The sequence below is a fragment of the Flavobacterium sp. CYK-55 genome (assembly GCF_018413465.1).
Classification (GTDB): Bacteria; Bacteroidota; Bacteroidia; order Flavobacteriales; family Flavobacteriaceae; genus Flavobacterium.
Genome location: NZ_JAHCDK010000005.1, coordinates 1 through 57,671 on the forward strand (window position 1 = coordinate 1; position 57,671 = coordinate 57,671).

At 42.8% G+C, this 57,671-nt stretch carries 44 protein-coding genes (1 of these 44 running past the window's edge); 23 read left to right on the forward strand and 21 right to left on the reverse strand.

All coding sequences use genetic code 11. The annotated features are described in order from the left end of the window. On the reverse strand, positions 1-6,402 hold a 6,402-nt coding region (locus KIH23_RS07315), incomplete at its 3' end, for a beta strand repeat-containing protein (RefSeq protein WP_213212558.1). Between the two features lie 154 nt (positions 6,403-6,556). Beyond that, positions 6,557-9,949: a hypothetical protein gene (locus KIH23_RS07320; protein WP_213212560.1), complete on the reverse strand. Its 3,393-nt coding sequence runs from the start codon at positions 9,947-9,949 to the stop codon at positions 6,557-6,559. A 346-nt stretch (positions 9,950-10,295) separates the two neighbouring features. On the opposite strand from KIH23_RS07320, the gene KIH23_RS07325 reads away from it, so the two are divergent. The 5 genes from KIH23_RS07325 to KIH23_RS07345 all read left to right on the forward strand — a co-directional run bounded on the left by KIH23_RS07325 (position 10,296) and on the right by KIH23_RS07345 (position 16,604). Next, entirely contained in the window at positions 10,296-10,934 is a 639-nt protein-coding gene (locus KIH23_RS07325; RefSeq protein WP_213212562.1) for a hypothetical protein, read from the forward strand. Positions 10,935-10,944: 10 nt separating this feature from the next. After that, positions 10,945-11,673 (forward strand): SdiA-regulated domain-containing protein, encoded by a 729-nt coding sequence (locus KIH23_RS07330; RefSeq protein WP_213212563.1) that lies wholly within the window; start codon positions 10,945-10,947, stop codon positions 11,671-11,673. A 1-nt stretch (position 11,674) separates the two neighbouring features. Beyond that, entirely contained in the window at positions 11,675-12,850 is a 1,176-nt protein-coding gene (locus KIH23_RS07335; RefSeq protein WP_213212564.1) for a porin, read from the forward strand. A 219-nt stretch (positions 12,851-13,069) separates the two neighbouring features. Further along, on the forward strand, positions 13,070-13,951 hold the full coding sequence (locus KIH23_RS07340) for a PD40 domain-containing protein (protein WP_213212567.1): 882 nt from the start codon (positions 13,070-13,072) through the stop codon (positions 13,949-13,951). A gap of 130 nt (positions 13,952-14,081) precedes the next feature. After that, complete coding sequence (locus KIH23_RS07345) at positions 14,082-16,604, forward strand: T9SS type A sorting domain-containing protein (RefSeq protein ID WP_213212568.1); 2,523 nt, start codon at positions 14,082-14,084, stop codon at positions 16,602-16,604. Positions 16,605-16,681: 77 nt separating this feature from the next. On the opposite strand, the gene KIH23_RS07350 is transcribed toward KIH23_RS07345, so the two are convergent. The 7 genes from KIH23_RS07350 to KIH23_RS07380 form a co-directional block, all read right to left on the reverse strand. Further along, positions 16,682-17,749 carry a tyrosine-type recombinase/integrase gene (locus tag KIH23_RS07350; protein ID WP_249684840.1) on the reverse strand — a complete coding sequence of 356 codons (1,068 nt, stop codon included), beginning with the start codon at positions 17,747-17,749 and terminating at the stop codon, positions 16,682-16,684. Positions 17,750-17,786: 37 nt separating this feature from the next. After that, the gene (locus tag KIH23_RS07355) at positions 17,787-19,229 is read right to left on the reverse strand and encodes a TolC family protein (RefSeq protein ID WP_213212570.1); all 1,443 of its coding nucleotides are present in this window, start codon (positions 19,227-19,229) and stop codon (positions 17,787-17,789) included. After that, positions 19,219-22,389, reverse strand: coding sequence for an efflux RND transporter permease subunit (locus tag KIH23_RS07360; protein ID WP_213212572.1), 3,171 nt, complete (start codon positions 22,387-22,389; stop codon positions 19,219-19,221). Before KIH23_RS07360 ends, KIH23_RS07355 begins: the two co-directional genes overlap by 11 nt. A 16-nt stretch (positions 22,390-22,405) precedes the next feature. Continuing rightward, positions 22,406-23,491, reverse strand: a complete 1,086-nt coding sequence (locus tag KIH23_RS07365) for an efflux RND transporter periplasmic adaptor subunit (RefSeq protein ID WP_213212574.1) — start codon at positions 23,489-23,491, stop codon at positions 22,406-22,408. Between the two features lie 129 nt (positions 23,492-23,620). After that, positions 23,621-24,004, reverse strand: coding sequence for a hypothetical protein (locus tag KIH23_RS07370; RefSeq protein WP_213212576.1), 384 nt, complete (start codon positions 24,002-24,004; stop codon positions 23,621-23,623). Between the two features lie 137 nt (positions 24,005-24,141). Beyond that, complete coding sequence (locus tag KIH23_RS07375; RefSeq protein ID WP_213212578.1) at positions 24,142-24,891, reverse strand: uroporphyrinogen-III synthase; 750 nt, start codon at positions 24,889-24,891, stop codon at positions 24,142-24,144. 19 nt (positions 24,892-24,910) lie between these two features. Continuing rightward, on the reverse strand, positions 24,911-25,576 hold the full coding sequence (locus KIH23_RS07380) for a DUF4271 domain-containing protein (protein ID WP_213212579.1): 666 nt from the start codon (positions 25,574-25,576) through the stop codon (positions 24,911-24,913). Between the two features lie 135 nt (positions 25,577-25,711). On the opposite strand from KIH23_RS07380, the gene KIH23_RS07385 reads away from it, so the two are divergent. Genes KIH23_RS07385 through KIH23_RS07395 form a run of 3 tightly spaced genes read left to right on the forward strand, consistent with a single transcriptional unit; the run spans position 25,712 to position 28,164 of the window. Next, positions 25,712-26,437, forward strand: coding sequence for a polyprenol monophosphomannose synthase (locus KIH23_RS07385; protein ID WP_213212581.1), 726 nt, complete (start codon positions 25,712-25,714; stop codon positions 26,435-26,437). Beyond that, positions 26,437-27,774: a dihydroorotase gene (locus KIH23_RS07390; RefSeq protein ID WP_213212583.1), complete on the forward strand. Its 1,338-nt coding sequence runs from the start codon at positions 26,437-26,439 to the stop codon at positions 27,772-27,774. The genes KIH23_RS07385 and KIH23_RS07390 overlap by 1 nt, the downstream gene beginning before the upstream one ends. A 3-nt stretch (positions 27,775-27,777) precedes the next feature. Next, on the forward strand, positions 27,778-28,164 hold the full coding sequence (locus tag KIH23_RS07395) for a DUF4296 domain-containing protein (RefSeq protein ID WP_213212585.1): 387 nt from the start codon (positions 27,778-27,780) through the stop codon (positions 28,162-28,164). A gap of 2 nt (positions 28,165-28,166) precedes the next feature. On the opposite strand, the gene KIH23_RS07400 is transcribed toward KIH23_RS07395, so the two are convergent. Further along, a complete protein-coding gene (locus KIH23_RS07400) occupies positions 28,167-29,171 on the reverse strand; it encodes an NAD-dependent epimerase/dehydratase family protein (RefSeq protein ID WP_213212587.1) in 1,005 nt (334 codons plus the stop codon). Between the two features lie 85 nt (positions 29,172-29,256). Between KIH23_RS07400 and tyrS the strand changes: the two genes are divergently transcribed. After that, the gene (tyrS, locus tag KIH23_RS07405) at positions 29,257-30,555 is read left to right on the forward strand and encodes a tyrosine--tRNA ligase (RefSeq protein ID WP_213212589.1); all 1,299 of its coding nucleotides are present in this window, start codon (positions 29,257-29,259) and stop codon (positions 30,553-30,555) included. A gap of 6 nt (positions 30,556-30,561) precedes the next feature. Here tyrS and KIH23_RS07410 read toward each other — a convergent pair whose 3' ends face one another. From KIH23_RS07410 to KIH23_RS07430, 5 genes are all read right to left on the reverse strand, one after another. Further along, the gene (locus KIH23_RS07410) at positions 30,562-31,542 is read right to left on the reverse strand and encodes an acyl transferase (protein ID WP_213212590.1); all 981 of its coding nucleotides are present in this window, start codon (positions 31,540-31,542) and stop codon (positions 30,562-30,564) included. Positions 31,543-31,629: 87 nt separating this feature from the next. Next, complete coding sequence (locus KIH23_RS07415) at positions 31,630-33,327, reverse strand: T9SS type A sorting domain-containing protein (RefSeq protein WP_213212592.1); 1,698 nt, start codon at positions 33,325-33,327, stop codon at positions 31,630-31,632. 106 nt (positions 33,328-33,433) lie between these two features. Next, entirely contained in the window at positions 33,434-33,754 is a 321-nt protein-coding gene (locus KIH23_RS07420; RefSeq protein WP_213212594.1) for a T9SS type A sorting domain-containing protein, read from the reverse strand. A gap of 107 nt (positions 33,755-33,861) precedes the next feature. Beyond that, the gene (locus KIH23_RS07425; RefSeq protein ID WP_213212596.1) at positions 33,862-35,061 is read right to left on the reverse strand and encodes a hypothetical protein; all 1,200 of its coding nucleotides are present in this window, start codon (positions 35,059-35,061) and stop codon (positions 33,862-33,864) included. A 134-nt stretch (positions 35,062-35,195) separates the two neighbouring features. After that, complete coding sequence (locus KIH23_RS07430; RefSeq protein ID WP_213212598.1) at positions 35,196-37,985, reverse strand: TonB-dependent receptor; 2,790 nt, start codon at positions 37,983-37,985, stop codon at positions 35,196-35,198. 182 nt (positions 37,986-38,167) lie between these two features. Between KIH23_RS07430 and KIH23_RS07435 the strand changes: the two genes are divergently transcribed. Together KIH23_RS07435 and KIH23_RS07440 are read left to right on the forward strand one after the other, a co-directional pair. After that, the gene (locus KIH23_RS07435; RefSeq protein WP_213212599.1) at positions 38,168-38,854 is read left to right on the forward strand and encodes a response regulator transcription factor; all 687 of its coding nucleotides are present in this window, start codon (positions 38,168-38,170) and stop codon (positions 38,852-38,854) included. Then, positions 38,854-39,897: a sensor histidine kinase gene (locus KIH23_RS07440; RefSeq protein ID WP_213212601.1), complete on the forward strand. Its 1,044-nt coding sequence runs from the start codon at positions 38,854-38,856 to the stop codon at positions 39,895-39,897. Before KIH23_RS07435 ends, KIH23_RS07440 begins: the two co-directional genes overlap by 1 nt. Before the next feature lie 20 nt (positions 39,898-39,917). Here the strand turns inward: KIH23_RS07440 and KIH23_RS07445 are convergent, their stop codons facing one another. Continuing rightward, entirely contained in the window at positions 39,918-41,030 is a 1,113-nt protein-coding gene (locus KIH23_RS07445; RefSeq protein ID WP_410505128.1) for a glycosyltransferase, read from the reverse strand. 36 nt (positions 41,031-41,066) lie between these two features. Between KIH23_RS07445 and trmB the strand changes: the two genes are divergently transcribed. From trmB to KIH23_RS07460, 3 genes are read left to right on the forward strand one after another with little or no spacing between them, the layout of a single operon-like run. Further along, complete coding sequence (gene trmB / locus KIH23_RS07450; protein ID WP_213212602.1) at positions 41,067-41,741, forward strand: tRNA (guanosine(46)-N7)-methyltransferase TrmB; 675 nt, start codon at positions 41,067-41,069, stop codon at positions 41,739-41,741. After that, on the forward strand, positions 41,742-42,368 hold the full coding sequence (locus KIH23_RS07455; RefSeq protein ID WP_213212604.1) for a LysE family transporter: 627 nt from the start codon (positions 41,742-41,744) through the stop codon (positions 42,366-42,368). It begins immediately after the preceding gene. Position 42,369: 1 nt separating this feature from the next. Beyond that, a complete protein-coding gene (locus KIH23_RS07460) occupies positions 42,370-42,693 on the forward strand; it encodes an MGMT family protein (protein WP_213212611.1) in 324 nt (107 codons plus the stop codon). Position 42,694: 1 nt separating this feature from the next. On the opposite strand, the gene KIH23_RS07465 is transcribed toward KIH23_RS07460, so the two are convergent. Both KIH23_RS07465 and KIH23_RS07470 read right to left on the reverse strand, forming a co-directional pair. Then, on the reverse strand, positions 42,695-44,023 hold the full coding sequence (locus KIH23_RS07465; RefSeq protein ID WP_213212613.1) for a sensor histidine kinase: 1,329 nt from the start codon (positions 44,021-44,023) through the stop codon (positions 42,695-42,697). A 1-nt stretch (position 44,024) separates the two neighbouring features. Beyond that, positions 44,025-45,371: a sigma-54-dependent transcriptional regulator gene (locus tag KIH23_RS07470; RefSeq protein WP_213212615.1), complete on the reverse strand. Its 1,347-nt coding sequence runs from the start codon at positions 45,369-45,371 to the stop codon at positions 44,025-44,027. Between the two features lie 143 nt (positions 45,372-45,514). On the opposite strand from KIH23_RS07470, the gene KIH23_RS07475 reads away from it, so the two are divergent. From KIH23_RS07475 to KIH23_RS07515, 9 genes are all read left to right on the forward strand, one after another. Then, positions 45,515-46,756, forward strand: coding sequence for an efflux RND transporter periplasmic adaptor subunit (locus tag KIH23_RS07475; RefSeq protein WP_213212617.1), 1,242 nt, complete (start codon positions 45,515-45,517; stop codon positions 46,754-46,756). A 23-nt stretch (positions 46,757-46,779) separates the two neighbouring features. Next, complete coding sequence (locus KIH23_RS07480; RefSeq protein WP_213212619.1) at positions 46,780-47,481, forward strand: ABC transporter ATP-binding protein; 702 nt, start codon at positions 46,780-46,782, stop codon at positions 47,479-47,481. Positions 47,482-47,496: 15 nt separating this feature from the next. Next, positions 47,497-48,264 (forward strand): head GIN domain-containing protein, encoded by a 768-nt coding sequence (locus KIH23_RS07485; RefSeq protein WP_213212626.1) that lies wholly within the window; start codon positions 47,497-47,499, stop codon positions 48,262-48,264. Positions 48,265-48,290: 26 nt separating this feature from the next. Beyond that, positions 48,291-50,723, forward strand: coding sequence for an ABC transporter permease (locus KIH23_RS07490; RefSeq protein WP_213212628.1), 2,433 nt, complete (start codon positions 48,291-48,293; stop codon positions 50,721-50,723). Beyond that, positions 50,716-52,014 (forward strand): TolC family protein, encoded by a 1,299-nt coding sequence (locus KIH23_RS07495; RefSeq protein ID WP_213212630.1) that lies wholly within the window; start codon positions 50,716-50,718, stop codon positions 52,012-52,014. The genes KIH23_RS07490 and KIH23_RS07495 overlap by 8 nt, the downstream gene beginning before the upstream one ends. 131 nt (positions 52,015-52,145) lie before the next feature. After that, positions 52,146-53,279, forward strand: a complete 1,134-nt coding sequence (locus tag KIH23_RS07500) for an Mrp/NBP35 family ATP-binding protein (protein ID WP_213212632.1) — start codon at positions 52,146-52,148, stop codon at positions 53,277-53,279. Between the two features lie 94 nt (positions 53,280-53,373). Further along, positions 53,374-53,613, forward strand: coding sequence for a NifU family protein (locus KIH23_RS07505; RefSeq protein WP_213212634.1), 240 nt, complete (start codon positions 53,374-53,376; stop codon positions 53,611-53,613). 181 nt (positions 53,614-53,794) lie between these two features. Continuing rightward, positions 53,795-54,847 carry an NAD(P)/FAD-dependent oxidoreductase gene (locus tag KIH23_RS07510; protein ID WP_213212636.1) on the forward strand — a complete coding sequence of 351 codons (1,053 nt, stop codon included), beginning with the start codon at positions 53,795-53,797 and terminating at the stop codon, positions 54,845-54,847. Between the two features lie 105 nt (positions 54,848-54,952). After that, the gene (locus tag KIH23_RS07515; protein ID WP_213212638.1) at positions 54,953-55,279 is read left to right on the forward strand and encodes a 2Fe-2S iron-sulfur cluster-binding protein; all 327 of its coding nucleotides are present in this window, start codon (positions 54,953-54,955) and stop codon (positions 55,277-55,279) included. 60 nt (positions 55,280-55,339) lie between these two features. On the opposite strand, the gene KIH23_RS07520 is transcribed toward KIH23_RS07515, so the two are convergent. The 3 genes from KIH23_RS07520 to KIH23_RS07530 form a co-directional block, all read right to left on the reverse strand. Beyond that, positions 55,340-56,341, reverse strand: a complete 1,002-nt coding sequence (locus KIH23_RS07520; RefSeq protein ID WP_213212646.1) for a T9SS type A sorting domain-containing protein — start codon at positions 56,339-56,341, stop codon at positions 55,340-55,342. Positions 56,342-56,415: 74 nt separating this feature from the next. Then, on the reverse strand, positions 56,416-57,069 hold the full coding sequence (locus KIH23_RS07525; protein ID WP_213212648.1) for a hypothetical protein: 654 nt from the start codon (positions 57,067-57,069) through the stop codon (positions 56,416-56,418). Positions 57,070-57,071: 2 nt separating this feature from the next. After that, a protein-coding gene (locus KIH23_RS07530; RefSeq protein WP_213212650.1) for a LytR/AlgR family response regulator transcription factor crosses the window boundary here: on the reverse strand, positions 57,072-57,671 show its 3' portion. Its footprint extends 99 nt past the window's final position; the window shows 600 of its 699 coding nt (coding positions 100-699); its start codon lies off the right edge, out of view; it ends in the stop codon at positions 57,072-57,074.

The following is a 57,671-nucleotide window of genomic DNA, read 5'->3' on the forward strand; positions in this document are numbered from 1 at the left end:
ACAATCTTCACCAGCTGAAGTAGCTGAATATCCTGTTGGGATAGTAGCTCCGTAGCAAACTGAAGTTGCAGCGCCAACTGTGTAACCATCACCATCAGCATCTACATAAAGCATTGCTGTTTGGTATACTGCTGGGTTAGTATCGTTACAATCTGTTCCAGCAGAAGTTGCAGAGTAACCAGCAGGAGCTGAAGTACCTGAACAAACTGAAGCAGTACCGTTGGTATAACCATCAGCATCAGCATCAACATAGTAAGTAGCAAGTTGATAGATAGATGCGTTAGTGTCATCACAATCAGTGTTGTTTGAAACATAACCAGATGGTTGTGTACAAGCCATTTGTGAAACAGCAGCATTACCGAATCCGTCAGTATCAGCATCAGCATAATAAACAGCATTGGCAAGTCCGGTACCTGATAAGGCAATCACCAATGGAGTGTTACCGTTAGGTGTTGTAGTATTAATGGTAATGTTCGCATTTCGAACACCGTCTTGAGCAGGTGTGAAGGTAACCTCAAAAGTAGCGGTAGAAGCTCCGTTGATAACAGTAGCTGCATTGCTGACAACAAATTCAGCGTTGTCAGAAGTGATGGTTACGTCTGAAGCTGAAGCCCCGGCATTGTTCAAAGTATATTGAACAGTGGTTGCAGAAGCATTCACACACACAGTTCCGTGCTCTGTTGCACCACTAGTCAATGATAAAGTTGGCCCAGCCGGAACCAATTCACCTGAAGGTAATATAATAGGAGTACCCGCAAAACCGGCAAAAGTAATTTTGGCTAATTGAGCCGATGTGAGTCCGCCCACACCTACTTGAATTTTAGGACCGTTGGTGTTTGATTGACCTGCAGTTCCGTTCCAACCTGATACGGTAAGTGCTGAACCAGACCAATTTACAGCACTGCTGTTGGCAAAAGTCAAAGAGTGATTGGTGTTGCCCAAAACAATGGTTCCGGTAGAAGCTAAATTCAAAGTGCCCACAGTTTCAGAGAATCCGCCTGTATTGATCGTTCCTCCGTTGAAAATCAAGGCGCCAGAGTTGGCCAAAACACCACTGTTGCCCAATTGTAGTACACCGTCGGTTAAAGTAGTACCTCCGGTATAAGAGTTTAATACCGATGAAAGAGTAAGAGTGCTGCTTCCTGATTTTTGAAGCGCCACTTTGCTTGTTCCGTCTGTAATGGCCAAACCAAAATTGCTGGCCACAGTTCCGTCTATAGTTAAAGTAGCATCGGTAGCTGTTGCATTGTTCAAAATAGAACCGCCTCCTACACCGCTGTTGAGTGAAGCAAAGGTTTGGTTGAAACCGTTCAAGTCAAGGGTTCCACCGTTGCTGGTTGAATAACCCATGGTAACTTGTGTTGTGGTTGGGAAGGCATTGTTGATGCCCAGTTTGATTCTTCCGCTGGTAGCAGCGTTGAATAAGGTAGCACCCGTATAAGTGTTGGCTGCATTCAAAGTAATGGTTCCGGCGCCTCCTGAAGCTCCGGCAGCAAACATCAAATCAGCTGAACCGCTGATGACGCTATTAACGGTCAAATCAAATCCGCTGGTAGCGCCCAATCCGGTTTTGATGGCCGAGTTGTTGACGATGTTGGCATTGCTGCTTAAACTGGTTCCTACTGCAGTAGCTACAATAGGTGCAATTGAAGCTGTTCCGGTACCGCCGGCTGAAGTAATGGTCACCGGCACTGAAAGAACTGCATTGGTTCTTGATAAATTGATTCTTTGTGCTACAGCGGTAATACTTTGTGCTGAAGTCAATGTAATACCAGCACCAGTTCCGCCTGATACATTTCCGATACTGATGGTTCCGCTGGCAGGAATTGTTGTGTTGACATTTGGAGCCAAAGTCAAGTTAACATTATCTGCTAAGAGGGTATTCACGGCTGGTAAAACAATTGTTCCGCTTCCGGTAGCCAATGTATATCCGTTGGTATCTATATTCAAATTAGGTGCTGTAACCGCAAAAGTTGTTCCGGCGGCAATGCTAATGGTTCCCGCATTTCCGGCAATAGTTGCATTCAAAGGAGTCGTGTTGGTTACCCATGGCACCAATGAACCGGTTGTGTTTGGTGTTCTCCAATTGCTGGTGGCCGAGTTATCCCAAGTACCGGTTCCTCCAGTGGCTGAGCTAGCAGCACCATCAGCATCCCAGTAATATCTAGCCTCAACCGGAGTTGCTGAAGTAACCACACCGTTGGTCCAGTTGGTTCCTTTGCGTACAAAAACTTTAAAGTTATAAGTGGTTCCGTTGGTCAATGAAGTAATGGTAGCATTACTCAAAGAACCTTTGTATACGATGACACCGCCGTCAAAGGTGCTGTTGGTTGCATCGGTAAAGCTTGATGAGTTCACCGTATATGCACTACCGTCACCTGTTGGGATTTCGCTGCTAAAAGCAGAAGTTGAAGCAACCACAAGCGCTTGATCATAACAATCTCCGTAGTTCCAACTCACAACCGATTGTCCGCTGCCGTTGGTGGCCGCTAGTGACGATACTTCATCAGGAGTTGTGCACGGAGCACCGAGAATTCCGGTTAAGTTGACATCATCTAAAATCCATGATTCGTTGGCTGAGTTACACTCAAGGGTAATACGGATTTTGAGGTTGGCTACCGATGGCAATGAAGTAACCGTAGCGGTTGTGATGGCCGAACTGCCCGAAGTAATGGTTCCGGTTCCGGTGGTGTTGAAATTGGTGTATAAATCGTTGGCAGCATATACTTTAGTTCCTGATCCCGTTGGCGCAAATGACCAACGAACGTTTGAACTGGTGGTGCTTACCACGGCTTGTTTGTACCAGGTGGTACCTCCGTCAGGACTCACTTCAATCAAAGCAAAGTCAATAGGGGTGCTTGCACCTAAAATGGTAGTTCCTGTAGCGTTGTCCATTCCGTTTCCGCTAGATCCCAATGACATTCCGGCAATTCTAAACGAAGCTTGAATATTGGTATACGATGAAGCATCAACCGTTGCAAAAGTAAAAACTCTACCGGTATTCAACGAGCCTGAGGCAGGTCCTTGCACACGGTAACCTCTGGCACCCGATGCGAACAAATTGGTTGTAGCAGGAGCATCATTGCTTGAGTTTCCGGATTGACCAGAGCTAAAACCGGTGTTGGTTCCCGGAGTTCCGATATCTGAAGTAGTGAAAGTCAAAGTTGGTGTAGCCGGAACTACTTCAAAATCTTGTGAAGCCAATACGCTAGGAGCAGTTGTAATATTGGCGGTTAATCCGGTAGGTTGCGGATTGATGATGTAGTTGGCTCCGTCTGCTCCGTCTAAGGTAGCTGTGGATGTAACGGCAATATTGTTTCCGACTTCAGCCGAGGCAAAAACTCCGGTTCCGATAAGTGTAACTACATCAGTTCCTAAAGTTCCAATGAGGGTTCCCGAAATTGTAGCTGCAGTAGTACCGTCATATTGTTTGCTGGCTGCTGCCGGTGAGAAAATAGTCAGAGAAAACGGCGTAACATCGGCCACAAGCCCGGCAGGTTGGGTCAAAGAGTAATTGCCTGCTTGCGCTCCGCTGAGTGTATAACCGGTTACGGTAATCGGTTTGTTGGTACCTACCGTTTTGCTGGCAAATGAAGCTGAAGGTGTACCTGATATCGCAACATCATCTGTTCCGATTACACCATTCAAAGTTGCAGTGCCGCTCAAAGTTGCAGCGGTGGTTCTGTCATAAACGCGTGAAACACCTGAAAGACCACTGATGGTTAGTGCCAATGGTGTAATGTTGCCACTCAAACCGCTAGGTTGTGTTAGGCTGTAGTTGGCAGCATCGGCACCATTTAAAGTAAGTTGTGTACCCACAGAAATTCCGTTGCCCACATTAACACTGTCAAATGTTCCGTTACCACTTACGTTTACGATATCCGGACTAATCACTCCTTGTAAAGTTGCTCCGTTGATGGTGGCTGAATTATTTCCGTCATAAACTTTATCAGAAACTGAAGCGCCAATTACAGTTAAAGTTAAAGGCGTAATATTAGCAGTAAGGGTAGGTTGAATTAAAGTATAGTTACCCGCTTGTGCACCGCTCAGTACAGAAGTTGAAATCACATTGATGTTGTTTCCAGCAGCAAAGGTTTCAAAAAATCCAGAACCAACAAAAGTCACATCGTCTGAACCAACCACGTCGTTGAGGGTTCCGGTTACTTGTGCAGCATCAGTTCGGTCGTATACCTTATCTGAAGCAGTAGCATTGACGGTAATTTCTTTTGGTGTAATATTCAATCCTTGAACCACAGGTATCGCTGAATCATATACTGAATCACCACTTTGACTGGCCGTGATGTTGACAAATCCGGCACTAATTATATGCACACGATAAGTATCAGGCGCAACACCCGGAACAATGGTAGCAACAGCGGTGTCTGATGAAGCATAAGTAACTGCTAAACCAGAATCTGAGGTTGCCGTTAAATCAAAATCGGTTGAGCCATAAACCACATCGCTCAAAGAATCAAAAGTAATGGTTTGCGGCAATAGGGGAGCTGAACCTATGTTGGCGGTTAAACCTATAGGTTGGGTTAGGGTATAGTTGGCGATATCAGCACCAATCAAAGTAGAAGTAGAAGTAACCGGAATATTTACACCTACACTTGCGCTGGCAAATTCTCCAGACAAAATTACGTCAACATCATCAGGAATAACAACCCCTGAAAGTGTACCGGTAATGATAGCTGTAGTGGTTCCGTCATACGTTTTGTTTTGTGCAACGGCTCCGACAATTGTCAAAGCTTTTGGTGTAATGTTGGCTGTTAAACCCGTAGGTTGAACCAATTCATAGTTGGTGCCTTGAGCACCCGCCAAGGTTGAAAATGAGGTAACGTTGATTCCGTCACCGGCCAAGAAAGTGTCAAAAGCGGCACTGGCATTTAAGCTCACGTCATCGGGCGAGATTACCCCGGTCAATGTGCCTGAAAGGATAGCATTGGTATTGCCATCGTATATTTTATTTTGCGCAACCGCACCTGAAATCGTTAAATTTTTTGGGGTGATGTTGGCCGTTAAACCAGTAGGTTGTGAAAAAGTATAGCTGGAAGCATTTGTCCCGTTTAAGGTCAAAGCAGCAGTGACTGATTTGTTGTTTCCAACATTAAAATTGTCAAAAGTTCCGCCGCCTTGAACGGTGATGATGTCTCCATTTACCGTTCCTGAAGCTGTAGCTCCGGTAATGGTGGCTGTGGTGGTTCTGTCATAAGTTTTATCTTGTGCCGTAGCTCCACTAATAGTCAGCGTTAAAGGAGTAACACTACTCGCTGCAGTGGCTACGTTCACTTGGGTGGCCGGAGCCGAGACACAGCTGATGTTTCCTGAGTAAGTTCCAACGGTAGTGGTAGCGGCCAATCGAACATATATAGTAGTAGCGCTTACAGTACCTGAACTTGGTACAATGGTTAAAGAACTGGCATAACCCGATGTTCCTGGTGCCGTCTGAGAAATTTCATAACCTGCCGGAGCAGTAATCACCAAATCATTGCTGTTGAGTTGTGTACCTGCAACCGTAAATGTTGTGGGCGTAGCCGAGGCGGTACCATAGGTAGTTGAAACTGCTGATAAAGGTGTTCCGGTTACTGTAATTTTTGGCCCTGATAAAGTAATGTTATAGGTTGGAAAAGTAGATGCGGATCCTGAAGTTCCGAACCATTTAGTGCTGTTGGCAATCAAAGCCAAGACATTGGCCGCTGTGTCTGAAATAGTCACGTTTGTGGCGGCTGTGTTACCGTTGGCAAAATAGCCGTTGGCATTGGTTGTTGTAGGTAAATTCAAGAAGTTGTTCCCAGTTAAAGCGGTGGGTTGGACCGTATTGGCAGCGGCTGAAGTAGCAGAAAGAGCAGTGCCGAAATTGCCGCCAAAAATCAAGGTAATTCCCGATTGAGACGCCCAATTGGCCGTAGGTCCTTGAAACAAGAACAACTGATCACCACTTCCGTTGAGTGCAAAGTTGGTAGGGTTGTTACTGCTCCAACCGGTTCCGGTAATAGATTGTCCGTTGGTCCAAGTAAGGACGGTTCCTGCTGTTTGAGCAGCGGGAGCTGTGTAGGTTAAAAAACCTTCTCCGGTTCTACCGGTGGCACCAGCTGTAAATCCGTTATCGGTAATATTAATAACGGTACCTGCGCTGATATCTTTGAGCAAGATAATAGCAATTTTGTCTGGATTAGCCGAGTTAAAACCTACAATGGCGGCATCACCTGCGGACAAGGTTGTCTGAGAGAAACCTTTTTGAATGTTGCCCACAAAAAGGGTCAACAACAAAAAAAGAAAAGCCCAACCGGATGATGAAAATCCGGATGCTTTAGCAAATCGATTTTGAAAGGATGTTCTCTGGCTTGGGTTAGAAAAAACCAAAGAACCGATACCTTTCAAAGGGTGTAAAGTTGATTTCATTTTTAAGTTAATTATTAATTGTTTTGGAAATAAATTTATTGGGTTACTAAGAGAATGTTATCAAGTAAAAGTTATCAATGCATTAATAAAACCGAACTGATTTAGCCCCTGTTTTTGAATGTTTTTTAGGGCAGATAATCAATGATTTAAGATATTATTGCATCCATTTTTTGAAGTGTATTTTGTTGTTTTCATCGGTAATTTCAATCAGTAAAAGCCCGTTCATGTCTGGCTTTGTGAGGGTATATTTAGAAGTGGTTATACCCCTCTGATCAAATACAATTCTACCGGCCACATCGTAAATTTTTATTTGTTTGATGCGTTGGTTTCCGAGCTCTATTTTTATCTGATTTTGCTCTTGGAATACCCAAATAGAATCTGTTGAAGGCTCTTGCTTAACAATTCCTAAACTTGGTTGGGTGTAGTGAATCACAAATCGGTCGTCAAAACTTCCGGCTAGCGATGAAAATGGGTAACTTGAATCCTTTAAATTGTGTAAAATTCCCAAAGATTTATCTTCTAAGTAGACTCCTTGGTTTTCAAATAGCCCATCCCATTGCGCCAGTGAAATCTGATAAGTTCCGGCTGTTGAAATCCTGCAGCCCAAAACAACGGTATCTTGCAAATCAAAAGGCAAAGATTTTCCTTGGATGCTGAGTTTGTAAGTGTCTGTTTTAGAATAAAAACTCAAAGAATTCCCCGCTTCGAGCAGCAAACCATCATAGGCAGGTTCATATTGATTGGTTGCGTTTTGCACATAGCCAATTAACAGTTGTTGGTAGTTGTTTTGACTGTCGGTTAAGTTAAGCCAAATGCGGTGCTTTTCTGAATTCAAACTTTGATTTCGGTAAAAACGATCGTTGTTTGAAGCCACGCGCATGCTGTTGTTGAACTGCGCCGCACCACTGGCAATAGCCTTAATCATAAAAGCTTGTCCGGCGGCTATATATCCGTTTGGAGCCAGGTTGTTGGCACCCGGCACTCCGGTCCCTGTTCCGGTGCTTCCGGTAAAATTATAAGCGGCATAGTCACTAAAAACATAGTTGCTATTGGTAATGGGGGTATTGTGTGTCCAGAAATAAAGGGTAGTTCCGCTTCCAAAAACACTCGGATTGGCCAAGATAAAATCATCGGCTTTAAGGGCGCTAGGATATGGATTACCCAGACAGTTTAAATCATGAGTCGGGTCAGTATAAGTTACATTGATGCTGTAGTTTCCGTTGTTGGGTTTGCCGTAAAAAGAGCCGTGAAAAACAGCCGTTGATACTGGGTCAAAATTCTGCGGAGCTCTGATGATGTAGCCTTTAGCAATATCCATTGGGGTTAATGCAGGAGCGGTCACATTTTCCCAATTGTAGATAGCGGGATTAAACCAATAGTATTTATCAGACATGGTTAAAGGTGAAAATACAGCCATGATTTGGGCATCAACCGGAGATGACCAATAAGTGTAATCATATTTTCGCACCGGAGTTGTATCTCTTTTGTAGGTAATGTTTCCGGTGTTGGCAACATTGTTGACTTGTACTAATGAAGCGTTGTTTTCAAAAGTGAGTGTTCCTCCGGTCACTTTGAGTTCGTTGGTAATATTCAGGGTGTGGGTTGAATTAAAAGCCACATTTCCGGAACGAACCACTACAGAGCAAGCACTCATATCAGCTGTTGAACTATAGTCGGCATCAAAAATGACACGCTTAGAACTGCTGGGTGCACCAGAACTCCAGCTCCCGTTCCATATCGTTTCATCCATCAAAATTTGGATAGGTGCGGTGTAGGCCAGCAAACAACTTCCGTTTTGAACCGCCGCACGCACGTAAATGGTTTGTGTTACCGTACCTAAATTCAATGGGCTTAAGGTTGTTGTGGTCAAATTAATATCAGCAATATTGGTTGTAAAGGCGGCATCATCGGCGGTTTGCCATTTAACCACCGAACCTGTATTTCCTGAGAGTGTTAAAGCCGAACTAATCAATCCGTCAGCACACAAAGTTTGTGGGCTTGAAATGGTTCCGGCTACAGTGGGGGCCAATACATAAAACGGACCCGCCCATGCAGTACTGTTGACACCTCCGCAAGCATTGGTGGCTCGCACAGCAAAGTATCTTGGCCCATAAGCCGAAGCAGATGGAGGGGTGTATGAAGCGGTATTGCTCAAAGGAATTGCGCTAGCACCCACAAAGCTTGCTGACGAATTGTAATACCATTGGTAAGTGGTGGCTCCGGTAGCTGTAATGGTTATGGGTGAAAAGGCAGTTCCTTGACAAACGGTTTGTGAACCACTGGGTTGGGTAGTAATGACCGGAACCGTATTTCGGGTAAAGGTGACGGTATTACTCACCGTTGAACAACCATTAAAAGTATAGGTATAAATTAAATCAGGGATGGTTGCTCCTGTATATGCCGTAGGTGAAGCAATGGGCGTAGACGGACTAGAAGCTCTAGAGAAAAAACCGGTTCCTCCGGTCGGATTACCCGCTGATGAGATAAGCGTGTTTAAATTAAACGAAACAGCAGCACAAGCCGAACCGCTCGTAAGTGCTATGGTTGGTTTTACTTTGACTGTGACCGTGGCTGTTCCGGTATTGTTGCTGCCCGGTTGCCCGTTGGCATTGGTTACCGATACAATGGTGTAGCTTTTGGTGGTCGTCGGATTGACTGATATGGGGCTTCCGCTGGTATAATTGTTAACGGTAAAATTTGTAGTTCCATCAGTGTATATTAAGGTAAATGGTCCGGTACCTCCGGTGATGTTCACCGCCAAATTGGTTGATGAACCGTTGCAAATCGTTGCTGTTCCGGTTATGGCCGATGCAGTTGGCCCTGGATTCAAAGTGCCCGAAAAAGAGACATTGTCAAAACGCCAAGTTCCCAACGGATTGGCCACCAAAGTCGGGATGGACGTTTGCCGGAATTCAGTAGTAAACTGGTAATAAGCAGCCAGAATTCGCACACCAAAATTAGCATTGTTGTTGGCACCGCTGATGCCGGAAAAATCCACGCGGATTCTTCGGTATTGATCACCTATAGTATTGGTTTCAAAGCAACCGTTGCCATTAATCGAGCCGTTGCAAAAAGTTGTATTGGCCACTGACATAACAAAAGGCGTCCAAGTACTTCCGTCTAAAGTATATTGTAAACGAATGGTATTGGCCGAAGTGTTGGACCAACGTTGATCCCAGGTAAAAAAGATATTTTGATATCCAAACGTACTGGTGTTGAACTGAACTCCGTTGCTTTCGTTGCTGGTTCCCGGATCAAACGGATTCAACGCCCAAGCATTCACTCCGTTTTGTGCTCCACAACCAGCACCGGTAGTAGCATCCATTCCGGTGGCGGAACCCGGAGTGATTAATTCGGTTGTAAAATTAGGATTGATAACCGCTGAAGTTCCGGCTCCAATGTTAGCTGTCGGATTGGCCACCGCACCTTGTAAAGGATCAAAAGTCCACGAGGATATAACAGTTTGGGCATTGCTTTTAAAAATGCTCAAAGCGCAACACAAAATCAGTAAAAACCATGTGTTTGCATTGAATAATTTTGTTTTCATGTGCTTGTTTTTTAGGTTGTTGCAATTTGCTGTAAGCCTTTTGTTATTTGTTTACAAAATTATCTTTGAACAAGCCAATGCCCTTTTTGTAAAGGTTAAGGTTCAATGAAATTAATCTTTAGTTGCAAGACCTTCAGTGAGTTGCGGAAACAATAATTTAACACAGCTTTTTTTGTCTGTAAAATCAATAAAAAGAGGTGATTTGGTGTTCTAGATGCTTTAAAACAGGTTAAAAAAAAGTATATAAATCGTAAAGAATCTTTCGGTTCTATTTCACAATCTGATAACATCGGGTTAACCCCTGCGCACTATGTGATTTCTAGCTTTGTGGGCAAATCATTGCATTATGAAAAAACTGCTTTATTTAATTTGTTTTTCAAGCCTTTTTGGCTGTACAACGGATCGTGACATCGCCATTGCTGAGCAAAAGTTAGATCCGGCAAGTGAATTGATTTACTTTTGGAATTTTAATTCAATATCCGGAACCGTTACAGAGGTTTTGCCCGATTATCAAGCGACCAAAGCCTTGGCTAAAATTTCATATCCAGGAAGTGGCGCTGGGTACATGGATGTTTTTAGCCCCGGCTATGATGTTAACTTGCGAAAATCTGAAGAAGCCGGAAGCGGTCTCAGAGCCAGAAACCCCAGCAACACCCGCAGTCTGATTTTAGAGTTGCCCACAACAGGCTTCAAAAAAGTGGTTTTGAGTTATGCTACTGCCAAAACTTCATCGGGTGCGGCCAGTCAGATTTTTTCATATACAGTAAATGGTTCAGATTATATCACCGATGGTTTAACCGTGCGCAGTTTTAATCCGGTTGATGATCCAAGCAGCAGTTTGTTGCAATTAGATTTTAGTTCTATTCCTGCGGTAAATAACAATGCGAACTTCAAAGTTAAAATCAATTTTGAAGGGCCAACTGCCTCAGGAGCCTCCGGAAACAACCGATTTGACAACGTGGCAGTTGATGCCGTACCGTTTTAATACCAAACCAATGAATTCAAAAATTCAATCAGCTATTTATTTTTTGCTGTCAGCAATGGTAGGGGCCAGCGCACAATCAATGAAGTTAAAATCAAAGCAGTCTGTTCAGGTAGATATTCCTGAGCCATCTGATATTTATTTTGCACCCGACAGCCGTACATTTTTTTGGGTCAGCGATCAAGGAACTTTATTCGAAACAGATTCACAAGGCAAAATCATTCGTCAAAAAGCAGTTCCCAATTCAGATTTAGAAGCATTGTTTGTGCGGGATTCTTCCGTTTTTGTAATGGATGAAACCCATCGATTGATACACGAGTTCGGTCGAAATCATCTGGATTTAATCAGATCTGTAAACGTTCCGTATGCCGGTGGACGAAACAAAGGTTTTGAAGCCATGTGTTACAACAGCGATTTAAAAAAATATCTTTTGATTACAGAACGCGATCCAGTGGTACTTTTTGAGTTGGATGAGCAATTTCACATCTTGAATCAAATCAATTTGAGTCGGTTGGCCCGAGATATTTCTTCGGTGCTGTATCACAATGGTTTTTTATGGTTGCTCAGCGATGAAGACAGAACGCTTTTTAAACTTGACCCCAAAGATTATAGAATCCTTCAAAGTTGGATTTTACCGATCGTTAATCCGGAAGGTTTTTGCTTTGATGAAAATCAACAATTACGGGTGATTTCAGACGATATGCAGCGAATGTATTACTTCAATCAATTGGATCAAAAATAAAATGAGGCCAAACTACTTTTTAATTTTAATGGCTGCTTATTCACCATTTTCTTGGGCGCAGCTCACCCTGAGCAACGGCAACCATATGCTTGAAATCACCGGAAACGTATCTACTTATTTCAATCAAAGAACTTTAAAGTCTGACCAAAGAGATCATTCTAAAGACCGATTCAAACTGCGCGATGCCCAAATTGAGTTAGAAGGTCGTGTGGGCGGAGATTTTGAATATGAGCTCAAATTTGATTTAGCCGACATGGCCGACAACAACGGAACCACGCAGATTGACCCCGAAAATCCGGGGCTCATGGAAGCTAGTGTAACCTATAAAGGCTTGGGCTGGTTTGATATTCAAACAGGTTATGGCAAACTTTATTACTCTAGAAGTGCTTTGGTTCCTTTTGGCTACAGTCCGTATTGGCAAAGAGCTGAACTCACAAGAGGTTCTGTTTTTTCAACACGCGATGTAGGAGTAACACTGATGAAAAATTTCTGGCGTCAACGGGCCAATATTTATTTAGGCGCCTATACTGGTTTAGGCGAATGGTCGCTCAACGGAGACAACGATGCCAGTGGACAACTGGAATATGTGGGCAGAGTTGATGTTTCGTATCCGGCGCGCTATCGCTACCGCGAAATTGACGATCATCTTTCGCCTACGCCCATGTTTTCATTGGGATTAAATGCCCGATACACCAATAAATCACAACCTGACGGCGAAACACTTCCGGCAGAGGCATTGGGCGAATACGGAATTAAAGTCATTGACGGAAAACGAACCGCCTACGGATTAGATGCTTCTTTTCAGTACATGGGATTTTCAGCGCAATTTGAGCTGCATCAACTCAAGTTTGAACCCAGAAAAGAGAACGATCCCCTATTTTTAAATTTCAATCCAAGTCAAACCCGAGGTTATGTTTTGGCCGGCGGCTACATAGCGCAACTGAATTATTTTGTCAAAAAATGGCATACAATTGTCTCTGCGCGATATGAAGAATTAGACCTCAATGATTTAGCGCCCGGCAACAGTCAGCGTTTTTCATCAGCTTTGGCTTATCAAATACACGGATACAATGCCATGGTTAAGTTTCAATACTTCAATATTATTCATGAAGAAAGCATCGACCCGCTCAAATGGACCGAACAATTCAGGCTGGGGATGCAATTTCAATTCAAATAAAAGTGGGTTAATAAATTGAGTTTTTTACTAAGGGGAAAGTCTGAAGATTTTGTTTTCAGTTTTCCCCTTTAAAAAATCTTTTCATATTTAGGATTTCACAGAACATCAATTGCAAGAAACAGAGAATTAGCTTTTTAAAAACATGTGTTTGAAAAAATAAAGGTATCTTTAGGTGAAAGTTTGATTCTATAAAACCTAATGAGCCGTATTCGCTTTTTCATGCTTTTTTTACTCCTAGGCTGTACCAAAGAAGCCGTCAAAAGTAAATCATCTATTTCTTTTGGACCTGAACTTCCGGTCACAATCAGCGGCTTGACTACAGCTGCCATGGAGCCGTTTATTTCGCCCGATGGCAACACTTTGTTTTTTAACAACCTCAATGATGGGATCAATACACAATTGTTTTATGCCACGCGGGTGGATGAGCAGCATTTTGTGTTCGTGGGAGCGCTTTCGGGGGCCAATCAACCGGCTTCGCCTAGGCTAGATGCCGTGGCCGACCTAGATGGTCAGGGTAATTTTTACTGGACATCAACTCGTGATTATCCTGCTGAATTAGACAATCTTTTTCGCGGAGATTTTTCGGCGGGCGTTTTATCTAACCTCGAGCGCGTACACGGTAATTTTAATAAAAACACTCCGGGTTGGCTTGTGATGGATCATGGCATAAGCGCTGATGGGCAATTTTTATACTTCAACAATGCGCGTTTTGACGATGCCCACTGTATAGGGCCGTGTGAAACTGAAATTGGCTTGGCACAAAAAGTCAATGCAACTACTTTTAATCGGGTGGCCAATTCAGAGGTTTTGTTGGCGCAAGTGAATCAGACGCAATACATCAATTATGCGCCTTGCATCAGTGCTGATCAACGCGAACTGTATTTTACGAGATATTTAAAAGGCAGTTTGCCCTCGGTGCCGTTGTTTGAAGTTTGTGTGGCACTCAGAGGCAGCACCCAAGAGGCTTTTGCAGCGCCGAAGGTATTGTTTTCAGACGCGCAATTTATTGAAGCTCCGTCGCTTACTGCTGATGGGCAAGTAATGTATTACCACAAAAAAGTGGGTGATGTTTACCGGATTATGATGCGTAAGCGCCAATAAGGTATATTTTTTTGGTCGCATTTTTCTGTCGGTAGGATTCTATGTCTTATGTTTGCACTCAATTGGCAAAAATGCATCAAACGTATTTTTGCGGATCATTACAAATTGCTATAATACTAACAAACAAAAAATGAAAAAGAAATTACTCTTGCTCATGAGCCTGATCAGCTTGATGAGTTTTGCCCAGAATTATGATTACACGGTGTACAATCCTGCAAATTCGGGTATTGCCTCGTACAACATCAACGATATTAAATTAGATGGCAACGCCAATTTGTGGATAGCTACCTCTGATGCTTTAATCCTATTTAACGGAACTGCTTTTACCAACTACACCACTGATAATGCAGGGGTCGAATTGGGTGCTTTGCAAAAAATAGCCATTGACGGACTCAACCGCAAGTGGGTAACAACGGTACAGAACGGTTTGATTATGTACAACGGAACCACTTGGTTACATTATCGTATGGACAACTCCGGGCTTCCAACCAACGTGATTAATGATGTTGCAGTAGATGCGTCGAACAACGTTTGGCTTGCTACCTATTCGGGCTTGGTGAAATACAACGGCAGCACCTGGACGGTATACAATGCTGGGAATTCTCCTATTACCGGAAGCTCAGTAAATTCTGTTGCCACCATTGGTAACAACGTATACCTGACCAACGAAGGGATTTTGCGCAAATTGAGCGGAACCACTTTTTCGATTGTGGGCGACCAGGCGCAAAAAATCCGCAGGGTTATAGGTAACGATATGTATGTAGAATCTTATGGCGGTTACCTCAAATACACCAATGATCAGGTAGTGGCTGCCGCCGATTTCCAAACCACGTGTATGCTTGATTGCCAGTTTGGCGGAATAGATGTAGACCAGAACGGTAAAGTCTGGGTTGGCTACTCGCGCGAATGTAGAACCGGCGGTGTGCAGAATCTTACCGATTGCCAAGCCTATTTCCCGGCGGCTCCGGGAGCAAGTTTTGAATACACGAGCTGTCTCGAGGTCATTAACTCAAACACCATCTGGGTCGGGACCTACGAAATGGGACTGGTGAAAATGACCTTGACCTCAGAACCTTGTAGTGCGCCCACCAATTTAGCGGTAGGAACCACTACTGCTACCACGGCTTCTTTCAGTTGGACGGCTTCATCGCCAGCACCCAATGGTTATACGATAATGATCAACAATTTACCGGTACTTGGCGGAACGCCTTATTATACCAACGGAACGTCGATCACCATCGATGGCTTGTCTCCAAACTCTGATTACTACTGGTGGCTTGCTGCCGATTGCGGCAATGCGCAAAGCCAATGGGTTAGCGGAGGATTTTTCAATACACCGGTTCCACCGCCGTGTTTTACGAAAATGTCTAATAGTGACAACCACACACTGGCCATCAAAGCCGACGGATCGCTTTGGGGCTGGGGAGAAAACGGATATTATCAAATTGGTGTTGGTGATACCGTTGATAAAAAATTCCCGACCCGTATCGGGAACGATACAGACTGGGTAGCTGTTGCAGCCTCAGGCTTTCATAGCCTTGCGATAAAAGCCGACGGTTCTTTATGGGCTTGGGGACTTAACTCGAATGGCGAATTGGGAGACAACACCACGATCGACAGATCTACTCCGACGCGCGTGGGGACAGCCAATAACTGGGCTAAAATTTCAGCAGCCCAAGGTACTTCTATGGCCATCAAAACCGATGGAACTTTATGGGTATGGGGTGGAACCCTTTTAGGTTTTGGCGATTTCAGCAACCGATATGTACCTACACAGCTGGGTACGGCAACTTACAAAGAAGTGTCAACTGCGGGTCAGCATACGCTTGCCATCAGGACCAATAATACCTTGTGGGCTTGGGGATGGAACAATACCGGATCAGTTGGTAACGGTTCGAACACCACTGTAATCTATACACCTGTGCAAATCGGAACGGCTTCATGGAAGTTGGTAGAAGCTAATCAAGGCGTGAGTCATGCCATCAAAACCGACGGTACACTTTGGGTTTGGGGTGTCAATACCGACGGACGTTTGGGGCTGGGCACCACCACCAACGTACTTGTTCCAACACAGCTAGGGTCATCTAACATCTGGTCTAAAATGGAAATTGGGCTCGGATTCACCACTGCAATCCGAACCGATGGTTCACTTTGGGCTTGGGGCTATAATACGCAAGGACAATTGGGCACAGGAGACAGTAACTTCCGTCCAACACCGGTTCGCCTGGGGTTTGCCAATGACTGGGCGCATGCCGGCGGCGGAGACCGTTATGCCATTTATCTTAAAACAAACGGTGACGCATACACAGCAGGCTGGAGTCCGCAAGGACAAATGGGTCTGGGCCCGAATGTAATCCACAACACGATGGTACAAATAGCTTGTCCGACAAGTTCGTTGTCAAATTCTGATTTTCTAAACACGGCTGATGAAATCACCGCTTATCCGAATCCGGTAACCGATGTGTTGAACATTGATTTTGAACTTGTAGTTGATACGGTGGCCATTTATAACTTGATGGGACAAGAAGTAATGACGGCTATGCCCAATGCTCAAGATTTTAAATTAAATCTGAGCTCTTTATCCTCTGGTGCATATATGGTAAAATGTGTTTTTGGCGAACAAATCAAAACCTTCAAAATCATCAAGCAATAAACATGGATTAAAAACATCCGTTTAAATAGTTCTGAACATAAAAAATCCTCAAGAATCAAAGCTTGAGGATTTTTTATTTAGGCTATTTCAAGCGACCGAAGATGTAGCGATAAGCCCGAGTTCTGACAGCATGCACATTGATGGATATGTTGCAGTAAGCCGCACAGTTCAGGCTCATTTTTTGTTTTTTCTCGCGCTTCAGCATAGAGTTTATCCAGCGGGCTGTAGGGTTTGCGTCGTTCGTAATGCGCCACATGCAAATACACCAAAGTGGTCTCGATTCTGGCATGACCGAGCAAATCTTTAATGCTTACGATGTCAAGCCCGTCTTCGAGCAAATGCGTGGCAAAAGTATGCCGCAGCGTATGGGCCGTTACCGATTTTTTGATTTTGGCCTTGCGCGCCGCTTGGAGAATTACCCATGAAGCACCTTTTTGCGAATAAATTTGTCCTTTGTTTTTTACCAAACTTCGCCCTCCGTTGAATAAATAAGTTTCAGGTTTGTATTGTTTGAGATATTGTTCAATCCAACCCAATAGCACCTGACTCACCGGAACATAACGATCCTTCTTGCCTTTGCCTTGACGAACGTGCAACATTTTTCGGTCAAAATCAATATCGCTGAGTTGTACCATGCGCGCTTCAGCCGAGCGCAATCCGCAGCCATACAGCAAACCAATGAGCACTTTGTGTTTGAGGTTTCCGGCAGAAGCAATCAGTCGTTTGGTTTCGTTTCTGCTCAAAACAATCGGTAATTTTTTCTCGGCTTTGATCATCGGCAGTTGATGACTTCGATGCGCCATATCTTCCATTTTGTAGGCAAACCGAAGCCCGTAAATGGTATGCTTAAAATAAGACAGCGAAGCGTTTGGAGCGTTCTGACACAGATGAAATAAATATTTTTCAATGGCTGTATGCTCGGCCAAAGTGGGCACACAATCTAAATAAATAGCAGCATGAGCCAAGTGTCGGCCGTAGTTTTCAAAAGTGCTTTTGCTGCGGCCCATGATGGTGGTTTTGACGTGTAATCGGTGGTGGAAATCCGCAAAGCCTGCTACATTTTCACAGGCAATTTCAATGATGTTTTTTTTGCATGATGTTATTTTATGAAGCCCGAAAGTAGTCAATGTCGCGATAGTCTTCAAAAAAAAGAGCCGGCTTTCACCGACTCTTCAACCCAATTTATTTCCAACCACCGCCCAGGTTTCGGTACATACGCACCGTAGCACTGAGCTGTTCTTTCTTGGTTTCGTTGAGCTCCAACTTGGCTTCAAGCGCATCGCGTTGGGTCATCAGAACCTCTAAGTAATCGGCTCGGGCCGCTTTGAACAAATCGGCAGAAATGTCTATAGAACGATTGAGCGCGTCTACTTGTTGTGATTTGAGTGTATAACTTTTTTGTAGGTTTTCGATTTTTGACAACTGCGTTGCTACTTCGATATAACCATTCAAAATGGCGCGCTCGTAATTGTACAGGGCTTGAATTTGTCGTGCATTGGCGTTTTTGTATTCGGCTTTAATGGCGTTTCGGTTGATCAGCGGAGCAGCTAAATCACCAGCCAAACTATACAACAATGATTCGGGCATGGTAAACAAATACGACGGTTTAAACGCCTGAAAGCCCAGCGATGCCGAAATACCCAACGACGGGTAAAATTCGGCACGCGCGGCTTTGACATCTAACTTGGCGGCGGCTAACTCAAATTCTGCCTGTTTGATGTCGGGTCTATTAGCGAGTAATTGTGATGGAATTCCGGCTTGTGTATTGAGAAGCGGCTCATCAAAGAAATTGCTTTGCGCTCTAGCAATCGGTTGCGGCATACGACCGAGCAAGAAGTTGATGCGGTTTTCGGTCTCAACAATTTGCTGGCGGATGTCAAACTCCATGCTTTCAGATTTGCGCACTTCGGCTTCAAATTTCTGAACGGCCAGTTCGTTGGCGCGCGCGGCTTGTTTTTGAATCTTGACAATCTCGAGTCCGTTTTGTTGTAAACCAATACTTTGTTTGACAATCGCCAATTGATTATCCAGCGACAAAAGCTCATAATACGATTCGGCAATCTCTGCAATGAGGTTGGTCATGACAAAGTTTTTGCCTTCGGTGGTGGCCAAATATCTATTGACTGCGGCTTTTTTGCTGTTGCGCAGTTTTTTCCAGATATCGACTTCCCAGTTGGCATAAGCGGCAATCGTATAATCGTGTAATGGGTCAGGAACTTCATGCCCCGGTGTGATTTCGGTAGAGGCATCACCGGCGCCTTGGCTGGTATAACGGCCTACTTTTTCAACACCTGTTCCGGCTTTGACACCCACGCTCGGCAACAAAGCGCCTTTGCGGATGCGAATGTCATTGCGCGCCATCTCGACCTCTTGCAAGGTAATTTGCAGTTCTTGGTTGTTTTTGAGCGCGGTGTCAATGAGGTCAACCAGATGTTGATCTTTAAAAAAGTTTTTCCATTGCACGGTGGCCGAATTCACGGTGTCTTGAGCTGACATAGCCGTATAATTTTCGGGTAGTTTTCCCTTTTGCTCCGGAGTGACCAGCGCCGGTGTTTTACATCCGACGGCCAATAAAACTACAGCCAATACAGTCGGACGAATGATGGATTTTATTTTAGTATACATGATCGTTTAAGTCTTCGGTTAACGGATTTTCGTCTTCATCTTTAATAAACTGGCGCTTGGCAGCCATGGTTCCGAATATGAAATACAAGCCCGGAATAATAATGACCCCGCAAATGGTTCCGACAAGCATACCTCCGGCAGCTGCGGTTCCGATGGTTCGGTTGCCCAGTGCGCCCGGCCCTGTTGCAAATACCAGTGGAATAAGCCCAGCAATGAACGCAAACGAAGTCATCAAAATTGGACGGAAACGCACCTTGGCACCGTCTAAAGCCGATTCGAGTACCGACAAACCGGTGCTGTGTCGTTGCGCGGCAAACTCAACAATCAATACGGCATTTTTACCGAGCAATCCGATGAGCATCACCATGGCTACTTGTGCGTAGATGTTGTTTTCGAGTCCCATCAAACTCAAGAGCAAAAAGGCTCCGAAGATTCCGGCCGGCAATGATAAGATAACAGCCAGCGGCAAGATGAAACTTTCGTATTGCGCCGAAAGGATCAAATACACAAAGCCCAAACAAATCAAGAAAATGTAAATGGCCTGATTGCCTTGGTTGACCTCGTCTTTTGAAATTCCCGCCCAGTCAATGCCATAGCCACGCGGCAAGGTTTTTTCGGCCACTTCGTTGATGGCTTTGATGGCTTCACCACTACTGTAGCCAGGAGCTGCCGAACCACTGATTTCAGAGGCGTTGTACATGTTGTGGCGCGTGATTTCAGAAAGTCCGTATACTTTTTCCATGCGCATAAAGGCCGAAAACGGCACCATCTCGTCGCGGTTGTTTTTGACGTAGAGTTTTAAAATATCATCGGGCAAAGCGCGGTATTCAGGTGCGGCTTCAACGATGACTTTATACTGACGACCAAATTTGATAAAACTGATTTCGTAGTTACTACCCACCAAAGTTGAGAGCGTGTTCATGGCGTTTTCAATGCTCACGCCTTTTTGCTGGGCGATGTCGTTGTCAACACGCAACATAAATTGCGGGAAACTCGCGCTGTAGAAACTAAACACCGAAGTGAGCTCAGGACGTTTTTTGAGCGCGGCTACAAAATCGTTGTTGATTTGCTCCATTTTTTTGTAGTCGTTGGTTCCGGCTTTATCGAGCATGCGCAACTCAAATCCACCCGCGGCACCATAACCCGGAACGGCAGGTGGTTGGAAGAACTCAATGGTTGCACCCGTGATGTTTTTTGATTTTTCTTCGAGCTCTTGCATGATTTCTTGCACCGAATGTTTGCGCTCTTTCCAGTCTTTGAGGTTGATGAGACAAGTTCCTGAGTTGGAACCGGTTCCTTCAGTGAGGATTTCATAACCCGCCAACGACGATACTGATTGCACGCCATCAACCGTTTCGGAGATTTTTTGCAAACGCTCAGAAATTTCATTCGTACGTTCCAGCGATGAGCCCGGCGGCGTTTGAATAATGGCGTAGAACATTCCTTGGTCTTCATTCGGAATAAAGCCCGATGGTACCTGAGAATTGATTAAATAGGTTCCGATACAAAAAGCAATGAGCAAGCCGAAAGTCAAACTGCGGCGGTTGACCATTTTACCTAGAAGGACTATGTATCGATGGGTGATTTTATTGAATCGGCTGTTGAAGGCATCAATAAAACGATCTACGGGTGTTTTCTTTTTGGGTTTTCCGTGGTGGTTTTTTAGGATGATGGCACAGAGCGCCGGAGTGAGCGTCAACGCTACAATCCCCGAAAGGATAATCGACGTAGCCATGGTAATGGAGAATTGTCGGTAGAAAATCCCCACCGGTCCGGACATAAATGCCACCGGAATAAATACCGCTGCCATCAAAAACGTAATGGCTACAATGGCTCCGGCAATTTCAACCATGGCTTTTTTGGTGGCCTTCCGCGCAGATAGGTGTTCGGTTTCCATCTTGGCATGCACGGCTTCAATCACCACAATCGCATCATCAACCACAATACCAATGGCCAATACCAAGGCAAAAAGCGTGATGAGGTTGAGCGTGATGCCAAAGATTTGCATGAACATAAAAGTTCCGATGAGCGATACCGGCACCGCAATGGTCGGAATGAGTGTTGAACGCCAATCGCCCAAGAAAATAAACACCACCAATCCTACCAAAATAAAGGCTTCAACAAGCGTGTGTAATACTTTTTCAATGGAGGCATCGAGGAATTTTGATACGTCGTAACTGATTTCATAATCCATGCCTTTCGGGAATGAATTTGATTTGATTTCGGCCAATTTAGCTTTGACATTTTCAATGACCTGACTGGCATTACTTCCGTAGGATTGTTTGAGGACAAGTGCTGCTGAAGGTCGACCGTTGAGGTTGGAGTAAATATCATACATCGAGCTGCCGAATTCAATTTTGGCCACGTCTTTCAGGCGCAAGATTTCACCGTCTGCCGATGAGCGCAAAATGACGTTTTCATATTGTTCTTTGGTGGTAAAACGACCTGAATATTTCAGTACGTATTCAAACGATTGGGAGCGTTTACCCGAGCTTTCGCCGGTTTTCCCCGGTGAGGCTTCTAAGCTTTGCGCACTCAGGGCTTCCATGACTTCATCTGCCGAGATTTTATACGCCAGCATACGGTCGGGTTTGAGCCAGATACGCATGGCATATTCACGGTTTCCAAGGATGTCAGCATAACCTACACCGTCAACCCTTTTGAGCTCAGGCAATAAGTTGATGTCGGCAAAGTTGAACAAGAATTTCTGATCGGTGTGCGGATCTTTACTGTACAAGTTGACGTACATGAGCATGTTGGATTCTTCACGTGAGATTTTGACGCCTTCGCGGATAACCAGCGGCGGAAGTTTATTGGTGACCGAAGCCACGCGGTTTTGCACGTTGAGCGAGGCTACGTTCGGGTCGGTTCCGAGGTTGAAGATCACTTGAATGGTTCCTTCGCCGTCGTTACCGGCATCGGATGCCATATATTTCATGCCCGGCACACCGTTGATGGCGCGCTCGAGTGGAATAATGGCCGATTTGATGAGAAGTTCATTGTTGGCTCCGGGATATTCCACAGTTACATTTACCTTGGGTGGAGAAATGGTTGGGAACTGCGTTACCGGTAACTGAACCAAGGCCAAAACACCCAAAAATACAATGATGAGTGAGATAACAATAGACAGTACGGGTCTTTGTATGAATTTATTAAACATGATTTTAGGGCTTAGGTTATTCGGCTTTGAGTCTTAAATGAGCAAGCACTTCTTGCGGTTTGTGGAATACATACTCGATTTTGTCATCGTCGTTGACTTTTTGAACGCCCTCGAGTAGAATTTTGTCGTTGGTTTTCAAACCGGATGAAACCACGTAAATGTCAGGTAATTCTCCAGAGATGGTAATCTCACGTGAATGTACTTTGTTGGCCGCGTCTACTACGAAAACATATTTTTTATCCTGAATTTCGTAGGTAGCTTTCTGCGGAATAATGAGCGCATTTTTCATCGGGAAAGCCATCACGACTTTTCCGGTTTCGCCGTGGCGCAAGAGTTTGGTCGGGTTCGGGAACCGCGCTCTAAAGGCAATATTTCCGGTTTCGTTGTCAAACTCTCCTTCAACCACTTCAACAGTTCCTTTGTCTTTTAAAAATGCACCATTGGCCAGCATCAGTTGTACATGTTGATCACCGCGCCCTTTGATGTTGGTTTGATAATCGAGATATTCAGGTTCAGAAACGTTGAAATACGCATACATCTGGCTGTTGTCAGAAAGGCTGGTGAGCAATTCGCCTTCGTCAATCAAACTTCCGAGCTTCATGGGTAAGCGGTCAATGGTTCCGGCAAACGGCGCGTGAATTTCGGTAAACGACAAATGCAATTTGGCCAGCGACATTTCAGCTTTGGCTTGGTCTAATCGCGCTTGGGCAACGGCCAATTCATTTTTTGAAATGATGTTTTTGTCGGATAGCGTTTTGGTATTTTGAAGCTCAATTTCGGCCGCTTTGGTTTCGGCTTTGGCTTTTAAGAATTCGGCTTCGTAGGCTTTGGGCATGATGCGGAACAACAATTGTCCGGCTTGTACATTTTGGCCTTCGTCTACATAAATGTTTTGTAAATAACCTTTTTCTTGTGAGCGGAGCTCAATGTTGCGCAGCGATCTGATTTGCGCCACGTATTCTTTGGTGAGTGTAGTGTCAAGAACGACCGGTTCGGTAACGGCATATTTTCCGGCTTCTTCTTTTTCTTCGACTTTTTTGGAGCAGCTTGTAAGTACGGCTAATGATAGCAACAAGCCTGCGCACAGGGCATTTCTGTTCATGGGATAAATAAATAAGGGTTGAAATAATTTTGGTCAAATCAAACAACGCGATTGCCTTCGGAGCATCCGAGGCTTTTTATCCTTATAAAACAGAAATAGATAAAACTAAGGCAATCGCTGGCTAGAGAATCAAATTCTCAGGTTGCGATGCTTTAGATAAATAGGTGATGTACCGCTATTGGGCGGAACAACAGTGTAGCGTATAGAAGTTTGAGCACACATCCATTGGGCCGGAGGTGCTTTGAGCCATGGGATGTGCACAAAGTGCGGTATGGCAGATGTTTTTTCAAAGCTGTAGTTAGAGTTGTCGTTGTTGAGGTTGTTCTCGTCAGCTGAATCAACATCGGTGTCTTCAAAAAAAGTAATCAGCGAATCTAAATTGTCCAGTTGTGAAGACGGAGTTGTAAGATGTTGTTGTTGCTCATAAGTCAAAGTTTGGCTTGAAGCCAATACAGGGTATCCGCCAGTAAGCAGGTACGAAAAAAGACTGATGACAAATAACAATACTCTCATTTGGGGCTCAAAATTAAGCAAACTCTAGTTTGGTAAAAGCGAATTAAAGTTTCTTTAAGAAAAAATAATATCGAAAACGATTGCAGGGAATAAATGGCTTAAATTAATAAAGGCCTGCTATGAACAGGCCTTTTGTTTTATTTTGCTTTGTTGACTTCAGCAATGTACTTTTCTAAAGCCATCGTCATAGATGGTGTTTCTGGCGTTGGTGCCAAAATATCAATTCGCAATCCGTGCTCTAAGGCTTCTTTTTGCGTGGTGCTTCCGAAAACAGCAATACGGGTATTGTTTTGCTGAAAATCAGGAAAATTCATAAACAATGATTTAATTCCCGTCGGACTAAAGAACGCCAATATATCGTAATACACATCGGCCAAATCAGATAAATCGCTCATCACGGTTTTGTAGAAAGTGCCTTGTGTCCAATTGACTTTGAGGTTGTTTAAAGTTTGAGGCGCATCGGCATTGAGCTGGTCAGAAGCCGGTAACAAAAACTTTTCGTCTTTGTATTTTTTGATCAGCGGAGCCATATCGGCAAAATCTTTTTGCCCCACATATATCTTGCGTTTGCGGTATACTACATACTTCTGCAAGTAAAAAGCAATGGCTTCAGATTGGCAAAAATATTTAAGGGTTTCAGGAACTTTATAACGCATTTCTTCGGCTACCCTAAAAAAGTGATCTACCGAATTCTTACTCGTTAAGATGATGGCCGTGAAATTATTGAGGTCGATTTTTTGTTGTCTAACGTCTTTCGCGCTAACACCTTCAACGTGAATGAAAGGTCTGAAATCTATTTTGACTTTGTGTTTTTGTTGCAACTCAAAGTATGGAGAATTCTCTACTTTAGGCTCTGGTTGCGACACCAAAATCGTTTTCACTTTCATGTTTGACATAATCTGTATGCTAACTTTTTGTAAACCAATAATAGATGAAATAGTAGGGCGCTATTTCGAGTGCGCAAAGATATAAAATAAAATAGAACAACTTGCTTAACAGTAAATTTTGATAATTCTTTAAAGATAAGGCGTATGTTAACAGATTAATCAGCAATATCACAACAATTAAGAAGTATATCAGAAAATTTGATGGATTGGAATTGTAAAACAAGATCAAGTTTACCGGAAGCAAGAGCAATCCTACATAGGTTCGGTAGCTTACTTTTTGCAAATTATACTGATCGGTAAACTCTTCGATGTTAAAAGCAGTGCCTATTATTTTTTCAATTAAAAACTTCGATAAGACAAAAACACTCAAAAAAGTGAGTATTTGAATATAAAGGATGCCGTCGGTTTTTGAGGTCTGAAAAAAATGATGCAGCATGAGTTGTACAAAAAAGGCCAAAGAAGCCAATTGAACCACAAACAAAAAAATGGTAAATCCGCTCATTAAATATGATGAATCACGGTATACTTTGATATATTTTTCAGAAAAAGCCAATCGCATAAACTCTTGAAAACGTGTTTCAAAAACCGATTTGACTACTACGACAATTGTCATTAGCAGCACAAAAATAAGGGTGGCCCAATCGCGGGCGCCTATGGTTCGCGGCTCAAAAAGAATATCCATCATAACTGCCGCAAAATTAAGAAAATTAGCTGGCGCTTTGCAAAGCACGACTTTTTTTCAATTGGTTTTATAATTATCGTTTTCTTAAGAACCAACTCCTGCAAAAAGTTTATTTTTGCCGCATCAGAAACACACAAAATGCATCAAGCACTGGTTATTATTCCTACCTACAACGAAAACGAAAACATCGAAGCAATTATTCGTGCGGTGTTTGCACTAGCTGAGCCGTTTGATGTGTTGGTTGTTGATGATAATTCTCCTGATGGAACTGCTCAAATTGTCAACCAATTGCAGCAAGAATTTCCGAATAGATTACACCTTGAAAAGCGCCTGCAAAAGTCAGGTTTAGGAACCGCTTATGTTCATGGTTTTCGCTGGGCATTGGCTCGTAACTATGCATTTGTTTTTGAAATGGACGCTGATTTCTCACACAATCCGGCCGATTTGGTCAAACTTTATAACGCTTGTGCTCAAGACGGAGCAGAAGTGGCTATTGGATCGCGCTACATTTCAGGTGTAAACGTAGTCAATTGGCCGCTAAGCCGGGTGTTGATGTCGTATTTTGCCTCTATATATGTCAAAGTTATTACCGGCATGAAAGTTCATGATGCTACAGCCGGTTTTATTTGCTACCGCAGCAGTGCGCTTGAAAAAATCAATATAGACCGCATTAAGTTTATCGGTTATGCTTTTCAGATTGAGATGAAATACCGAGCTTATGTGCAAAAATGCAAAATGGTTGAAGTGCCCATTATCTTTACCGACCGAACCAAAGGACAATCTAAAATGAGCAATGCGATTATTCAAGAAGCCGTTTGGGGCGTAGTAGCGCTCAGAATTCGACAACTTTTCAAACAATTATAATGGCTACAACGCTGATTAAAAATGCGCGCATCGTCAATGAAGGTAAAACCTTTGAAGGCGATGTTTTGCTTTCCGGCGAACGTATTGAACAAATAGCAGCTTCCATTTCGGCGTCTAATCATGCCAAAATAATTGACATTCAAGGCTCGTACCTGATTCCGGGCATGATTGACGATCAGGTGCATTTTCGCGAACCGGGCTTGACACACAAAGGCAACATTTCCTCAGAATCTAAAGCTGCTGTTGCCGGTGGTGTTACCTCATTTATTGAGCAACCCAACACGGTTCCGAATGCCGTTACCCAAGAATTACTCGAACAAAAATATCAGATAGCCGCGCAGAGTTCGTATGCCAATTATTCGTTTATGATGGGCGCCACCAATGATAATCTTGAAGAAGTACTCAAAACCGATCGGCACAATGTGGCCGGAGTCAAGATTTTTATGGGGTCATCTACCGGTAATATGCTCGTGGATAACTTACAGTCGCTCGAAGCTATTTTTTCATCGACGCCTTTGCTTATTGCTGTGCATTGTGAAGATGAGCAAACCATCAAAAACAATTTAGCACATTATAAAGAAATTTACGGCGATGCAGTTCCGGCCACCGCGCATCATTTGATTCGCAGTGCTGAGGCTTGTTATTTGTCGTCGTCCAAAGCCATTGAATTGGCCAAAAAAACGGGAGCTAGGTTGCACGTTTTTCATTTGTCGACGGCGGTTGAAATGGATTTGTTTACCCGTCAAATTCCGCTTGAACAAAAGCAAATTACTGCCGAGGTTTGTTTGCATCATTTGTGGTTTTCAAGTGATGATTACGCGCGAAAAGGCAATTTTATCAAGTGGAATCCGGCCGTAAAAACCGCCGCTGATCGCGATGCCCTTTGGAAAGCTTTATTGGACGACCGCATTGATGTAATTGCTACAGACCATGCACCGCATACTTTTGATGAGAAAAGCCAACTGTATTTACAAGCGCCTTCGGGTGGGCCGCTCGTGCAACACGTATTGCCGGCTTTGTTTGAAAAACAACGTGAAGGCATGATTTCAGTAGAGAAAATCGTTGAAAAAACAGCACACAATCCGGCAGTAGTTTTTAAAATTAGAGAACGCGGGTTTATTCGCGAAGGATATTTTGCTGATTTGGCGGTGATTGATCCGAATTCGCCTTGGACCGTATCGCGTGAAAATATTTTGTATCATTGCGGATGGTCACCGTTTGAAGGCCAGACTTTTGGAGCGTCGGTTTCGCATACATTTGTCAATGGCATTTTGATGTATGAAAACCAGAAAGTAAATGCACTTCGCGCCGGTCAGCGATTGTTGTTTAATCGATAAAGAATGAAAAGATTTCTCTTACTGCTAATTATATTTCTTGGTCTTATGGCTTGTAACAACCAACCGGTTGATAAGCCGAAGAATCTTATTTCTGAAAAAAAGATGACCGAGATTTTATACGATATGGCTCTGCTTGATGCTATTCGTACCCAAGCGCCTTATTCGCCCGACAAACCTTCGGTTGATGCGCGTCAGTTTATTTACCAAAAATATCAAGTTGATAGCGTGCAGTTGGTTCAGAGCAATCGCTATTATATTGCACAAGTTGAAATTTACAAAAAGATGTATGACCAAGTCAATGAAAGACTGACGCAAGAAAAACAAAAGGCAGAAAAGGCAAGCGGAAAAGAAGAGCCGCTTCCGCTGATGGATTTGCCTAAAGTTGAATAGTTTTATTTTTGACTGCTTCGGTAATATTGGCAAAGGCGCTCAAGAGTTTGTTCAATCGGTTCAAATTGAATTCCCAATACATCTTGTGCCTTTTGGTTGTCATAAACATCATGACTGTGTAAACTTCTGGCCATGCTGCTGCTTAATTTTATTCTTTTTCCGAACCAACACAACAATTCATCTATTTTGGCAACCATAAGAGTCAAAGAAAGCGGCGCATAAAAACGGGCTGAGCGTACATTGAGTTTTGATGCCAGGGTTTTGATTACCCATTCATAAGAAGGGTTTTCGGCCACAGCAATGAATTGTTCGGCTGTGCCGGGATATTCCATGCTCAACAACATACATTTGATGACATCGTCTATGCCCACAAATCCGGTAGTTCCTCGTGTGTAAAACAACAGTCCTTGGCGAACCCGCTCTATGATTATTCCGCTGCTTTGATGCCAAAAACCAGGTCCCAAAATGACACCCGGATTCACGATTCTGACTGACAACCCTTCTTGTTGCGCGCGCCAGACTTCCATTTCACCGCCGTGTTTTGAAATGGCGTAATCGCTGTGGTCAAATTCCGGATTCCAATCGGTGGCTTCACTAATTGGTAACCCTTCAACAATAGATGGCCCTAAAGCGGCAATCGAGCTTACATAACACAGTTTTTTTACTTGAAAATCAAGACACAAATTCACGATGTTGGCCGTGCCCTCGATATTGATTTTGCGCAGTTTTTTTTCATCAGACGGATCAAATGAAATCAGCGCCGCGCAGTGGTATACTTCTTGAATGTTGTCAAAAAGAGGTTCTAATGACGGAACATCGGTAATATCTGCCTTGAGCCATTGAGCCTTTTCAAACAAAGCTTCTTGCTCATATAGTGCGAATAGTTTTTGAACTTTTTTGAGTGATTTCTCACTGTGGTATAACGCTCGAACCGTTTGCCCGCGTTTGAGCAGTTCAAGGGTTAAGTGTGATCCGACCAATCCGGAGGCTCCTGTGATGAGTATCATTTTGTAAAGATAAATAGTTTGTTCGATTTTTAAATAAAACTATCTTTGCGCTCGCTAATCATCAAACGGCAATAAAAACATCCATATGAAAAATCTAGTAGCAGAATTGCAATGGCGTGGGCTGGTGCACGATATGATGCCCGGTACAGAAGAACAATTGTTAAAGGAGATGACCACTGCTTATATCGGTTTTGATCCGACTTCTGACTCGTTGCATATTGGTAGTTTGGTGCCGATTATTTTGCTCGTGCATTTAGAGCGTTTCGGCCATAAACCCATTGCTTTGGTGGGCGGTGCTACAGGTATGATTGGCGATCCATCCGGAAAATCAGACGAGCGCAATTTGCTTGATGAAGCCACTTTGACCCATAATGTTGAAGGCATCAAACGCGTACTGTCGCGCTTTATCAATTTTGAATCGACTGCGGCCAATGCTCCGATTCTGGTGAACAACTACGATTGGATGAAAAACTTCACTTTCATTGATTTTGCGCGTGAAGTGGGTAAACGCATCACCGTTAATTATATGATGGCCAAAGATTCGGTCAAGAAACGTCTCTCGGGCGAAGGCGAAGGCATGTCGTTTACAGAATTTACGTATCAACTCATTCAGGGTTACGATTTTTATCATTTACACAAACATTATCATTGCGTTTTGCAGATGGGCGGAAGTGATCAGTGGGGCAACATTACCACCGGAACCGAGCTCGTGCGCCGCATGAATGCTGAAGGAGCCAAAGAAGCTTTTGCCATGACTTGTCCGCTGATTACAAAATCGGACGGTTCAAAATTCGGCAAATCTGAAGGTGGAAATATTTGGTTGGATGCCGATAAAACTTCGGTGTACAAATTCTATCAATTCTGGCTCAACACGACTGATGTAGATGCCGAAAAATACATTAAGATTTTTACCTTTTTGGATGAACCTACCATCAATGCTTTGATTCAAGAACATCAACAAGCGCCGCATCTGCGTGTTTTACAACGTAAATTGGCCGAAGAAGTGACGGTATTTGTACATTCAAAAGCAGATTATGACAAAGCGGTTGAGGCTTCAAATATTTTGTTTGGCAACGCCACGGCAGATGATTTAAAAAAATTAGATGCCGCTACTTTCTTAGAAGTTTTTGACGGAGTTCCGCAAGCTGAAGTGGCTAAATCTGAAGTACAATCCGGAATTGACATTGTGGTTTTACTCAATGAAAAATCAGGGTTTTTAAAATCAAACGGAGAGGCCAGAAGAGCTTTACAAGAAAACTCAATAGCGGTTAATCGTGAAAAAGTAGCCGAAGGTTATACGCTTACTGCTGCTGATTTGATCAACGATGAGTTTGTGCTTTTGCAACGCGGAAAGAAAAATTATTTCGTGATCAGAGCCGTATAGTTCAGGCTACATTACCATCAAATTACAGCCGCGAATATCGCTGTGGTCAAAACGGCCGAGTACTTCAAAACTTCCGTTTTCATACTGTTTGCCCAAGTCTTGAGTGGCTATAAATGCGCATGAATTCAGGTTGGCCAAATCAATGACGTTGAGCCCGCCGGTTTTTCCGGAATCAATATATTGCAAAGGATCTTCAGTGTCGCGTACCAGAACATGCATCCAAGGTGGACATTCAAAAATACCTTCGCCCAATGAATAAGCTTGTGAGAGCAACTCGGTCATGCCGTATTCTGAGTGAATTGATGGCACACCAAAGCCTTGACACAAAACTTGATGTAATTCTTCGCGAATCATCTCGCGTCTGCGGCCTTTCATACCGCCGGTTTCCATGATGATGGTGTTTTGTAGCGCAAACGAATGTTGTTCTACCAAATCAAGTAGCGCATAAGTCACGCCTATGAGCAAAACGTTTTGACCCGAAGCATCGAGTTTTTTTAATTTCTGGGCCAATTCATCGGTGTTGTGCAAGTAGAATCCGCTTTCGGGATGTTCGCTGCGTTTGATGAGGTCATCGACCATATAAATCAACGATGAACCTTCGCGCTCGAGATAGGAGGGAAGCAAAGCCAAAACCACATAATCTTGAATATTGCCGTAAAACGCTGAAAACCCCAGACGATAGCTTTGCTCGTACATCGAAACATCGCTCACCAAATGCCGGCTGGTGCTCATACCGGTGGTTCCGCTGCTGGTAAAAATTTGTTCTACTACAGGCTCGCCACAAATCACCTCATGGGTTTTAAAAAACTGTATGGGTAAAAACGGAATTTTCGCAATGGTTTTTACTTGCTGAACATCTGTGTTTAAATAGTCACAAAACGCGCGATATACCGCATTGTGCTCGTGCTGATAGCGAAACACTTTGAGCGCAAGTTTGTCAAAAGCTTTGCGGCTGCTCAGAGTAAATATGTCGTCTGCGGTAATCAATGAAAAACGTTTTTTGAGTGGGCAAAAGTACCAATAAAAAAAACGCCAACGGGAAGGTTGGCGTTTTTTGTTATGAGTTGGTAATGATTACTTAATCACCAATTTGCTCGTTGCAGTTTTACCAGCCTCAGTGATTTTTAAGATATACATACCTGATTTCAATGAAGCAACATTTACTGAATTGTTTGCAGTTGTGTTTAACACTTGTTTTCCTAAAACATCATAAACCACAACGTTTTTCTCAAGGTTAGCAGCAGTATTGATGTATAACATACCATTGGTAACTGGGTTTGGATAAACCTCTAAACCAGCAATATTGTTTTGCTTAACGGTCAACAATGAAGCAATATCAGTAGCAATAGTCAACTGATCTAAAACCATGCTTGGTGTTCTGTTATCTGCATCTTGACGGATGATAAAACCACCTAAATCAAGAATAGCTGTAGCAGGAACTGCTGTTAAGCTGGCAGGAGTTGAAGCACTAAAAGTTGTTAAATCAGGGTTTAACCAAGCGCTTAATGTATTGGTTCCAAAGTCGTAACCCATAACCACAAATACTACATCACCAACATTTCTTAAAGTTGCATCATAGTTAGTTGTTATTGAGCCTGCATCAAAGCCTAATTGATATTGTGTACCGTTTTTCTTGAAAAACATTCTGGCTTTGAATGATCTAGTAGCATCAGTAAAAGCAGCAAAATAAGTTTCTGATAAATCGGTTGTTACATTGGTCATATCAGCCACATTCATCATAAATGATGCATATACAGTACCTGAAGTGGTAGTGGTGAATGGAGAGAAACAATCAATTCCGGCACCTGTAAAGCTAACTGAGTTTCCAGCAGCTACGGCATTAGGATATGACAAGCTGCCCGAAGCAACAACAATGTTGTCACCAGAGTTAATGTTCGTCCATGATTCTTGAGCACCCAATGATGCACCTACACCGTAGTTGAATGATTCGCGGAATGGTAGCGGGTTTACCGGTTTACACTCTGGAGAATTCAAAGTAGCTGATGCATTACAAGTACCACCTACTACAGTAAGTGAAAGATTAGTTCCTTCAGGAATACCAGTAATAACAATATTTCCTGCAGCTACAGTCGAAACATCATCACCACCAACAGTTCCTGCATTAGGGGTAACTACATAGGTAGCATTTCCGCCACCTGTATAAGGAATAGTCGCAGTGTATGTGTCGGTTCCGAAGTTGAAAGCATCACAAACACCTGTAGCAGCTCCTAATGATAAAGTACACGAAGCAGAAACATTACTCAATTTAACATCATCCAAGCGAATTTGGGTAGCCGCAGGCTGAGTAAAACGCAATGATAAAGTAGCTGATGAAGGAATTTGTCCACCAGTAACAGTAACTAAACTCCAACCGGTAGCACCTGGTGTGTAAGTAATAGGAGACCAGCTTGCGCCGTCAGTACTGGTTTCAATGGTCAACAAATTGGCAACATTTCCTCCGGCATTATAACCAAATGAAAGTTGAATGTCGGCAACATTATACGCTGAAGTATTTAATCCATCAATTTGGAAATACTCAGTTGCAGCGTTTAAGAAAACGTTTCCGCCTCCTGATGCACCGTTATAACCAGTTGAAACTGAAGTAGCGCGTACGTCACCAGTACCGGTGTAAACAATTGGAGCTGGGTTTTGAAAGACGTTGGCACTAATGGCCGTTGTTGCAGATGGTGTACCCATGTTTTCAGAATAAAAAGTCTGGGCAAAAGACGCTGAACTCACCACAGCGCATAGCAAAATGTAAAGTTTTTTCATTTTCGAGTTTTTAATATTTCGGACTACAAATATAGAAAGTAAATTCCTTTACAGAAAAGAATTTTAAGTAAAATAAAATTTAAGAAAAGATAAAGTGTTAAAACAACTACTTGACTATCAATTTTCTAGTGGTTGTAGCTTCGCCTTCGCGTATTTTGATGATATAAACACCCGGCAATAAATTAGCTATAGAAAGCTCTTTGGAGTTGATGGTGGTTTGTAAAACCTTTTTACCCAACACATCAAAGATGGTGATGTCTTTGTCGAGTGAAGTTTTAGAGGTGATGAAAATTTTTCCGTTACTAACAGGGTTAGGATAAAAACCTAAACCATCAGTAGTGTTAGCTTGTTTGTTGTCTTGAGCCAAAACAGCCGTTGAACAAAACAAAGCAAAAAACAGGGCGATATGTAGTAGGTTCGTTTTCATATATTTCACCGCGGTAAAGATAGAAATAAATTTCATAAATGAATCATAAAAAAAGCACCCCAAAATGAAGTGCTCTTTTTCAAAAGATATAGTGTAATTATTGGGTTCTATTGCACCAAATTGGTTCCGTCTACATTGGACCAATTTCCGTTGTTCATGCTAGTTCCTGAAGCCCCACTTGCGTTGTTGTTGGTTGTAAAATTAGTTGAAGAAAACAACACGCTGATAGCATCTGTAGCCCCTATAGGTGTAGTTACCGATGTATTGATGATTTTTACGTTAGTTAATTTTAATTTACCACCATTAACTTGATTCACATTGGTATTGTTGTCTTGGATCTTTACTGCAGCTCCGTGATAAGTGGTTGCGCCAACGGTGTAATCTCCGTAACCGTCAATGATGATGTTGTCGTATTCACCGTTGCCTTCTTTTTTGAATTGAAACGCATCTAATTGAATATCAGTATCTGATTCAGGGGTAGTTCCGGTGGCTCTTTTTAATGTGATTTTACTAATCTTTGGACCAAAAGCATTATTGTTGTTTGAAGCTTCGATTTCCATTCCGAAGTTGCCTTTACCGGTTTGGTAAGCATACCAATTTTCATTGTTTTGACCTCTCCAACCATCTTGCCAGTCAAAAGCATCATCAAAGTTTCCGAATGATACCAAGTTGGTGGCACTCACGGTTCCGCCAAAAAATTCAAAGCCGTCATCAGCTCCTTTATAAGCAACCAGATGATCTAAAACAGTTCCTGATCCGCATGAATAAAAAGTAAATGCATTGTTTTCTTTTTGCCCATCACCTAATTTTTTTCCGGCATATTCAACACGTACGTAATGCAAGCTTCCGCCATTGTGCGCTGCGTTGGTTCCTCCGTAAGTTTGCACGTTTCCGTCTTCAGATAAAGCAGTTGTTGCACCTGAAGCAGCAGTAATAGGCGCATCACCATACATAATGATTCCGCCCCAGTTGCCCGATATTTTGTTTTTTTCGGTAAAAACAACCGGTTGTGAAGCTGTTCCGTTAATGATAAGTTTTCCTCCATTTAAAACCACCAAGGCATTGTCTCCGGTAGCTATGTCACAAGTAATGGTTGAACCGGCTTCAAAAGTAAGGGTAGCGCCCGGCTTTACTTTTACAATTCCTTTGAGCGTATAGTTTCCGGTTGCATAGGTTTTGTCTGAAGTGATTTCTCCGGTGATTTCTCCGGTTTGCGGAGTTGGAGTTGTTACTTCATCGTCGTCGTTAGTTGTGCACGAGGTAAACAATCCGGCAAATAATAATAGGGTAAAGAATGATTTTTTCATGTTGTTTTTCTAGTTTTTTGTTGATACAAAGCTAGCGGCCATCAATTTAAAAGCAGTTAGATTATCGTTACAAAAAAGTTATTTAAATCAAAGTTTATGGTAAATTTAATGTTACCAATCAGGGCTTTGTGTTTCTAAAAGGTATAGCCCACACTCATTGAGAAACCAACGCCGCGTTTGTAATCTTGCACGTAGCGGCTGTCAGCGTATATGGTTGTTTTGTTGTTGTCGCCCAACTGATAATATTCTTTAGGATTCAACAAGTTATCAGCTGAAAATTTTAGATTCCAATGTTCGCCAATTTTGCTGCCCCAAACCAAATCCAATCGGCTTACCGGCAATTCATAAATGTGATCCAAATTGGCTGTCCCGACACTGTAGATGCGTTTGCCAAATACTGAATAGACCAAAGTCAAGGTGTTGCTCCAATCTTTTCTAAAGTTGAATTGATATTTTAAATCTGAATTGATGAGCCATTTTGAAGCGCCTTGCAGCTCTCTGCTTTTGTGTGTCTCAATTGATGTGCTGGTCATGCCGTCCGGATTCACGGTTTTATCGGCTACATTAACTTTGGTTTGCATGATTGAGGTGTTGAAGCCCCACGAAAAAGCCGACAAACTTTGGCTCAAACGGCTCAGCTCAACGCCCCATTCCAATTCAACACCATATAAAGTAGCGTTGTCTGAATTTAAAAAAGTGGTGATTTGTCCGCCGGCATCGGCTTTATAAGTGCGTTCAATTGGGTTGTCGATTTTTTTACCAAAAACACCCACGGCAAACATTTCTTTTGAAGTCGGAAAAAGCTCATACTTCAAATCAGCATTTAAATTGTCGCTGTTCACCGCAAACGGATTTCCTTGCTGGCTCGTGTTGTCGGCATTGATGATGGTAATCGGCAAAGCTTCCATGAGCACCGGTTTGGTGTAGGTTTTGGATACGGCCAAACGCAAATTGCTCTTTTCGTTGAGCGCATATTTTACGTTGACCGATGGCAAAATATAGTTTTTGTCGATGGTTTTTTTGCTGTACGGATCGGTAAATGCTCCGTTGTAACGATATTTAATTTCACGCGAATATTTTTCAAAACGCAAACCTCCGTTGATTTCAAAAGCGCCAAAATTCAAAAGCAAATTCGCATAACCCGCGTTGGTAAATTCGTTGAGTTTGGTTTTGTATGAAGCGTTCGAACCTTCGGCATAATAAATATTGTTGAGCGTAAAATCGTCATTCAAATAACTGTCGAGGCTATTAACAGGAACACTAAAAGCACCTTGGCTCGGTTGATTTTCTCTTATGAACACAAATCGGTACGAAGTTTTGGCGTTGTTGCCATTACCGTTGTAACCAACCGTTAAGCGGTTTTTCTTTTCATCACCCGAACCAAATTTCAAATTGTATTCAAGCAAATGAGCATAAAAGAAATTTCCGGTAATGTCTAAATATTGTTTGATGAAATTGTTTCCGCCATAATTGATAATGCCCGTTCCATCGCCTCGCGGAGCCGCGCTAAAAAACTTGCGGTCAGGCTGCTGATATGATGTTTTGGCAAACGAACCGCCCGCTTTGATGGTTTGGTTTTTATCTTCGGTCAAGTTGTATTGTGCGAAGATTTGTCCGTTTAAATAATCAGAAACCTCTAATTGGTTGGTGCGTTTTAAGATATAACTCGCGGTGTTTCCGTCAAAAATTCCGGTTTGATCCAGTATCAAACTTTCGGTTGAGCGTAAAAACATCGTATTGCCCCAAAACTTCCAGCGATTGGTTTTGAATTCCATTGCCAATAACGATGAAACGTTGGTTTTGTAGGCACTTTCACGTGCTTGCAAGTGATTGTTGAATTCGCCATTGGCATTGATGGTATTATTTACACCTTGGCGAACTTTATAAGCATTGTCAAAGTTGAGTGAGAATAAATAGGAAAGTTTCTTGTTATTTGAAAAATCAAACTTCTCAGAATGCATAATGCCCACGCTGGTGTTGAGCGGACTGAATCTGTCGTTCACATTCCAGCCGTTTTTGACTTTGTTTTTAGAATCTTCAGATGATAAACTTGCATTAGACGGAATAGTTCCAAAAGCGCTTGGCAATTGACGGTCGCTGCCAATGAGCCCGAAAAATCCTTTGGTGGTATTCGTGTCATCGGCCATTAAAAAACGGCTCAAATTATTATCAGTCGTATAACCTACGCCAAAGCTAATTTTGGTCTGGCTTTTTCCGGTGGCCGAAGTGGCGATGTTAAAAGTTCCACCGGCAAAATCTCCGTAAATATTTGGGTTAAAGGTTTTGAAAACCTCAATCACACTTACAATATCGGTCGGAAACAAATCCAGCGGCACAATCTTTTTAAACGGATTATTGGTTGGCGCCGCCAAATCATTAATCAACAAATTGTTGTATCGGTCTTCAAGCCCGCGCACAAACAATCCGCGCGAACCTACTTTGGTAATTCCGGTAATTTTGGTCAAACCTTCTTCAACATCGCTCACACCTTTGCGCGCCATTTCCTGAGCGCCGATGCTTTGTTTGATTTCAACCGCTTTTTTTTGATCGAGCATCGTAGCGGTTTCTTTTTCGCGTCCGCCAGAGGCTTTGACCACCACATCTTGTAGTTTGTAGCTGCCCGAACCCAGTGCCCGATTCACGGTTACCGTTTGTCCGGCCTCAACATTGACGGTCGCTTCCACATTTTCATAGCCCAAAAAACTAAAAACCAAAGTATAATTGCCCGGAGCAACCGGCAAAGTGTAAACTCCTTTTTCGTTGGTGGTTGTGCCTATTTGCGTTCCTTTGATGAGCGCATTGGCAAATGGCAAAGGTGCATTGTTGGCATCTTTATCGGTAAGTGTTCCGGTAATGGTTCCTTTGTTTTGTGCAAAAGTCAGTAGTCCAATGAAAAGCAGGGTAAAAACCAATTTAGATTTCATCTGTTGTGTGTTAAATTTTGGTGCAAAGAAACGCTCGATTTGTAAAGTTGATGTTACTCTCGGGTTACCATTAAGTTGGGTTATGATTACCGAATTGTTAACATATTAAATTACGGTTAATGCCGTAAGGGCTATTATTTTATCTTTACATTTACAACCGCTAAACCAACTCTTGCCCAGACATGAAAAAAAAGGACATTAGGATTTTATTGGTCGATGACGAACCGGATATTTTAGAAATTGTCGGATACAATCTATCGCAAGAAGGTTATCAAATCATCACTGCTGTGAATGGTAAAGAAGCCATCGCCAAAGCCAAAAAAGAACTCCCGCATCTGATTATTATGGATGTAATGATGCCAGAAATGGATGGTATGGAAGCCTGTGAACAAATCCGTAAAATGCCTGAGCTTAGCCAAGTAATCATTACATTTCTCACAGCGCGTAGCGAAGATTATTCGCAAGTAGCCGGATTTGATGCCGGCGCCGATGATTATATTACCAAGCCCATCAAACCGAAATTGTTGGTGAGCAAAGTCAAAGCTTTGTTGCGTCGTTTGAAAGACGATGAAAAAACCACTGCTGAAAGCATTCGTGTAGGCAGCATCGAGATCAACCGCGAAGAATACAAAATCATCAAAGACGAGCAAGAAATCTTTTTGCCGCGCAAAGAGTTTGAGTTGTTTTATCTGTTGGCCTCAAAACCCGGAAAGGTTTTTAAACGCGATGAAATTCTTGATAAAGTTTGGGGCAATGAAGTCATCGTGGGTGGCCGAACCATTGATGTACACATTCGTAAATTGCGCGAAAAAATCGGCGACGATTACTTTAAAACCATCAAAGGCGTTGGCTATAAGTTTGAAGTTTAATGGGCATCAAGTTTAAAAAGACATACACTTTTGCCGCCGTTTCAGCTGCTTATGTCGCCTTGTTTTGTACAGCGGTGCTCGGCGTTGTTTTGTATGCTTTTTTTACCTTTTCAATCAAGATATGCCTCGGTTTTGCATTTGCCGTGGGTGCATTTTCATTTTTTGTCATCCAACACCGCGTAGAACATTTTATTTATCGCCGCATTCAGAAAATCTACGATGATGTTTCGCTTTTAGACGCCTCAACTTTGCGCAATCAGCCCATTACTACTGATATGGCTACACTCACGCGCGAAGTTCAAAAATTTGCCACCGACAAAAAGCTTGAAATTGAAATGCTCAAAGTACGCGAAGAGTACCGACGAGAATTTTTAGGCAATGTATCACACGAACTCAAAACACCTTTGTTTACGGTTCAGGGTTATCTTTCCACTTTGCTTGATGGCGCGATGAATGATAAAACCATTCGCAAAAAATACTTGCAACGCGCTGAGAAAGGTGTTGAACGACTCATTTATATCGTCCAAGATTTAGATATGATTTCTAAACTTGAAATGGGCGATTTGAATCTTGAAATCAACCGTTTTGACATTGTTGCTTTGGTGCAAAATGTCTTTGATTTGCTCGAAATGGAAGCTGCCAAAAAAGACATCATGCTCTTATTTGACATGAAATATCCCAAGCCGATTTATGTCATGGCCGATCGCGAAAAAATTGAGCAAGTGCTTATCAATCTCATCATGAATTCGATCAAATACGGTAAAGAAAAAGGTTCTACTGAAGTCAGTATTGAAAATCTTACCGCCGGCAAAGTAATCGTGCGTATCAATGACAACGGCGAAGGCATCGAAGCGCAGTATATTCCGCGTTTGTTTGAGCGATTTTTCAGAGTCGATAAAAGCGGTGCGCGCAGCGAAGGTGGTTCTGGATTAGGCTTGTCGATTGTGAAACACATTATTGAAGTTCACCAGGAAAAAATATATGTTGAAAGCGAATTTGGCAAAGGCTCAGAATTTTCTTTTACACTTCAAAAAGCTAAATAAGCCCATACTTCGGGCCGTTGTTATTTTTCAAACAAGCAAAATAAATTTTTCCAATGCACGGGTTCTTCAACCAATTTAGGCGGGTGATACAATTGACCTTGTGTTAAATCCGAAAACCTAAAGTCATCTTGTTTAGAAAACAAAAACCAACCGTTTTTACGCATTCTTTTGGCCAAATATTCTTGTTCGTATTGCCCGGGTGTTGGTATAAAAAACGCTTTCTTCTCCAGCTTGACCAAATCCATTAACGTTGTGTAGCCCGAGCGCACCAGCACAAAAGCACTTTCGTTAAAGGTTTTTTCAAGCTGGCCTGAAGTCATAAAATTATAGTACGTCACATCATCCACTTGGGTTGTTTTTTGTTCTTCTTCGACGCTTCCGCAGATGAAAATCACACGGCCTTTATATTTTGAAATTTGCTGGCGTAATCGCTCTTCCAGAATGCTTCGCTGGGGTTCCGGTCCGGATAACAACACCATCAAATCGTATTGTATTTCTGCAGATTGTTTTTCAAATCGGCTCAGCGGCCCTATGTATTTGATTTTGTCATCGGGCTTTTTAAGATGTCCGAGTTTACCACTCAAATTGTGCGACGATTCAAAATCAGGAACCCAACATTCATCAAATTTCTTAATGACGTGTTGGTGCAATTTACTGCTGATCCAAGTGGTGTTGCCCGAAAGCACCCTGAGTTGATGCGTCATAAAAACCGACGGAATCTTTTTGCTGTAAACCCCCGGACGATTGTCAGAAATAATTCCGCACAGATTCAAATCTTTGACCCAGCCGCGCACGATTTTCTTTTCAAGCCGGATCGCATCGACCATTTTGGGTAGATTTTTAATCATCTTCCATTTAAAATCGGCACCATCGCGGGCATATTCAATGTTGTACGATGGCAATTCGAGTGCAGTCAATTCCGGGAATTCTTTATTGAGCAAAGCCAAAGCCGCTCCGTCTGAAGCTAAAATCGGCGTATAGCCACAAGCCATCAAAGCCCGAATAATCGGAATACAGCGCGTGGCGTGACCGAGCCCCCAATTGAGCGGAGCAACGAGAATATTTTGATTCGAATCAGACATTTTTGTGGGCGGTTTTGCATCGGCAAGATAAAAAGATTTCAAATGCGGCATATTTATTTAATTTTGCCAAAACATTAAGATACTATTGTGGGCAGTAAAAACAAACTCAAGAGATTTAGAGAAAACGATACATTTGGCAACGTCATTCAACCTTCGCGAGAACAACTCATGCAAGGCGATTTTGCGCTCAAAGGAAATTGGGCGCGCGATTTTTTTAAAAACAACCATCCGATTGTATTGGAACTCGGCTGCGGTAAAGGTGAATATTCGGTAAGTTTGGCCGAGCGATTCCCGGAAAAAAACTTCATCGGAATTGACATCAAAGGCGCTCGTTTCTGGCGCGGAGCTAAAACTGCTGTTGAGTCAGGCATTGACAATGTTGGTTTTTTACGCACACAAATAGAACTTATTGAATATGCTTTTGCCGCCGATGAAGTCGACGAAATCTGGATTACTTTTCCGGATCCGCAAATCAAATACAAACGCACCAAACACCGCATGACCAATGCTGACTTTTTGGATCGCTATAAAAAAATCCTCAAAAAAGACGGCCTAATGCACCTCAAAACCGATAGCGAATTTATGCACGGTTATACTTTGGGCTTGTTGCACGGTTTGGGTCACGAGGTTTTGTATGCCAATCACAACATCTATCACAACGAGGGCAGCCCGACGGAAGTTCTTGAAATTCAAACGCATTACGAAAAACTATATTTGGAAAAGAACAAGCCAATTACGTATATTCGTTTTAAAATCAAGTAGATGGCTTTTTTGTTTTCGTTCCTTTTGGGTTGTGTTATTTCGGTGATGGCAGTAATTTTGCCGGGTCTGATCAACATGACCGTAGCCAAAATCGGCCTTCAGGAAGGAAGACGCGAGGCGATACATTTTACGTTTGGTGCTTCAACAATCGTATTTATTCAGACCTATATTGCAGTTTTATTTGCGCGATTCATCAACATACATACTGAAATCATTGCATTATTGCAAGAAATTGGCGTGCTCATTTTTTCGGGGTTGAGCATTTACTTTTTCTGGATTGCCAAAAAGCCCAAAAACACGCCTAAAGAAGTTTCGCTCAAAAAGAAAATGCATCGTTATTTCTTCGGGATGTTGCTCTCAGGGCTTAATTTTTTACCTATTCCATTTTATGTTTTTGCCAGTATCAGCTTGGCCACTTCGGGTTATTTTAAATTTGAAGTCGCTTCGATTTTAGGCTTTGTACTCGGCGTTACAGCCGGCTCTTTTTCGGTTTTTTACGCCTATCTCGCAGCCTTTAAAAAGGTGGAACAAAAAACGCGTTTCTTGATGGAAAACATCAATAAAATTATTGGCTCTATAGCTGCTTTAATGGCCGTTTTAACTGTAGTGAAACTTTGTTGCCGATAATATGGAAGACAATTTCTTCGAACGTGTTTACAGCGTTGCCCGACAAATTCCTTACGGGCGTGTTACCTCATACGGAGCCATTGCCAAAGCACTCGGAACCGCTCGCTCGGCGCGCATGGTAGGCTGGGCCATGAATGCTTGTCACAACCGCGATGATGTTCCGGCGCATCGGGTAGTCAATCGGGTGGGTGTGCTCAGTGGGAAACATCATTTTCCGGGCACGAATCTCATGCAACAATTACTCGAAAGCGAAGGCATAGAAGTAATCGATAACCAAATTGTCGATTTTCAAAAACACTTTTGGCAACCCGGAGTTCAAGGTTAGTTTATTCTAACAAACAAACGGTAAACGAAGTTTTCTCGGGCGTACTTTCAAAAGCCAAATAACCGCCGTGCGCCTCAACAATATTTTTGGACAAGGTCAAACCAATGCCCGCTCCGTCTTTGCGCGTGGTAAAGAACGGCAAAAAGATTTTGTCTTCAATGGCCGGATCAATGCCCAAACCATTGTCAGAAATGGTCAGGTAAATGCGTTTTTCGCGCAAGGCACAACTGATAAAAACCGCTCCGCTTGGTTTGTCTTCCAATGAATACATACTGTTTGTGAGCAGGTTGATGAGCACTTGTTCCATCTGATTTTTATCGACCCAAATCCAGCGTTTAAAACCGACTTCGTTGTGCGCGGTGATATTTCTAGATTTATAAAGCGGTTGCATGATTTGCAAACAACTTTCAACCAGTTCAGATAATTCAACTTTTTCTTTTTGAGGCGACGGAAGCATGGCGAGTTTGCGGTAGCTTTCAACAAATTCCTGCAAGTGATTGCTGCGGTTGAGCATGGTGCGCACGCTTAGGCGAATGTCTTGTATATCTTCGGACGATAGTTGTTCTTGATCAACCAGTTCGTTGAGGTTTTGCGAAAGCGAACGAATCGGCGTCAGCGAATTCAATAGTTCGTGCGAGATGACTTTCATCAAATTGATCCAAGCTTCTTTTTCTTTGCGCTCGACCACTTTCTGAATGCTGTCGAGCATGATGATGTAATAATCTTGCTCAAAAGCTTTGGTGGCCGAGGTTTGTAACATAAAAGTTTGGGTATCTTCTTTGTTGACCCGAATTTGCAAAGCCGTTTTAAGCTCACCAAATTCAGCTTTTTCAATGAGTTCACACAAGGCCGGAATCTTTTCTCTGAGGTATTTCCAATGACTGACTTTGGGCGCTTGAAAATGTTCCGAAAAATAGTCGTTCATCAAAAATACGCGCCAACTTTCAGTGTCTTTTTGCAGAATCAAAATGCCCGATTCTATATTGTTTAAAATCGATTGATAAATCAAGTCACGCGAGAGTTGTTCGTGCTGCGTATCGCGTAATCGGTGGTATAATTCAAACAAGCGCGCATAGTTGTGTTGGCCTTTATGCTTGCTGAAATCTGATGAAAAATCGCCCTGTAATATCGATGCGATGGTTCGGTCGTAGAACAAAAAAGCTTCTCGTAAAGCTGCGTACATTTCATACAAAAGCAACAAACCCACAAAACCCACAAAAGCACTGCTGTAGGTGAGTTTTTGACCATATAAATAAGCGCTTAAGCCTAAGGTCGCCAAAATCAGCAACAAGCGCAAAAACAACAACTGATCAATTTTTTGCTTGCGCATTTTACGGTGTGTTGAGGTTGTATTTTTCCATGCGACGGTACAAAGCTGCGCGTGACAAGCCCAATTCTTCAGCTGATTTGCTGATGTTGAAATGATGTTTGCGCAAGACTTTTTCAATGGTGTGGCGCTCTAGGTCAGAAAGAGCCAAATCTTCGGGCATTTCATAGGCATGAACGTTCTCTAAATCTAAATCGGTGGCCGAAATCTCGTTTTGTTCAGACAGAATCACGGCGCGTTCAATGCGGTTTTCCATCTCGCGCACATTGCCGTTCCAAGCGTGTTTTTGTATCTGATCAAGCGCATGCTTAGAAAACTGCATTGCACTACGTTCGTATTTTTCGACCATTTTGTCGAGTAAAAACTGCGCCAGCGGAACTTTGTCTTCTAATCGTTCGCGCAGCGGTGGTAAAGTAATTTCCATGGTGTTGATGCGGTAATACAAATCTTCGCGAAAGTTCTTGGCAGAAACTTGTTCTTTTAAATTCAAATTGGTCGCGGTAATCATGCGCACATTGAGCGCGCGCGGTTTGGATTCACCCAACCTAATAACCGTTTTGGTTTGAATAACTTGCAGCAATTTTGACTGCAAATGCAGCGGAAGATTTCCGATTTCATCCAGAAAAATGGTCCCGTTTTGCGCATTTTCAAAACGTCCGGCGGTATCGGTTTTGGCATCGGTAAAAGCGCCTTTGGCATAACCAAAAAGTTCGCTTTCAAAAATATTTTCATTGAGCGAACCTAAATCAACATGCACAAAAGCTTGTTCTTTGCGCTGAGATTTTTGATGAATGTGCTGCGCCATAACGTATTTTCCGGTTCCGTTTTCGCCCAAAATAAGCACATTGGCATCGGTTTGAGCCACCTTATCGGCCATGGCATATACTTTTTTGACCACTTCAGAAGTGCCGGTAAAAAAACTTTGCAGCGGGTTTGTATTTTGATTTTTCTTTTTGAATTTGCGGCTCTGATCTACCGCGCTGCTCACTACATCCAGTAATTTTTGGTTTTCCCAGGGTTTGAGGACATAATCAAAAGCGCCTGATTTGAGGCCTTCAACGGCGGTTTCGACTTTGCCGAAAGCGGTCATCAAAATCACCACAGTTTTGGGTGAGAACGCTTTGATTTCTTTCATAAAATACAAACCCTCGCGACCGTCTTCAAAACCAATGCGATAATTCATGTCGAGCAATACCACATCAATATCATTTTCGGATAAAAAATGAACCACATTTTTGGGGTTTGTTGCCGTGAAAATATGCTCGAAATGTTTTTTCAAAAGCATTTTGGCCGCCAAAAGAATGTCTTCTTGATCATCAATAATCAAAAGTGAGGCTTGCGTTTTTTTCATGCACTGTTCGGTTTCGTACAAAAAGTGTCCGATAGCGAACACTCAAGAAATTAGTTTGTCTGTTATTTAATTGATTTTTAGTGATTTAAAAATTTTAAAATCGTGGCACAATTTTGCAAATGTCCGTGCCAAACAAATCAATTATGGACACTCTGATCCTTCGTAAAAATAACAAAAAAAAGTATCTGGCTATGGGCGCGCTGGCTTTCCTGTTTGTTGGTTTTTCGGCTTACACGGTTCTGAACAAAAAGCGCAATCTGAATGTTTCAAAATCTGAACTCAGCATTCAAGAGGTTACCGAAGATTACTTTGAAGATTTTATGACTTTTCAGGCGCAGGTTGAACCGCTCAACTCGGTTTTGGTTAATGTGGTCGAAGGCGGTTCAGTACAGGAAATCTATGTCAACAATGGCGATCAAGTGCGTAAAGGGCAACCATTGGTGCGTTTGTATAATCCGAATACCGAGCTTAATTATATGCAACAAGAAACGGCTATTATTGAACAAATCAACAATCTCAATAAAGCCAAACTCGATTTGCGCAATCAAGAACTCGGCATGGCCAAAGATTTAATCGGAATTGAGCATGATTATCAAGATGCGCATCAGTTGTATGAACTCAATAAGAAACTCTACGCGCAAGAAATCATCGCCAAAAATGAATGGGAACGCACCCAAGAAAATTACCGTTTTCAAAAAGAGCGCATAGACATCATCAAACAAAGTATAGCCAAAGAAAAACAAGCCAACCGCATACAAATTTCTCAAATGGGACAATCGGTAAGCATCATGCAAAAAAGCTTGGAAGCTTTGCGCAAAAACAAACAAAACTTTTTGATCGTAGCGCCTGAAACCGGCCGATTAACTTCGTTTGAGCCTGTAATCGGAAAAACCTACGAGCAAGGACAGCCGTTGGCCAAGATTGATGTGATGAAAGGCTACAAACTCATCGCGCAAGTAGATGAATTTTATCTTGAAAAATTAGCCGAAGGCCAAAAAGGAACCGTTGAATTTGGCGGAAAAAACCTTGAAGTACAAATCAGCAAAGTCATTGCCGAGGTCAAAAGCGGGCGTTTTCAGGTTGAGTTGAATTTTCTTTCGCCCGACATTTCAGGTCTGAGACAAGGTTTGAGTTTTGGTGTTCGTCTGAATTTATCGGCCAAAACGCGTTCGTTGGTTTTGCCTAAAGGTGCCTTTTATGCCGAAACTTCAGGACAATGGATTTTTGTGGTTCACGATGACAAAGCCGAGCGCAGAAACATCAAACTCGGCCGCGAGAATCCGCTGTATTATGAAGTTATATCAGGGCTCAAAGCCGGTGAACAAGTCATCACTTCATCTTATAAAGACTACATCAGCAAAGACGAACTAACTATACAAAATTAAAGCAATCATCAAAAAACGACTATATGATACAAATTTCAAATCTTTCAAAAATCTTCAGAACCGAAGAAGTTGAAACCCGCGCTCTCAGCGGAGTCAACATGACCATCAACCAAGGCGAATTTGTGACCATCATGGGCGCTTCGGGCAGCGGAAAATCAACCTTGCTGAACATCGTGGGTTTGCTCGACAGCGCTTCAGAAGGAAGTTACCAATTGCTCGGACAAGAAATGACAACGTTAAGCGAGGGCGAAAAATCAAAATTCCGGAAGCAGAACATTGGTTTTATTTTTCAGAATTTTAATCTGATTGATGAGCTTTCGGTGTATGATAACATTGAGCTTCCGCTGATTTACAACAACGTTCCGGCGGCTGAGCGCAAACAAAAAGTGGCTGTGATTTCCGAGCGTTTGGGCATATCCCACCGACTCAAACACTATCCGCAACAACTCTCAGGCGGACAACAACAAAGAGTTGCAGTGGCGCGTGCGCTGATCAATGATCCGAAGATTATTCTAGCCGATGAACCCACCGGAAACCTCGACAGCAAAAATGGCAACGAGGTGATGGAGCTGCTCACCGATTTGCACGCGCAAGGCGCCACAATCTTGATGGTCACCCACTCAAATTACGACGCGTCGTTCTCGCAAAAAACCATTCAAATGAAAGATGGATTGATTCTTTCAGAAAAAATCAACCAAAGAAATGTAGACGTATTTGTTTCCTAATTTAAATAAAAGAGCATGATTAAATTGATAATGACCCTTACCGCTGCGCTCGTGAGCATGGTGGTATTTTCGCAGGCTTCTGAAAACAGAACTGTTGGTTCGTTCAACAAATTAAAAGCCTCAACTCAGGTGCAGGTTTTTTACACCGTTTCTGACCAAATCAAAGTAGAAGTTTCGTGTGAAGACCAACAAAAATTGGCTTATGTTAAAACCGAAGTTAAAGGATCGACTTTAGAAATCTACATCGATTCATACAACAGAAAAAGTAAAAAAGACAAAGAAAATTACATGCATTTCAAGAATGTACAAGTGTTGGTCAGCGGCCCGAATTTGCAATCCATTAAAGCCAGCGCTTCAGCTTCGGTACATATTAAAAACCAGATGCAAGCCCAACAACTCAGTCTGGAAGTCGGATCATCGGCTGATATCATCGGTAACTTCAAAGGCGATTCACTGACGATTCAAGCTTCATCAAGCGGCGATGTAAAAGCGCAAGTTGATTTCAAAAACCTATCTGTTGATGCCAGCAGCTCAGCCGATGTTCAACTCGAAGGGAATGCACAAACGCTCATCGTTGAAGCCAGCAGCTCAGCCGATTGTTTGTTACGCAATTTAAAAGCTCAATCGGCAGAAATATTGGCCAGCAGCTCGGCCGATGTTACGGTGCAAGCTACAGCATCACTCCACATAAAAGCGAGTTCAAGTGCCGATGTTGTGTATTACGGAAACCCGGCCAAAACAAGCTTTGACAAAAACTCATCGGGCAGCATCACCCACAAATAATCATCATCATCAAAAAACGAACAGTCATGATCAAGAATTGGCTACACTTATTTGTTTTCAACTTAAAACAAAACAAACTTTTCACCACGCTCAACGTCTTGGGTTTATCCATCGGAATGGCCGGACTTATTTTTGCCATTTTGTATTGGAATGACGAACAAAGCTACGATGCTTGGAATCCGGCAAAAGATCAGGTTTTTGTGTCGATCAATGCTGTGGCCAAAGACGAATATTGGTCAACCAATGTGGCGCCGCTCGACAGTTATTTTAAAAAAGATTTCCCGGAGTTAGAAACGCATTGCTATTTTGACAATTGGTATAACAATGAAATGGTGCATTATCAAGGCAAAAAAGAATTGCTTAAAATTATCGATGCTCAAGGAACCTTTTTTGCGTGTTTTCCGTTTCAATTTATCTACGGAACTCCACAGTCGGCGATTAAAGATGCATCGTGTATTGCGCTGTCAGAAAAAGCGGCAAAAAAGCTTTTCGGTGCTCAAAATCCCATGGGTAAAGAAGTGGTTTATTCCGGAAAAAAGCTCACAGTCAGCGGCGTCTATAATATCCCCGGAAAATCTTCGATGGCGCCTGAAGCTGTGACGCATCTGATTGAAAACCGCATGGAAAGCGATCAAGACAACTGGGGCAATTTCAGTTACGGGCTCATGCTCAAACTCAAAAATCCGGCTGATAAAAACCAAGTGATGCAGCGCATTGAAAAACTCATGTACGAACACCGCGTGCTGAAATGGGCCAAAGAAGAAGGCATCACGCCCGAAGAATGGCTCAAGAAAAACGGAGGTGATTTATTTCACAGTCAGCTTCAGCCGCTTTCTGAAATCAGATTGCACGCTATTGCCGAATGCATGGCCGAAGGCAAAGGAAACTATCAGTTTCTGCTCATCATGGTTGGGCTGTCGGTGTTGATTTTGGTTTTATCGATTGTCAATTATGTCAATATGGCCACCGCAAGCGCCATCAAACGCGCCAAAGAAGTCGGCGTGCGCAAAATCATCGGAGCCAGCAAAGCCAATATTATCGGGCAATTTATTTTTGAAACTTCGCTCATCACAGCTTTCTCTCTGTTGATGTCGCTGGTCATTGTTGAGCTTTCATTGCCTTATTACAACGAATTTTTAGGAAAAGAACTCATCATTCACGGAAGTCAATTTTACGGGCAATTGCTCTTGGTTTTTTTGGTTACTATTGCGGTTTCGGGCATTTTTCCGGCTTTGTATGTATCCAATTTTGAAACGCTCAAAGTGCTCAAAGGCAATTTTGGTCGAAGCAAAAGCGGCGTTTGGTTGCGCAACAGTATGCTCGTGCTTCAGTTTGCTATTGCAACTTTTTTTATCATTGGTTCATACATTGTTTACGAGCAAATCAAATTCATCAGCGCGCGCGATTTGGGCTTCAAAGGCGGTCAGGTTTTGGTGATTGATTACCGAAACAAATACGATTGGCACGAACCCGATTACCAACAAAAAATGTTCAATCGTTACCAATTGGTCAGTAGTGAATTGAGAAAAATAAAAGGTGTCAGCCAAGTAGCTTCGGGTGCGTTTAATTTTGGCTCGGCCAATGGTTCTACTTCAAGTTTTGCCTACCACGACAACAATATTCAAGGGCGCAATATGGGCGTTGATTTCGGGATGCTTGAAATGATGAATATTCAAATTAAACAAGGTCGAGGCTTGTCTAATCAATTTGCTTCAGATACGATTAATTCAATGCTCATCAATGAGACTGCTTTAAAAATGATGAACGAACCAAACCCGATTGGCAAAGAAATTCAATGGAATGGCCACCAACTCAAAATTGTGGGTGTGGTCAAAGATTTTAATTTGTTCGGTCCGCAAGAAGAAGTTCCGCCGATGGTGTTTTTTCACTTCAAAACCATTGATTGGATGATCAACAACGTCAACAAAATGTACGTTAAAATCGATGCCGATCATCCGGAAGAAACCATTGAGCGCCTCAGAAAATTCTGGTCTAAAAACGTCGATACCGAATATCCATTTACCTACGATTTTGTAGATAAAGCCTATGCGCGCACGTATGAAAACTATGTCAAACAACGCAATTTGTTTTCGTTACTCAATGTAATTGTTATTCTGATTGCCTTGTTCGGATTGTTTGCTTTGGCCACGTTCTCAATTGAACGACGTATGAAAGAAATTGCCATCCGCAAAACGTTGGGCGCTGACACATCGGTATTACTCAAAACGCTTTCAAAGCAATATGTTGTTTTTTGTTTGACGGGCTTTGCTTTGGCGCTGTTTCCGGTGTATTACTTGCTGGATATGTGGCTCGATAATTTTGCATTTCGCATTGAAATTTCACTCGTGCCGTTTGTAGTTGGTTTTGTGGTTTTGCTCATTTTAACCTTGCTCGTGGTGCTTTCAAGAGCCTATCAAGCCACGCGTGTCGATGTTTTAAAATACCTCAAATATGAATAAGCTGGTTTTGTTTTTAGTGTTTTTGGGTACAACGCTGGGTTGGTCGCAAACCGAAGTCTGGACGTTGCAAAGCTGCCTTGAGCAAGGCTTGAAAAACAGCCTCGAAGCCAAAATCAAAAGTTTGCAGTTAAAAAAAGCACAGAAGCTGCATCAGCCTTTGGTTTTGACATGGCTTCCGGAGGTTTCACTAGGCGGAACGCAGAGTTATAATTTTGGATCCACGATTGATCCGGCCACCAACGGTCGGGTCAGTTCGAACATCCAAAACGACAATTTTTACCTGAATGCGCAGATGAACCTAATTAATTTTGAAGTTTGGGCCAATCGTTCGCGCTCGGGTATCGACCCAAAAATAGCACAAGCCGATTTGGCTGTTTTTGAAAACGAATACCAATGGCAAATCCTCGAAAGTTATGGGCAAGCGCTGTTGGCTCAGTCGTTGCAAAACATCCAACAAGAACAGCTCAAGAACGCCGCTTTTAATCTAGATCGCGTGACTCAAGAAGTTGCCTTGGGCAGTAAACCCACGAGCGATTTATACGATATGCAACTCAGTCATGGGCAAGAAAAAATCCGCTGTACTGAAACCCAACAACTCGCCGCTTTGCGCAAACGCGAATTGTTGCAACTCATCAATGCTACTGAGGTTCAGCCCGATCAAATAACACTCGAACAACCACAGAATATTTCAGCGTTGGAAGTTCAAACCAAATCATTTTCGAACCCAAAAATTGCCTTTGCCGAACTCAATTGGCAAGCCAGTCAAGCCGAGAAACGCCGACTTCGAGCACGAAATTTACCGGTTTTATCCACCTATTACAGCGCTTCGACTTTTTACTACAAACCGCTCAATCAGCCCAGTGTGGTGGTCGATGATTTTCAGACGCAGTTCAAAAACAACAAAAATCAACAAGTCGGTTTACAATTGTATGTGCCGGTTTTTAACGGATTCAGAAACAACCGAAACGTTTCGGCCGCGCGCATCGAAGAACAAAAAAGCAAATGCGCGCTGGATTTAGCCAAACGTCAAGTTGAAAATCAGTTGCAGACTGAAACCCAAAAGATGGGTCATTATCAATTACTCAGTGAGCAATATGAGCAAGTAGTTCAATGGGCCGAATCATCCTTCAAAACTTCGCAAGCCAAATTCAGCGCCGGAAAAATCGATGCCGTGGTGTTTTCATCGGTCAAGAATCAATGGCTCAACGCACAATTTGACCAGCTTAAAAACCAGCTCATGATTCAATTAACCGATTTTAAAATCAAGCTCATTCAAGGGCAGATGCTCTAAAGTTTTTCGCGAAAGTGCTATAAAGATTTTCAATTCATTAACCCTTGTTTCAAAACATTTCATATTATCTTTGCCGTCTAAAATCAGTTTAAATAAAAATTAATCTGATTCCTATTTTTAAGACAGCAAAAATGAAATTAGACAGAAAAGCCATCTTGGCCGCCCTTGAAACCATCACGGTGGCCGGTGAAGGGAAAAATATGGTCGAAAGCGGAGCCGTGGCCAACGTGCTTACTTTTGGCAATGAAGTAGTGGTTGAATTGGTATTAAACAGTCCGGCGATGCACATTAAAAAGCGCGCCGAAGACGATATTCGCAAAACCATTCACAACCTGGTTTCGGCCGAGGCACAGGTAAAAGTCAACATCAAAGTTGAAACCCCAGAAAAAGCAGACGATCCGATCAAAGGAAAAGCCATTCCGGGCATCAGCAACATTATTGCGGTAGCTTCGGGCAAAGGTGGCGTAGGTAAATCAACCGTGACGGCCAATTTAGCTGTTACCTTGGCTAAAATGGGCTTTTCAGTAGGTGTGCTCGATGCCGATATTTACGGTCCGTCGATGCCGATTATGTTTGATGTTGAAAACGAAAAACCACTTTCAGTAACCGTGGACGGTCGTTCAAAAATGAAACCGATAGAAAGCTATGAAGTCAAAATGCTTTCGATTGGGTTTTTTACAGCTCCGGGTCAAGCCGTTATTTGGCGCGGGCCGATGGCAGCCAAAGCGCTCAACCAAATGATTTTTGATGCCGATTGGGGTCCACTTGATTTCTTATTGATTGATTTGCCTCCGGGCACCGGCGATATTCATTTATCCATCATGCAATCATTGCCGATTACCGGCGCAGTAGTAGTGAGTACGCCGCAAGCTGTGGCACTCGCCGATGCCAAAAAAGGCGTTTCGATGTTTTTATCCGACAGCATCAAAGTTCCGGTGTTGGGCATCATTGAAAACATGGCTTATTTTACGCCTGAAGAACTTCCGGAAAACAAATATTACATCTTCGGAAAAGAAGGCGCGCGCAACTTGGCCGAAGATCTTCAAGTGCCGTTTTTGGGTGAAGTGCCCATCGTACAAAGCATTCGCGAAGCTGGTGATTACGGCCGACCTGCAGCCATGCAAACCGCTTCAGTAACTGAAAAAGTATTTGAAGAAATCACCCGCAGCGTGGTACAAGAAGTGGTGAGCCGAAACGAAAGTTTGCCGCCTACCGAGGCCATCAAAATCACCACGATGGCAGGTTGCTCGGCTGTAAAAAAATAGATTATAAGACGGTAAGATTTCAAGACTGTAGGACGCTTTCTTACAATCCTAAAATCTTATAGTCTTACAATCCAATAATCTAATAATACAAAAAATGACTACAGAAGAATTAACCCAAAATGTTGAAAAAGCGCTCGAAGAAATTCGTCCGTTTTTGAATTCTGACGGCGGCGACATCACCTTGGTATCGATTGAAGAAGGCAAGCACGTCAAGGTCAGACTCGAAGGCGCTTGCACCAGTTGCAGTGTCAACCAAATGACGCTCAAAGCCGGTGTTGAAACCACCATCAAAAAGTTTGCTCCGCAGATTGAAACCGTAGTCAACATAGCCTAATTTGTTGAGGGCGTGCCCCTGCGGGTCGGGTTTTTCGCTGCTATCTCCCGATGCATCGGGAGGATATCCGCTGCAACCCCTCACGCAAATAAAAACGCGTAGAATGTGACATTTGTCATTTTTAATTCAACTGTACTTGTTGAATTTTGCGCGAAATAAACCCGATATCCAGAATAAAATCATGATCAAAACCGATATTCTCATCATAGGCGCCGGCCCAACCGGATTGTTTGCTGTTTTTGAAGCAGGTTTGCTCCAACTCAAATGTCACTTGATAGATGCCTTACCGCAACCCGGAGGCCAATTGGCAGAATTGTACCCCAAAAAACCCATCTTTGATATTCCGGGTTACCCTGAAGTATTGGCGGGCGATTTGGTCAACAATCTGATGGAACAAATCAAGCAATTTCAACCCGGATTTACCTTAGGAGAAACGGCTGAAACCATTGAAAAATTAGAAGACGACAGTTTTGTAGTTACCACCAATAAAGGCACAAAACACCAAGCCAAAGCCATTGCTATTGCGGGCGGTTTGGGCACTTTTGAGCCGCGCAAACCACTCATTGAAAACATTGCTGGGTACGAAGAAAAAGGCGTAGAATATTTTGTAAAAGATCCGGAATTGTTTCGCGATAAGCGCATTGTGATTGCCGGAGGCGGTGACTCGGCGCTTGATTGGAGCATCTTTCTCTCAAATGTAGCCTCTGAAGTTACTTTGGTACACCGACGCAATGAGTTTCGCGGTGCTTTGGACTCAGTTGAGAAAGTACAAGAACTCAAAAAGCTTGGCAAAATCAATTTGATTACGCCGGCAGAGGTGGTGGCTATTGCCGGAAACGGTCATGTAGAACAATTGACTTTAGATATCAACGGCGAAATGCAAACGATTGATACCGATTTCTTTATTCCGTTGTTTGGATTAACGCCCAAACTCGGGGCGATTGCCAACTGGGGTTTAGAGATTGAGAAAAATGCCATCAAAGTCAATAATGCGCTGGATTATCAAACTAATATTCCGGGGATTTATGCTATTGGCGATGTAAACACGTATCCGGGCAAACTCAAACTGATTTTGTGCGGATTTCACGAGGCGACCTTGATGTGTCAGAGCGTGTATCAGCGTTTGAATCCTGGGAAGAAATATGTATTGAAATACACCACCGTTTCAGGCGTAGACGGTTTTGACGGCAGCCGAAAAGAAGCCGAAAAAGCGGTCGTGAAATCAATTGACTAATCGGAGCGAAGCCTAGCCCGTATGGCAGCGGCATCCTTTTGCTCTGGGGTTCAGAGCAAAAGATATAGCGAACAGCCGGAACAGCTTCTGAAAAAATAAAAAAGCATGGATATTACCCTACACATCACCGACCGCGAAGGTGTGACACACAGTGTGCAAGCGCCCACCGATATGAACATGAACGTTATGGAACTGGTGCGCGCTTATGAATTGGCGCCCGAGGGAACCATTGGTATTTGTGGCGGAATGGCGATGTGCGCTTCTTGCCAATGTTATGTTTTGAACGATGTGGCTTTACCTGAGAAAAACCCCGATGAAGAGGCGATGCTCTGGGAGGCTTTTAACGTAAAAGACAACAGCCGATTGGGTTGTCAGATTCACCTGACCGAGGATTTAGACGGTTTGGCGATAGCGTTGGCGCCTGAGGTGTAAAAAAAAAGCGAGAATTTCTCCCCGCTTTCTTCACTAAACTACTCACAAAAACAATCCTATTTATTTAACGAGCATTCTCTTGTTTTCGGTGAATGTTCCTTGGTTATTGCTAATGGTTACTTTATAAATGTAATAACCACTGCTCAAAGAATAATCCCCGCGATTTAAATGAATCTGATGAGTACCGGCGGTCAATTTTTCGTTCGTGATTACCGCAATCGAACGCCCGGTTAAGTCAAAAATTTCAATATGAACATCAGACGATGAGGCTAATTGAACCGGAATCGTTGTGCTATCAGTAAACGGATTCGGGAAGTTTTGACCAATTTGATTTTGTTGTATGCCAATTTCATCTAATCCTAAAGTAGGTCCGGCCACAAAAATAGTGTGGTTCAGCGTATAACCTGCAGCAATACTGCCGCTGATGGTGCTGAGCTCATTGGTTACTCCGTCGCTGAATACATTGTCATTGGCGTTGTAAGTATATCCGCTCATGCCTTTGGTATAACCGTTTGCGGTTGAGGCATTGACCAAAGCAACTGCACTGTTGGTTCCTTCAGGAAAAGCAATTTGGGTAACCAGCAGTGAAGTTCCGCTGGCGTTGTAAATGTGTACGTGAATATGCGTAGCACGACTGGTATACCAACCCGGAAAAATAGACTGAAAAGTGACCAATCCGTTGGCGTTGGTTACTTGTCTGCCGCGTAAAAAGTGCACAGCAGTATAGTTGACACTTTGCATACCGCTGCCCCCATATTCTGAATAATAACCGTCTTTATCGCAATGCCAAATGTCTACCAAAGCACCTTGAAGCGCTGCGCAATTAGCATTGGTGTTGTTGATGGTAATGTTGATGGTGAGCGGAACTCCGGTTCGATCGCTTACAATATTTGCATTGGTCAATGATGAAGGATTAATTGTAGGGAACGGGCCTGCCGTTTCAGAGTTGGTTACTGAGCAGACCAAAGCATCGTTTGGATTTTCGGCTTTGATCAGTGAGGGCGCTACGAAGGCCAGTCCGAGTAAACTAACTCCTTTTTTTAAGAATTCTTTTCTTTCCATAATTTTAGCCGTTAAGTTAATCAAGCCAAACCTAGCTTTTTTTGATTACGGCCAAAAACAAAAGAGGTAAACGATTATTTTTTTGCGGTAAAGTTTTCAATAAAAAGCAATAAAGCATTGTTTGAAAGCGCTTCAAATTCAGCTTCATACGTTTGGTTGAGCAGTAAAGTGTCGCCCGCTTCTAGCAATCGGTTGTGCAATTCAAAGGCGCCACGCACAACAAAAACCATCAAACTATTTTGATCAGAAAGCAATCGGTAAACCTCTTCAGCGCGACCTTCAAATTGTCCGATGGATATTTGGTAATCATCTGTTTTTAAAATCTGAATAATTTGATTTGTTTGTGATAAATCAAACTCATAAAGTTCATTTTTGTTAAAGTTTATCAGGCGTTGAATCGCTAAAAAATGAACTACATCATTGGTGTACGGATTTGAAATGATACAATGGCTCGATGTTTCAGTTGCCATATTTTGTAATTGACCAATATGAACGAATCCTTCGACTTCAGGGTGAATAAAATCGATAGCTCCTGCCAAAGGCAACAGCCAGCATTCACTTTTTTCAGCTAGACCATAGGTGTATTTTGCTTGTGGCCGAAGAAATATTTCATCCAATTGGGTAATGTTGATGGGAATCTCGGCTAAATCAAGTGGCAGCGATTGCCTTAAACTTTCGTCAGATTGAGTTGTGGTTCGCCATGCGGATTTAAAAATTTGCGCCCCCATATTTATTTTTTTCCGGAAATGGCTTCTTGAAAGGCTGCTTCATAACTGGCGCTCACCGGAATTTCTTCATCGCCGATGTATATGATTTTGTTGCGCACTTTATCAATGCCCGACAGCGGCACTATAAATGAACGATGCACCCGCATGAATTCAGGCGCCGGCAATTTTTCTAGAATTGATTTCATGGTCATGCGCGCCACTATGGTTTTTTGGTTGCGGATGTGAATTTTGAGGTAATCGTCTAAACCTTCTACAAACAAAATGTCTGAAATCAGTATTTTATTCAAGCTATAATCGGCGCGAATGAATAGATATTGAGCTTCAGTATTCGAAAATTTGTTGCGCGTGTCAAAAGCTTGTTTGGCTTTTTCGGTGGCTTGAACAAAGCGTTCAAACGAAAAGGGTTTGAGCAGATAATCGGTTGCGTTTACATTAAAACCTTCAACGGCATATTCGCTAAAGGCAGTAGTGAAAATCACTTGGCAATTTTGTTCAATGTCAGCATAAAAACTCAAGCCGTTTTGCATGGGCATTTGAATGTCGAGAAAAATCAAATCAACGGGTTGTTTGCGCAAATACTTGTGCGCTTCAGAGGTTTTGGT

What these genes read in the sequence shown, in the direction of transcription:
- KIH23_RS07435 (WP_213212599.1), top strand. Translation starts at nt 38,168, where the DNA reads ATGAAAAAAAAGGACATTAGGATTTTATTGGTCGATGACGAACCGGAT.
- KIH23_RS07455 (WP_213212604.1), top strand. Translation starts at nt 41,742, where the DNA reads ATGGCTTTTTTGTTTTCGTTCCTTTTGGGTTGTGTTATTTCGGTGATG.
- KIH23_RS07515 (WP_213212638.1), top strand. Translation starts at nt 54,953, where the DNA reads ATGGATATTACCCTACACATCACCGACCGCGAAGGTGTGACACACAGT.
- KIH23_RS07490 (WP_213212628.1), top strand. Translation starts at nt 48,291, where the DNA reads ATGATCAAGAATTGGCTACACTTATTTGTTTTCAACTTAAAACAAAAC.
- KIH23_RS07390 (WP_213212583.1), top strand. Translation starts at nt 26,437, where the DNA reads ATGGCTACAACGCTGATTAAAAATGCGCGCATCGTCAATGAAGGTAAA.
- KIH23_RS07415 (WP_213212592.1), bottom strand. Translation starts at nt 33,327, where the DNA reads ATGAAAAAACTTTACATTTTGCTATGCGCTGTGGTGAGTTCAGCGTCT.
- KIH23_RS07465 (WP_213212613.1), bottom strand. Translation starts at nt 44,023, where the DNA reads ATGCGCAAGCAAAAAATTGATCAGTTGTTGTTTTTGCGCTTGTTGCTG.
- KIH23_RS07320 (WP_213212560.1), bottom strand. Translation starts at nt 9,949, where the DNA reads ATGAAAACAAAATTATTCAATGCAAACACATGGTTTTTACTGATTTTG.
- KIH23_RS07400 (WP_213212587.1), bottom strand. Translation starts at nt 29,171, where the DNA reads ATGATACTCATCACAGGAGCCTCCGGATTGGTCGGATCACACTTAACC.
- KIH23_RS07420 (WP_213212594.1), bottom strand. Translation starts at nt 33,754, where the DNA reads ATGAAAACGAACCTACTACATATCGCCCTGTTTTTTGCTTTGTTTTGT.
- KIH23_RS07335 (WP_213212564.1), top strand. Translation starts at nt 11,675, where the DNA reads ATGAGGCCAAACTACTTTTTAATTTTAATGGCTGCTTATTCACCATTT.
- KIH23_RS07340 (WP_213212567.1), top strand. Translation starts at nt 13,070, where the DNA reads ATGCTTTTTTTACTCCTAGGCTGTACCAAAGAAGCCGTCAAAAGTAAA.
- KIH23_RS07430 (WP_213212598.1), bottom strand. Translation starts at nt 37,985, where the DNA reads ATGAAATCTAAATTGGTTTTTACCCTGCTTTTCATTGGACTACTGACT.
- tyrS (WP_213212589.1), top strand. Translation starts at nt 29,257, where the DNA reads ATGAAAAATCTAGTAGCAGAATTGCAATGGCGTGGGCTGGTGCACGAT.
- KIH23_RS07385 (WP_213212581.1), top strand. Translation starts at nt 25,712, where the DNA reads ATGCATCAAGCACTGGTTATTATTCCTACCTACAACGAAAACGAAAAC.
- KIH23_RS07505 (WP_213212634.1), top strand. Translation starts at nt 53,374, where the DNA reads ATGACTACAGAAGAATTAACCCAAAATGTTGAAAAAGCGCTCGAAGAA.
- KIH23_RS07495 (WP_213212630.1), top strand. Translation starts at nt 50,716, where the DNA reads ATGAATAAGCTGGTTTTGTTTTTAGTGTTTTTGGGTACAACGCTGGGT.
- KIH23_RS07370 (WP_213212576.1), bottom strand. Translation starts at nt 24,004, where the DNA reads ATGAGAGTATTGTTATTTGTCATCAGTCTTTTTTCGTACCTGCTTACT.
- KIH23_RS07380 (WP_213212579.1), bottom strand. Translation starts at nt 25,576, where the DNA reads ATGATGGATATTCTTTTTGAGCCGCGAACCATAGGCGCCCGCGATTGG.
- KIH23_RS07445 (WP_410505128.1), bottom strand. Translation starts at nt 41,030, where the DNA reads ATGCCGCATTTGAAATCTTTTTATCTTGCCGATGCAAAACCGCCCACA.
- KIH23_RS07325 (WP_213212562.1), top strand. Translation starts at nt 10,296, where the DNA reads ATGAAAAAACTGCTTTATTTAATTTGTTTTTCAAGCCTTTTTGGCTGT.
- KIH23_RS07510 (WP_213212636.1), top strand. Translation starts at nt 53,795, where the DNA reads ATGATCAAAACCGATATTCTCATCATAGGCGCCGGCCCAACCGGATTG.
- KIH23_RS07440 (WP_213212601.1), top strand. Translation starts at nt 38,854, where the DNA reads ATGGGCATCAAGTTTAAAAAGACATACACTTTTGCCGCCGTTTCAGCT.
- KIH23_RS07360 (WP_213212572.1), bottom strand. Translation starts at nt 22,389, where the DNA reads ATGTTTAATAAATTCATACAAAGACCCGTACTGTCTATTGTTATCTCA.
- KIH23_RS07480 (WP_213212619.1), top strand. Translation starts at nt 46,780, where the DNA reads ATGATACAAATTTCAAATCTTTCAAAAATCTTCAGAACCGAAGAAGTT.
- KIH23_RS07355 (WP_213212570.1), bottom strand. Translation starts at nt 19,229, where the DNA reads ATGTATACTAAAATAAAATCCATCATTCGTCCGACTGTATTGGCTGTA.
- KIH23_RS07425 (WP_213212596.1), bottom strand. Translation starts at nt 35,061, where the DNA reads ATGAAAAAATCATTCTTTACCCTATTATTATTTGCCGGATTGTTTACC.
- KIH23_RS07395 (WP_213212585.1), top strand. Translation starts at nt 27,778, where the DNA reads ATGAAAAGATTTCTCTTACTGCTAATTATATTTCTTGGTCTTATGGCT.
- KIH23_RS07460 (WP_213212611.1), top strand. Translation starts at nt 42,370, where the DNA reads ATGGAAGACAATTTCTTCGAACGTGTTTACAGCGTTGCCCGACAAATT.
- KIH23_RS07520 (WP_213212646.1), bottom strand. Translation starts at nt 56,341, where the DNA reads ATGGAAAGAAAAGAATTCTTAAAAAAAGGAGTTAGTTTACTCGGACTG.
- KIH23_RS07375 (WP_213212578.1), bottom strand. Translation starts at nt 24,891, where the DNA reads ATGAAAGTGAAAACGATTTTGGTGTCGCAACCAGAGCCTAAAGTAGAG.
- KIH23_RS07345 (WP_213212568.1), top strand. Translation starts at nt 14,082, where the DNA reads ATGAAAAAGAAATTACTCTTGCTCATGAGCCTGATCAGCTTGATGAGT.
- KIH23_RS07485 (WP_213212626.1), top strand. Translation starts at nt 47,497, where the DNA reads ATGATTAAATTGATAATGACCCTTACCGCTGCGCTCGTGAGCATGGTG.
- KIH23_RS07525 (WP_213212648.1), bottom strand. Translation starts at nt 57,069, where the DNA reads ATGGGGGCGCAAATTTTTAAATCCGCATGGCGAACCACAACTCAATCT.
- KIH23_RS07475 (WP_213212617.1), top strand. Translation starts at nt 45,515, where the DNA reads ATGGACACTCTGATCCTTCGTAAAAATAACAAAAAAAAGTATCTGGCT.
- KIH23_RS07500 (WP_213212632.1), top strand. Translation starts at nt 52,146, where the DNA reads ATGAAATTAGACAGAAAAGCCATCTTGGCCGCCCTTGAAACCATCACG.
- KIH23_RS07330 (WP_213212563.1), top strand. Translation starts at nt 10,945, where the DNA reads ATGAATTCAAAAATTCAATCAGCTATTTATTTTTTGCTGTCAGCAATG.
- KIH23_RS07470 (WP_213212615.1), bottom strand. Translation starts at nt 45,371, where the DNA reads ATGAAAAAAACGCAAGCCTCACTTTTGATTATTGATGATCAAGAAGAC.
- KIH23_RS07365 (WP_213212574.1), bottom strand. Translation starts at nt 23,491, where the DNA reads ATGAACAGAAATGCCCTGTGCGCAGGCTTGTTGCTATCATTAGCCGTA.